38 protein-coding genes and 1 pseudogene (1 of these 39 cut by a window edge) are annotated in these 42,354 nt (G+C 62.3%); 23 read left to right on the top strand and 16 right to left on the bottom strand.

All coding sequences use genetic code 11. The annotated features are described in order from the left end of the window. Nucleotides 1–361: 361 nt before the first annotated feature. Nucleotides 362–2,275 (bottom strand): propionyl-CoA synthetase, encoded by a 1,914-nt coding sequence (locus tag QRN36_RS23190; protein WP_285426194.1) that lies wholly within the window; start codon nucleotides 2,273–2,275, stop codon nucleotides 362–364. A gap of 101 nt (nucleotides 2,276–2,376) precedes the next feature. Beyond that, on the bottom strand, nucleotides 2,377–3,510 hold the full coding sequence (locus tag QRN36_RS23185; protein WP_285426199.1) for an MFS transporter: 1,134 nt from the start codon (nucleotides 3,508–3,510) through the stop codon (nucleotides 2,377–2,379). 178 nt (nucleotides 3,511–3,688) lie between these two features. Here QRN36_RS23185 and QRN36_RS23180 point away from each other — a divergent pair, with 178 nt between their 5' ends. Both QRN36_RS23180 and QRN36_RS23175 read left to right on the top strand, forming a co-directional pair. Next, on the top strand, nucleotides 3,689–4,237 hold the full coding sequence (locus tag QRN36_RS23180; RefSeq protein ID WP_285426193.1) for a TetR/AcrR family transcriptional regulator: 549 nt from the start codon (nucleotides 3,689–3,691) through the stop codon (nucleotides 4,235–4,237). Between the two features lie 90 nt (nucleotides 4,238–4,327). Continuing rightward, nucleotides 4,328–5,611, top strand: a complete 1,284-nt coding sequence (locus QRN36_RS23175; protein ID WP_285426192.1) for a leucine-rich repeat-containing protein kinase family protein — start codon at nucleotides 4,328–4,330, stop codon at nucleotides 5,609–5,611. A 54-nt stretch (nucleotides 5,612–5,665) separates the two neighbouring features. On the opposite strand, the gene QRN36_RS23170 is transcribed toward QRN36_RS23175, so the two are convergent. Further along, nucleotides 5,666–6,367 carry a YebC/PmpR family DNA-binding transcriptional regulator gene (locus tag QRN36_RS23170; RefSeq protein WP_093458831.1) on the bottom strand — a complete coding sequence of 234 codons (702 nt, stop codon included), beginning with the start codon at nucleotides 6,365–6,367 and terminating at the stop codon, nucleotides 5,666–5,668. 338 nt (nucleotides 6,368–6,705) lie between these two features. Between QRN36_RS23170 and QRN36_RS23165 the strand changes: the two genes are divergently transcribed. Then, a complete protein-coding gene (locus QRN36_RS23165) occupies nucleotides 6,706–8,250 on the top strand; it encodes a type VI secretion system Vgr family protein (RefSeq protein ID WP_285426191.1) in 1,545 nt (514 codons plus the stop codon). Between the two features lie 6 nt (nucleotides 8,251–8,256). Here QRN36_RS23165 and QRN36_RS23160 read toward each other — a convergent pair whose 3' ends face one another. From QRN36_RS23160 to QRN36_RS23145, 4 genes are all read right to left on the bottom strand, one after another. Beyond that, entirely contained in the window at nucleotides 8,257–9,030 is a 774-nt protein-coding gene (locus QRN36_RS23160; RefSeq protein WP_285426190.1) for an enoyl-CoA hydratase, read from the bottom strand. A gap of 90 nt (nucleotides 9,031–9,120) precedes the next feature. Continuing rightward, nucleotides 9,121–10,308: an acetyl-CoA C-acyltransferase gene (locus QRN36_RS23155; RefSeq protein ID WP_285426198.1), complete on the bottom strand. Its 1,188-nt coding sequence runs from the start codon at nucleotides 10,306–10,308 to the stop codon at nucleotides 9,121–9,123. Between the two features lie 39 nt (nucleotides 10,309–10,347). After that, entirely contained in the window at nucleotides 10,348–11,115 is a 768-nt protein-coding gene (locus QRN36_RS23150; protein WP_285426189.1) for a 3-hydroxyacyl-CoA dehydrogenase, read from the bottom strand. A 146-nt stretch (nucleotides 11,116–11,261) separates the two neighbouring features. Then, entirely contained in the window at nucleotides 11,262–12,656 is a 1,395-nt protein-coding gene (locus QRN36_RS23145; protein WP_285426188.1) for an MFS transporter, read from the bottom strand. Nucleotides 12,657–12,885: 229 nt separating this feature from the next. Between QRN36_RS23145 and QRN36_RS23140 the strand changes: the two genes are divergently transcribed. Beyond that, entirely contained in the window at nucleotides 12,886–13,749 is an 864-nt protein-coding gene (locus QRN36_RS23140; protein WP_285426187.1) for a shikimate dehydrogenase, read from the top strand. A gap of 105 nt (nucleotides 13,750–13,854) precedes the next feature. Here the strand turns inward: QRN36_RS23140 and QRN36_RS23135 are convergent, their stop codons facing one another. Together QRN36_RS23135 and quiC are read right to left on the bottom strand one after the other, a co-directional pair. Further along, the gene (locus tag QRN36_RS23135; protein ID WP_285426186.1) at nucleotides 13,855–14,526 is read right to left on the bottom strand and encodes a TetR/AcrR family transcriptional regulator; all 672 of its coding nucleotides are present in this window, start codon (nucleotides 14,524–14,526) and stop codon (nucleotides 13,855–13,857) included. 90 nt (nucleotides 14,527–14,616) lie between these two features. After that, the gene (gene quiC, locus QRN36_RS23130) at nucleotides 14,617–16,524 is read right to left on the bottom strand and encodes a 3-dehydroshikimate dehydratase QuiC (protein ID WP_285426185.1); all 1,908 of its coding nucleotides are present in this window, start codon (nucleotides 16,522–16,524) and stop codon (nucleotides 14,617–14,619) included. Between the two features lie 310 nt (nucleotides 16,525–16,834). Between quiC and QRN36_RS23125 the strand changes: the two genes are divergently transcribed. Further along, on the top strand, nucleotides 16,835–18,184 hold the full coding sequence (locus QRN36_RS23125; RefSeq protein ID WP_285426184.1) for an MFS transporter: 1,350 nt from the start codon (nucleotides 16,835–16,837) through the stop codon (nucleotides 18,182–18,184). 84 nt (nucleotides 18,185–18,268) lie between these two features. Here the strand turns inward: QRN36_RS23125 and QRN36_RS23120 are convergent, their stop codons facing one another. Next, the gene (locus QRN36_RS23120; protein ID WP_285426183.1) at nucleotides 18,269–19,156 is read right to left on the bottom strand and encodes a DMT family transporter; all 888 of its coding nucleotides are present in this window, start codon (nucleotides 19,154–19,156) and stop codon (nucleotides 18,269–18,271) included. A 258-nt stretch (nucleotides 19,157–19,414) separates the two neighbouring features. Here QRN36_RS23120 and QRN36_RS23115 point away from each other — a divergent pair, with 258 nt between their 5' ends. The 4 genes from QRN36_RS23115 (at nucleotide 19,415) to QRN36_RS23100 (ending at nucleotide 23,020) form a co-directional block, all read left to right on the top strand. Then, a complete protein-coding gene (locus QRN36_RS23115; protein WP_285426182.1) occupies nucleotides 19,415–20,326 on the top strand; it encodes a LysR family transcriptional regulator in 912 nt (303 codons plus the stop codon). A gap of 80 nt (nucleotides 20,327–20,406) precedes the next feature. Further along, nucleotides 20,407–21,306, top strand: a complete 900-nt coding sequence (locus tag QRN36_RS23110; protein WP_285426181.1) for a LysR family transcriptional regulator — start codon at nucleotides 20,407–20,409, stop codon at nucleotides 21,304–21,306. Between the two features lie 119 nt (nucleotides 21,307–21,425). Beyond that, nucleotides 21,426–22,532 carry an alkene reductase gene (locus QRN36_RS23105; RefSeq protein WP_285426180.1) on the top strand — a complete coding sequence of 369 codons (1,107 nt, stop codon included), beginning with the start codon at nucleotides 21,426–21,428 and terminating at the stop codon, nucleotides 22,530–22,532. 209 nt (nucleotides 22,533–22,741) lie between these two features. After that, nucleotides 22,742–23,020 carry a DUF2790 domain-containing protein gene (locus tag QRN36_RS23100; RefSeq protein ID WP_093458843.1) on the top strand — a complete coding sequence of 93 codons (279 nt, stop codon included), beginning with the start codon at nucleotides 22,742–22,744 and terminating at the stop codon, nucleotides 23,018–23,020. Nucleotides 23,021–23,064: 44 nt separating this feature from the next. Here QRN36_RS23100 and QRN36_RS23095 read toward each other — a convergent pair whose 3' ends face one another. After that, the gene (locus QRN36_RS23095; protein ID WP_285426179.1) at nucleotides 23,065–23,790 is read right to left on the bottom strand and encodes a GntR family transcriptional regulator; all 726 of its coding nucleotides are present in this window, start codon (nucleotides 23,788–23,790) and stop codon (nucleotides 23,065–23,067) included. Between the two features lie 156 nt (nucleotides 23,791–23,946). On the opposite strand from QRN36_RS23095, the gene QRN36_RS23090 reads away from it, so the two are divergent. The 3 genes from QRN36_RS23090 (at nucleotide 23,947) to QRN36_RS23080 (ending at nucleotide 27,442) form a co-directional block, all read left to right on the top strand. Beyond that, the gene (locus tag QRN36_RS23090; RefSeq protein WP_285426178.1) at nucleotides 23,947–25,152 is read left to right on the top strand and encodes an alanine--glyoxylate aminotransferase family protein; all 1,206 of its coding nucleotides are present in this window, start codon (nucleotides 23,947–23,949) and stop codon (nucleotides 25,150–25,152) included. Nucleotides 25,153–25,270: 118 nt separating this feature from the next. After that, nucleotides 25,271–26,581, top strand: coding sequence for an MFS transporter (locus tag QRN36_RS23085; protein ID WP_285426177.1), 1,311 nt, complete (start codon nucleotides 25,271–25,273; stop codon nucleotides 26,579–26,581). Nucleotides 26,582–26,674: 93 nt separating this feature from the next. Next, nucleotides 26,675–27,442, top strand: coding sequence for a 2-keto-4-pentenoate hydratase (locus QRN36_RS23080; RefSeq protein ID WP_285426176.1), 768 nt, complete (start codon nucleotides 26,675–26,677; stop codon nucleotides 27,440–27,442). 493 nt (nucleotides 27,443–27,935) lie between these two features. On the opposite strand, the gene QRN36_RS23075 is transcribed toward QRN36_RS23080, so the two are convergent. Next, on the bottom strand, nucleotides 27,936–28,844 hold the full coding sequence (locus tag QRN36_RS23075; RefSeq protein ID WP_285426175.1) for a LysR family transcriptional regulator: 909 nt from the start codon (nucleotides 28,842–28,844) through the stop codon (nucleotides 27,936–27,938). Nucleotides 28,845–28,952: 108 nt separating this feature from the next. On the opposite strand from QRN36_RS23075, the gene gcl reads away from it, so the two are divergent. From gcl to QRN36_RS23060, 3 genes are all read left to right on the top strand, one after another. Further along, nucleotides 28,953–30,728, top strand: coding sequence for a glyoxylate carboligase (gcl, locus tag QRN36_RS23070; protein WP_285426174.1), 1,776 nt, complete (start codon nucleotides 28,953–28,955; stop codon nucleotides 30,726–30,728). A 32-nt stretch (nucleotides 30,729–30,760) separates the two neighbouring features. Continuing rightward, nucleotides 30,761–31,543 (top strand): hydroxypyruvate isomerase, encoded by a 783-nt coding sequence (gene hyi, locus QRN36_RS23065; RefSeq protein ID WP_285426173.1) that lies wholly within the window; start codon nucleotides 30,761–30,763, stop codon nucleotides 31,541–31,543. 72 nt (nucleotides 31,544–31,615) lie between these two features. Beyond that, the gene (locus tag QRN36_RS23060; protein ID WP_285426172.1) at nucleotides 31,616–32,518 is read left to right on the top strand and encodes a 2-hydroxy-3-oxopropionate reductase; all 903 of its coding nucleotides are present in this window, start codon (nucleotides 31,616–31,618) and stop codon (nucleotides 32,516–32,518) included. Between the two features lie 99 nt (nucleotides 32,519–32,617). On the opposite strand, the gene QRN36_RS23055 is transcribed toward QRN36_RS23060, so the two are convergent. After that, nucleotides 32,618–33,940: an OprD family porin gene (locus tag QRN36_RS23055; protein WP_285426171.1), complete on the bottom strand. Its 1,323-nt coding sequence runs from the start codon at nucleotides 33,938–33,940 to the stop codon at nucleotides 32,618–32,620. Between the two features lie 358 nt (nucleotides 33,941–34,298). Next, entirely contained in the window at nucleotides 34,299–34,616 is a 318-nt protein-coding gene (locus QRN36_RS23050) for a hypothetical protein (protein WP_285426170.1), read from the bottom strand. A gap of 97 nt (nucleotides 34,617–34,713) precedes the next feature. Here QRN36_RS23050 and QRN36_RS27745 point away from each other — a divergent pair. From QRN36_RS27745 to QRN36_RS23015, 8 genes and pseudogenes are all read left to right on the top strand, one after another. Next, nucleotides 34,714–35,223, top strand: a pseudogene (locus QRN36_RS27745) (MCP four helix bundle domain-containing protein); the annotation flags it as partial. 72 nt (nucleotides 35,224–35,295) lie between these two features. Further along, nucleotides 35,296–36,351, top strand: a complete 1,056-nt coding sequence (locus QRN36_RS27740; RefSeq protein ID WP_373568788.1) for a methyl-accepting chemotaxis protein — start codon at nucleotides 35,296–35,298, stop codon at nucleotides 36,349–36,351. A gap of 321 nt (nucleotides 36,352–36,672) precedes the next feature. After that, entirely contained in the window at nucleotides 36,673–37,236 is a 564-nt protein-coding gene (locus QRN36_RS23040) for a tetratricopeptide repeat protein (RefSeq protein ID WP_285426168.1), read from the top strand. A gap of 173 nt (nucleotides 37,237–37,409) precedes the next feature. After that, a complete protein-coding gene (gene copC / locus QRN36_RS23035; protein WP_285426167.1) occupies nucleotides 37,410–37,796 on the top strand; it encodes a copper homeostasis periplasmic binding protein CopC in 387 nt (128 codons plus the stop codon). A gap of 4 nt (nucleotides 37,797–37,800) precedes the next feature. Then, nucleotides 37,801–38,673 carry a copper homeostasis membrane protein CopD gene (copD, locus tag QRN36_RS23030; RefSeq protein ID WP_285426166.1) on the top strand — a complete coding sequence of 291 codons (873 nt, stop codon included), beginning with the start codon at nucleotides 37,801–37,803 and terminating at the stop codon, nucleotides 38,671–38,673. A gap of 85 nt (nucleotides 38,674–38,758) precedes the next feature. Next, entirely contained in the window at nucleotides 38,759–39,865 is a 1,107-nt protein-coding gene (gene ada, locus QRN36_RS23025) for a bifunctional DNA-binding transcriptional regulator/O6-methylguanine-DNA methyltransferase Ada (protein ID WP_285426165.1), read from the top strand. 46 nt (nucleotides 39,866–39,911) lie between these two features. Beyond that, a complete protein-coding gene (locus tag QRN36_RS23020; RefSeq protein ID WP_285426164.1) occupies nucleotides 39,912–40,361 on the top strand; it encodes an antitoxin Xre/MbcA/ParS toxin-binding domain-containing protein in 450 nt (149 codons plus the stop codon). After that, nucleotides 40,361–40,804 (top strand): RES family NAD+ phosphorylase, encoded by a 444-nt coding sequence (locus QRN36_RS23015; RefSeq protein WP_285426163.1) that lies wholly within the window; start codon nucleotides 40,361–40,363, stop codon nucleotides 40,802–40,804. The genes QRN36_RS23020 and QRN36_RS23015 overlap by 1 nt, the downstream gene beginning before the upstream one ends. Here QRN36_RS23015 and QRN36_RS23010 read toward each other — a convergent pair whose 3' ends face one another. Continuing rightward, nucleotides 40,805–41,788, bottom strand: a complete 984-nt coding sequence (locus QRN36_RS23010; RefSeq protein WP_285426162.1) for an MDR family oxidoreductase — start codon at nucleotides 41,786–41,788, stop codon at nucleotides 40,805–40,807. 48 nt (nucleotides 41,789–41,836) lie between these two features. Next, nucleotides 41,837–42,354, bottom strand: partial view of a TetR/AcrR family transcriptional regulator gene (locus QRN36_RS23005; RefSeq protein ID WP_285426161.1) — the 3' portion only. Its footprint extends 121 nt past the window's final position; only the last 518 of its 639 coding nucleotides appear in the window; its start codon lies off the right edge, out of view; its stop codon occupies nucleotides 41,837–41,839.

Here is a 42,354-nt window from a genome sequence, read left to right as displayed (position 1 = left end):
ACAGTCAGAAGCCAGCTTTAGGTCCCACCCACCCCTTCGAGTCCTACCATACAAGTGAGCTTGCTCGCGATGCCTGATTTCCAGACACCACATCTCCACAGCATGCACAGGCCTCTTCCCGGCTGAAGCCGGTCCTACAGATGCTGCAGGCTTTTCGTAGGACCGGCTTTAGCCGGGAAAGCGTCGGGCGTCACGCTTTTGATCGAGGGGGCTTTAAAGACAGTTGGCTCACTTCCACCGGGGTTTGGAGCGCAGCGAAGTCTTCAGGCCAACCCCAATCCTGTAGGAGCGCGCTTGCCCGCGAAGACTGCATTCCAACCGCCGCATGCCTACCAGATGTACCGCAAAAAACACGCGCTGTTCATGCTGGACGTGTCGCCAACGCCTGCGCCACTTCCGCGAGAATCGCCGGATCGTCGATGGTGGCCGGGATCGTGTAAGCCTCTCCATCGGCGATCTTGCGCAATACGGCGCGCAGCGTCTTGCCGGAACGGGTCTTGGGCAAGCGCTTGACGACAATCACCCGGTTGAAACAGGCCAACGCGCCGATCCGTTCGCGGACCCGGGCCACCAGTTCCTGCTGCACCTGGGCCGGGCTCTGGTCGACGCCATCCTTGAGCACCACCAGCGCCAGCGGCACCTGTCCCTTGATCTCGTCGTGCACACCGATGACCGCACTCTCCGCGACCGCCGGATGCTGGCCGGCCAGGTCCTCCATCTCGCCGGTCGACAGCCGATGCCCCGACACGTTGATCACATCATCGGTGCGCCCCATGATGTAAACGAACCCCTGCTCGTCGACATACCCGCCGTCACCGGTGTTGTAGTAGCCGGGGAACGCCTGCAAGTAAGCGCTCAAGTAGCGCGGATGGTCGTTCCACAACGTCTGGCTGCAGCCCGGCGGCAGCGGCAACGCGATGACGATCGAGCCCTGCTCGCCCGGCCCGAGCAGCTTGCCGTCCTCGTCCATGACCCGGACCGCATAGCCTGGGACCGGGCGATTGCTGGAGCCCGGCGCAGGCCGATGCCCTTGCAGACCCAGGCACGGCGCGGTCACCGGCCAGCCGGTTTCGGTCTGCCACCAATGGTCGAGCACCGGCTTGCCGCTCAGGCCCTCGAGCCATTCGTGGGTACTGGAATCGAGCTTCTCGCCGGCCAGGAACAACTGCCTGATGCTGCCCAGATCGCGAGACGTGAGGTGATGGCCCTGGGGATCCTCCTTGCGAATGGCGCGCATCGCGGTCGGCGCACAGAACAGCGCGTTGACCCGGTACTGCTCGATGATGCGCCAGTACGCGCCGGCGTCCGGCGTCCGAATCGGCTTGCCTTCGTAGAACACCGTAGTGCAGCCCGACATCAGCGGCGCGTAGACAATCAGCGTATGCCCCACCACCCAGCCGACATCGGAAATCCCCCACCAGACGTCCCCCGCGCTCATGCCGTACACCACACCCATGGTGTAGAGCATCGCCACCGCATGCCCGCCGTTTTCCCGCACGATGCCTTTGGGTTTGCCGGTGGTGCCTGAGGTGTAAAGGATGTACAGCGGATCGAGGCTGTTGACCGCCACCGGCTCCACCGGCGCAATGCCTTCCAGCGCCTGACGCCAGTCCAGATCGCGGCCCGGCAGCAGATCACCAGGCGCTTGCGGGCGTTGCCAGAGCAGCACGTGCTCCGGGCTGAACGCGGCCAGCGTGAGCGCTTTGTCCACCAGCGGTTTGTAGGCAATCACCCGATCGAACTCCAGCCCGCACGAGGCCGTCAGCAGCAGCCGGGGCTTGAGGTCGTCGATACGCAGCGCCAGCTCGTGGGGCGCGAACCCGCCGAACACCACCGAATGAACCGCACCGATTCGCGCACAGGCCAGCATGGCCATGGCCGCCTGAGGAATCATCGGCATGTAGATAATGACGCCGTCGCCCTTTTCCACGCCAAGCGTGCGTAACAGGCCGGCCAGCCGCGCCACTTCGTCGCGCAGCTCATTGAAGGTGTAAGTCGCCTGTTGACCGGTCACCGGCGAATCGTAGATCAACGCCCGTTGCTCGCCCCGGCCCAGCTCGATCTGCCGGTCCAGCGCCAGGTAACAGGTGTTCAGCTCACCGTCGGCGAACCAGCGATGGGTGCCGTCCGGCAGCGCTTCGAGTGTCTGCTGCGGTGCTCGGTACCACGCCACCTGGCGCGCCTGCTCGGCCCAGTAGGCCTGCGGATCGGCAATGGATTGCGGGTGATGATGGGTGTACGCGGCGCCCGAAGGCTCGGCATTGCGGTCATTCATCCTTGGATCCCTGTGATTGTTCTTATGAGGGCTGGCAACACAGGATTGAAACTAGCAGAACCTGCGGCGCCTGCCATGGCGCCGGTTTCCCCTGTAGACCGTCACACCGCCCTGGCGCCTTCCCGGCGTTGCAACAGCAGGCCGCCCAGCGCCAGCAGCGCCAGCGCCACCACGACCGTGCCGTAGACATTGGTGGTGCTGACCAGACCCAGGTGCTTGATCGACACCCCGGCGACCAGCGCCGGCACGCAGAAGGCCAGGTAGCTCAGGGCAAGAAACGCCGACATCAACCCGGCGCGCTGATGCGCATGAGCCAATGGCAGCAGCAGGCGCAACGCGCCCAAAAAACTCGCTCCGAAGCCGATCCCGGCGACCACGGCGCCCGCGAAGAACAGCCACAGCCAGCCCAGATTGACCGCCGCCAGAATCACCGAAACGCCAGCGGCGAGAAAACTGCAGCCCACCAGCAGCGCCAGGCGCGGGGCGCGCAGCCTCAGGTTCATGATCGAAATGGCCCCACTGATGGTCAGCGCCGCGACCGCCAGTCCGCCATTGAGCACCGACGTGGCGCCGGTGGCGGCAGTCAGCAACGACGGCGCCAGGGACAGGAAGAAGCCGCCCAGCGCCCATGCCGCGATATCGGCAGGCAGCACCAGTAACAACGTGCCGCGAGCCTGCGGCGGGACATACAGCGTCGGCTTCAGGGTTTTCAGCACACCGGGCTGCGGCGTGACCGTTTCGCCCACGCGCAGCAGGTACAACGCCTGCAAGACGAACGCCGCCAGCAACAGCAGATACGCCAGTGTCAGCGGCATGGGTGCATATTCGACCAGGGCACTGGTGCCCAGCGCGCCCAGGGCCATGCCGAACATCGGCGCGATGCTGTTGATCAACGGGCCCTGATTCTGATCGGTGTCGAGCATGGCCGCGCCCAACGCGCTGGTAGCGATCGCCGTGGCAATGCCCTGCAGCATGCGCGCAGCGATCAGCCAGGTGACGTCACTGGCCCCGATGAACAGCAGCATTGAGAGGATTTCCAGCAGCAACGACACGAAGATGACCGGACGCCGTCCCAGATAATCCGACAATGACCCAAAGATCAGCAGCGTCGCCAGCAAGCTCAGCGCGTAGACCGCAAAGATGACCGTCAGTTGGACCGGCGAAAAGCCCCACGCCTGCTGGTACAGATGATAGAGCGGCGTCGGTGCGCTGGACGCGGCGAAAAAGCACAGCATCACCAGCGCAAAGTACCCAAGGTGACTCGACTTCCGACCATCGACTTGCGGGTTCTGCAAAGAATCAGACACGAGTACACTCTCCCGAAATAGCACGCCACAAAAGCAAAGATTTAGCTTTACGGAGTGTGCGAGCAGAATCCGCTTAAAGCAAATACTTTGTGTTAAGGTCCGCTCCATGGCTATCAAAGAAGGCATTCGTACTGGCGGGCGCAGCGCGCGGGTACAGAAATCAATCTATTCGGCAGTGCGCGACCTGCTCGATGAACAGGAGCGCTCGGCCCTGAGCGTGCCGATGATCGCGGCCCGCGCAGGCGTGACGCCGTCGACCATCTACCGTCGCTGGGGCGATCTGACCGCCCTGCTCGCCGACGCCGCCGTCGAACGCCTGCGCCCTGACGAGCCGGTGGACTGCGGCAACCTGCGCGACGACCTGCGCACCTGGGTCGAGGTGTACCTGGAAGAAACCAATTCCGCCCCCGGACGCGAGATGATGCGTGACGTGGTCGCCAGCAGCGCCACGCTGTGCTCGGGCAAGTGCCTGAACATCGTCCGCGACCAGTTGCAGATCATCATCGATCGGGCCCGCGAGCGTGGTGAACGCAGCCCGTCGGCCGACGAACTGGTGGACGCCGTCGTGGCGCCGATGGTCTACCGTATTCTCTACGCCGAGTCAGCGCCCAGCCTTGAGCGCATGCACCAGTTGCTGGATCGCTGCCTGGGCTGAGCCAGCCCTGATGCCCGATCGACCGATCGCCCATGAGTCGGGCCAACTGGTTATCATGGCGGCTCATCGATCACAGGTACTTCGCGTCCCATGCACACTCTTGCAGACCTGCGCGCCGGCGCGCTGAAAGGCGTGACCCGGCTGGACCTCAGTTGCGGCCTCAGCGAGTTTCCCGACGAGATCTTCAGCCTCGCCGACACGCTTGAGGTGTTGAACCTGTCCGGCAATCGCCTGAGCGCGTTGCCAGCGGATCTGCACCGGCTCAAGCACCTGAAAATCCTGTTCTGCTCCGACAACCCGTTCACCGAATTGCCGCCATCGCTGGGGCAATGCCAGCAGCTGTTTTTCGTCGGCTTCAAGGCCTGTCAGATCACCCGCGTTTCACCTGACGCACTGCCGCCCCGCCTGCGCTCGCTGGTCCTGACGGGAAACCTGATCGAGTCGTTACCGGAAGAACTGGGTCAGTGCCAGCACCTGCAGAAGCTCATGCTTGCCGGCAACCGCTTGCGTTCCCTGCCGCAATCCCTTGCGGCGTGTCACCGCCTGGAACTGCTGCGCATCGCCTCCAACCAGCTCCGTCGACTGCCTGACTGGCTGGCCACATTGCCGGCGCTGGCGTGGCTGGCGTTCTCCGGCAACCCGCTGAACGACGTGCACACTGAAGAGCCCATCCGACAGATCACGTGGCAGCACCTGACGCTGGGGCAGGTACTGGGAGAAGGCGCGTCGGGAATCATTCATCAGGCGCAATGGCTTGAAGACGATGTGACGGTTGACGTGGCGGTCAAGCTGTACAAAGGCGAACTCACCAGCGACGGCTCACCGTTGAACGAAATGGCGGCCTGCATCGCCGCCGGTCAGCACGCGGGCCTGATACCGGTGCTGGGTCAGCTCTATGCGCATCCGCAAAACGCCCGCGGGCTGGTGATGGCGCTGATCTCCCCGCGCTTCGTTACCCTCGCCCGGCCACCCAGCCTGGAATCCTGCACGCGGGACGTCTACAACGGCACGCGCCTGTCCTTGAACACCCTTCTGCGCATGGCCAGCGACATCGCGTCGGCCTGCCGTCACCTGCATGCCCGCGGCATCAATCACGGCGATCTGTACGCGCACAACATTCTCTGGGACGAAAGCGGCAACAGCCTGCTCGGCGATTTCGGCGCGGCCGCGTTTTATCCGGACGAAGAAACCGGCCAGTGGCTGGAGCGCATCGAGGTTCGGGCGTTCGGGATTTTGCTGGGGGAATTGCTGGCGATCTGCAACGCGAGCGAGGGTGAAACGTCCTCACTGCGCGCACTGTATACGCGCTGTGTGCAGGCCAGTCTGAAGGACCGGCCGACCTTCGCGGCCATTGACGACGCCTTGCGTCAGTAACCGTACGTGCGCAGGAGCGTCGATGAGCGGCTCCGGCGCACGGTCGAGGCAGCCTCAGCCAGCCAGACCGACGTAAACGTTCTGCACGTCGTCGTGGCTGTCGATGGCTTCAAGGAAGGCTTCGACTTCGGCCATCTGCTCGTCGTTCAGGCCTTCGACCGGGTTCTTCGGACGATAACCGATCTTCGCTGACTCAACGGTAAAGCCGAACTCAGGCAGCGCCTTGCAGACGGCGTCCAGGTCGGTAGGCTCGGTGTAGAACAGGGTCACGCCTTCGTCACCGGCTTCGACATCCTGGGCGCCTGCTTCGATGGCGGCTTCTTCCGGATCGGTCTTGCCATCACCTGCGGCTTCAATCATGCCCAGGTGATCGAAATCCCACGTGATGGAGCCGGCAGCACCCATCTGGCCCTTGCGGAACAGCACACGGATCTCGGCGACGGTGCGGTTCACGTTGTCGGTCAGGCACTCGACGATCAATGGGACCTTGTGCGGCGCGAAGCCTTCGTAGGTGACTTTCTCGAAGTGCACGTGCTCGCCCAGCAGGCCCGCGCCTTTCTTGATGGCGCGTTCGAGGGTTTCACGCGGCATGGAGGCTTTCTTCGCCTGCTCGACCACCAGACGCAGGCGGGCGTTCATGTCGGGATCAGCGCCGGAACGCGCGGCAATCATGATTTCCTTGGACAGCTTGCCAAAAATACGCCCTTTGGCGTTGGCTGCCGCTTCTTTGTGTTTGACCTTCCACTGTGCGCCCATGATTGCTCTCTGTTCCGATGGCGGTAGACCGACAATGCCCGCCCGGCGTGGGGCGCCGGGGCGGATGACGATAAACGCTGAAAAATGGTGACCGATGATGACACGCCGAGGCAGAACCGTGGCGCCCGGCGCATTTTATACGCGATAGCGCCAGATGAAACCCCTGTCACGCTGCCGCCGATCAAACCAGAGTCGATAAGTTTCGCGGAAAATGCCGCTGCACTGCTGCAGATAATCAAGCGCGAGCTGTAGTCCGCTTCTGAAAATTCGGCAGTCGCGCTTTTCCCGGGCCGCTTTCCGTACCCTCAGCGCCTTCGTTTTTCAAGGTGGACACGCAGATGGGCAACGCCCTGCACGTGACAATGACGCTGACGGTCAGCGATAGCGCCGATGGCTGGCAGGTCATCGGCATCAATGGCCGCGACAGGCTCAACGGTCTGTTTCGCTTCGACATCGACCTGCTCAGCGCCGATCCTGCGCTCGACTGTCACGCACTGCTGCAGCGTCACGCCTGTCTGGCATTCGGCCCTGATGCCGGGCAACAGCAGCGCGTCCATGGCCTGATCTCAAGTGCCGAACGACTGCATCGCGGCGCCAGGCTCAGCTTGTATCGCCTGCGCCTGATGCCTGCGTTACTGCGCCTGGGCACGCGACGCGAACCTTGTGCGTTCAACGGCTTGAGCGTGCCGCAGATCATCACGCGGCTGTTGAGCGGGCACGCATTATCGGGGATGACAGTCGGCCTGAACGACCTGACCGGCGTCTATCCAGCCCGTGAACATTGCATTCAGTACGGTGAAACCGACCTGCATCTGCTGCAGCGTCTGTGCGAGGAGGAAGGCATCGGCTTCTGTGTCGAGCATCGCGCAGATGGCCATGTGCTGAGGTTTTCCGACGATCCGGCCGGGTTTGCCGAATGGCCAACGGCAATCAATGTGTCGCATATGGCTGAACAATTCTCGCTGCAGCGCTGCATCAGTGACCACGCCAGTGAGTCGCAAGGCACGTTCGGCCCTGAAGTATCCGGAGGCCGCGCGGCAAACCCGTCGCTTCCTAACTATCGCGTGCTGGACGACGCAGCGCGACATCAATGGCAGCGCGCTGGGCGGGAGCTGGAGCGGCTGCGCTGCGATCGGCGTCGGGTGACCGGAAGCAGCGCATCGCCCTGCTTGCTCAGTGGCCGGGTCGTACGCATCGAGGGTCAGCCCGAATCGCAATTCAACGATCAATGGCTGATCACCTCAGTACATCATGTGGGCAAGCAGCTCACCCCATTGGTGGGTTGCCCCACCGACGACGTCATCCAGATCCTGAAATTGACCGGTTCCCGACCGCCCACCAGCGTCTGCGCGCCTGCCAATCAACGTGCGTGGTACGCCAATGCGTTCGACGCCATCCCATGGGCGATGCCCTTTCGTCCGGCGCACCGACATTTGAAACCCTGCCTCGACGGCCATCTGTGGGCAACCCAGACCCGCGAGGCGCCCGACCGACAAGGCCGGGTTTACATACGCTACGACTGGCAAACCCGGGACAGTGGTGACAGCCTCGCGCGCGTGCGCAGCAGCGTGCCGCTTTCTCCAGCCGGCACACGCCTGCGCATCACCTTCTTCGGCGGCGATACCGACCAACCGCTGGTCAGCGGCGTGGCAATGGAGCCATCGTCGGACGGCGCCACCGACCTGCAACTGCGTGTCGACGGCGCCGTCATCCATCAGCCCCCGCGCGCCATCGAGTTGCACGCCCAGCAGCGCCTGCGCATCGACGGTGAAGCGGCCCTGTCGATCAAAGGCACCCACGGGGTGATTCGCCTCGATCACGCCGGCATTCATTACTCGCCGGCCGCCGATGAGTCATCAGGCAAGACTGGGCAATTGCCCTAAGAAACGTCAGCGGTGCTTGAAGTCCGGTTCGCGTTTTTCGATGAACGCAGCCATGCCTTCTTTCTGATCGTCAGTGGCGAAGGCCGCGTGGAACACTCGCCGTTCGAAGCGAATGCCCTCCGCCAGGCTGACCTCGAAGGCGCGGTTCACGCTTTCCTTGACCATCATGGCGACCGGCATCGACTTGGCCGCAATCCCGGCGGCGACCTTCAATGCCTCTTCCAGCAGTTGTTCCTGTGGGATCACTCGCGCCACCAGCCCGGAGCGTTCGGCTTCCGTCGCGTCGATCATGCGACCGGTCAGGCACATTTCCATCGCCTTGGCCTTGCCCACAGCACGGGTCAGGCGCTGAGTGCCGCCCATTCCCGGCAAAACGCCGAGCTTGATTTCCGGCTGACCGAAGCGCGCGTTGTCCGCGGCCAAAATGAAATCGCACATCAGCGCCAGCTCACAGCCACCTCCCAAGGCAAAACCGGAGACCGCCGCAATGATCGGCTTGCGCCGGCTGGCGACCCGATCGCTGTCGCTGAACAGGTCATCCAGGTAGATCTGCGGGTATCTCAGCTCTGCCATCTCTTTGATGTCAGCCCCGGCGGCGAACGCTTTGGCAGATCCGGTGAGGACGATGCAGCCGATGTCCCGGTTGCTTTCCAGCTCATCCAACGCATGGTTGAGCTCGCTGATCAGCTGCGCATTCAACGCATTCAGCGCCTGTGGACGGTTCAATGTCAGCAACGCGACCCGACCTTTGACTTCTTTTAGAATTGTCTCGTAAGCCATTGTTTTATAACCCGTTAAACTAATAGTGATGCTAACTAGAAACAACGTCACCTGACATTAAGAATTCTATTCAAGCTATTGAATTTCATATTAATTCAGTTCTATAGCCATGGCCGTCGCTTCACCGCCGCCAATGCAGATTGCCGCGACCCCACGTTGCAGGCCGCGTTGCCTGAGCGCCGAAAGAAGCGTCACGATGATTCTCGCGCCGGACGCGCCGATGGGATGGCCCAGCGCACAGGCCCCGCCATGCACGTTGACCTTTTCATGGGACAGTTCGAGCTTGCTCATGGTGACCAGTGCGACCACCGCGAAGGCCTCATTGATTTCGAACAGATCGACCTCATCCAGCGACCAGCCTGTCTTGCTCATCAGCGCTTCGATTGCGCCGACGGGCGCCGTGGGAAACAGCCCCGGCTGATTGGCGTAGGCGGCGTGGCCGCGAATGGTTGCCAGCGGCGTCAGTCCCCGGCGTTTCGCTTCGGACTGCAGCATCAGGGTTAGCGCCGCCGCGCCATCGGAGATCGAGCTGGAATTGGCCGCCGTGACCGTGCCGCCTTCGCGAAACGCAGGCTTGAGCCCGGCGATCTTGTCCAGCCGCGCTTTGGGCGGCTGTTCGTCGTGGCGCACGACTTTCTGTTCTTTGCCGACCGTCACGTGCAGCGCGACGATCTCGGCGTCGAAGTGGCCGCGTTTGATGGCCTCCTGAGCACGGGTCAGCGACGCGAGGGCGAAGGCGTCCTGCGCCTCCCGGCTGAAGCCCTCGAACGCCGCGCACTCCTCAGCAAAGGTGCCCATCAGGCGGCCGCGCTCGTAGGCATCTTCCAGGCCGTCGAGAAACATGTGGTCTATGACCTGAGCGTGGCCCATGCGATAACCGTTGCGCGCCTTGTCCAGCAGATACGGCGCATTGGACATGCTTTCCATGCCACCGGCGACAATGATGTCAGCGCTACCGGCAAGCAGCATGTCATGGGCCATGATCGCCGCCTGCATGCCGGAGCCGCACATCTTGTTGAGCGTCGTGCAGCGCGTGCCGTTGCTCAGACCGGCGCCCAGCGCCGCCTGGCGTGCGGGGGCCTGACCCAGCCCCGCTGACAGCACGCAACCGAACAGCACTTCGTCGATATCAGTCTGCGCAAGCCCGGCGCGTTCGACCGCGGCGCCGATGGCCGCCGAGCCCAGTTGCGGCGCCGTCAGGCTTTTCAGGTCGCCCTGAAAGCCGCCCATGGGCGTGCGCGCGGCGCTGACGATGACAACCGGGTCGTCGTGGTGCATCTGGCGTTTGTTCAATGACATGATCGGTGCCTCCTCGATTTAGCGAGCAGCCATGCGCAAGGCGCCATCCAGACGGATGACTTCGCCGTTGAGCATGCTGTTTTCGATGATGTGCCGCGCCAGTGCCGCGTATTCCTCAGGCTTGCCCAGCCGAGGCGGGAATGGGACGCCGGCGCTGAGGCTCTCGCGTACTTGCGGCGTCATGCCCGCCATCATGGGCGTCTCGAAGATGCCCGGCGCGATGGTCATGACGCGAATGCCGAAGCGCGCCAGCTCCCGCGCGGCGGGCAGTGTGAGACTGACAATGGCGCCCTTGGACGCCGCATAGGCCGCCTGACCGATCTGGCCGTCATAGGCGGCGATCGACGCAGTATTGATGATCACCCCGCGTTCGCCGCCTTGGTCCGGCTCGCCTTCGGCCATCACCGCAGCGGCAAGGCGCATCAGGTTGAAACTGCCGATGAGGTTGACGTTGATAACCTGGCTGAAGCTCGACAACCCGTGAGGGCCTTCTTTGCCGAGGATTTTTTGCGCACCGACGATGCCCGCGCAGTTGATGACGCCCTGCACGCGACCGAACTCGGCCAACGTTTGATCGAGCGCGGCCTTTACGGCCTCTTCCCGGGTGATGTCGGTGACGCATGCACGCGCATCAGCACCCAGTGCGTGCAGCTGCGTCTGAAGGGCCTCGGCGTTGACGTCCAGCAACATGACCTTCGCGCCCGCGTCGATCAGCATCCGCGCAGTCGCAGCGCCCAGCCCGGAGGCACCGCCACTGACCAGAAATACCTTGCCTTGGATCTGCATGATGGTGTCGTCCTTACACTTTTATTGTTCGAGTGACGAAATACTCTGCCCTGGCGACCGGATGAGCAATAGTCAAAGCGCGCATCGACAGTGGCGCTTTTAGCCAGTGAGCGCACTCCTCGCGCAGCGCCGCTTTGAACAATGTGTCAGGTCTTGCGTTGCAGCACGGCCTCTCCGGCTTGCGGGGACAGTCGCAGGTTGTCCAGCAACGCCAGTGCCGCAATGAGCGCCACCCAGATGAAGGTCAGCTGAAAATCCGCCGTCACGGCCTGCCCTTCGTTGCCGTGCAGGTACATCGAGCCGCGCAGCAACAGGGCGGCGATGGCCACGCCCAGGCCCATGCTGAGCTGGAAAAACATGCTGAACAGGGTCGACGCGTGACTCATCTGCGCCTTGGGGACATCCGCGAAACCCAGCGTGTTGAACGCAGTGAACTGCATCGAGCGAGACAGCCCGCCGATGAACAGGATCAACAGAATGAGTGGCCCGCTCATGGCCTTATCGAGCAAAGCGCAGGCGGCAATGGCGCCGATGCCGATCAGGCCGTTGACCATCAGCACCTGGCGGAAACCCCAGCGCTGCATGATGGCGCTGGTGAACGGCTTCATCGCCAGGTTGCCGGCAAACACGCCCAGCACCAGCAGCCCTGCATCGAAGGCTGACAGCCCGAACCCCACCTGAAACATCAGCGGCAGCAGAAACGGCAGCGTGCTGATGGCAATCCGGAAAGCCGAGCCTCCCAGCAGACTGACGCTGAAGGTGCGAATCGTGATCACCCCGACGTTCAACAACGGTTGCGCATGCCTGCGCATGTGCAGCCACGCCGCCACGCCGCATAACAGGCCGACGCCGGTCACCAGCAGTCCCGACCATTGGCTGGCGCGCCCCTGGCCAAGCATTTCCATGCCATACAGGATCGCTGTGCAGGCAACGCCGACGAGCACAAAGCCCGGTAAATCGAAGGGCCGCGAGCTGACTTCGTTGCGGCGCGGAATGAGGATCAGCGCGGCTATCAGGGCGAGCACGCCGAGCGGCAGGTTGAGGTAGAAAATCCACGGCCATGACGCATGCGTCACGATGAACCCGCCCAACGGAGGCCCGAGCACCGGCGCCACCAGACCCGGCCAGGTGATCAGCGAAATCGCCCGCACCAGATCCTTTTTCTCGGTCGCGCGCATCACCGCCAGGCGCCCCACCGGGACCATCATCGCGCCACTGATGCCTTGCAGGACACGAGCGGCGACGAATGACTCCAGGCTGCCGCTGATGCCGCACAGCAGCGACGACACCGTAAACAGCACGATCGCGCTGCCGAAGACCAGCCGCGAACCCAGCCGGTCCGCCAGCCAGCCGCTGATCGGGATGAAAGCCGCGATCGCCAGCATGTAGGCGCTCATGCCGATGTTGAGGTCGACCGCCGCGACGTTGAATGTATTCGCCATGTCCGGCAGTGCCGTGGCGATGACCGTGGCGTCGAGGTTTTCCATGAAAAACGTGACCGCGACCAGCAAGGCGATCAGCGTCGATTGACGTTGCGACATCCGCGTTCCCTTCAATGAGCCTGGCAGGCAGCGCCCTAGGATATCGCTTTCGCGTAGCGGGCAGCAGCGCGAATCTGCCCTTTTCCTGCCCCGCGCAGTTGTGGGCGATCAGCGAACGCTTTGCCACAGAACAACACCTGTACCCCTTTCACAGAATTAACCGTCTGGTACATTTTACGGACAACGGTCGCCCAACGGTGCGGGCACCTCAGAACAAGAGCCCATCGCCATGAACTCAAACTCCACGCAACTTTCCATCCTGGCCGGCCTGATCGGGGCCGGCATTCAGGCGTCCCGTACCCCGTCGCTGCACGAGCACGAAGGGGATGCGCAAGGCATGCGCTATCTGTATCGCCTCATCGACATCGAAGCGCTGGACCTGGACGCCAGCGCCCTGCCCAGGCTGATCGATGGCGCCCAGCGCAGCGGTTTCACCGGCCTGAATATCACTTATCCGTGCAAGCAGGCGGTCATCCCGCTGCTCGATGAGCTGTCCCCGGAAGCGCGCGCCATCGGCGCGGTCAACACGGTGGTGTTCAGAGATGGGCGGCGCATCGGCCACAACACCGATTGCCTGGGCTTTGCCGAAGGCTTTCGCCGCGGGCTGGGTGACGTCGCCAGACGCCGCGTGGTGCAAATGGGCGCTGGCGGCGCCGGTGCCGCAGTGGCCCATGCGCTGCTGGGCGAAGGCGTTGCTGAGCTGGTGATTTTCGATGTCGACGCCGGCCGTGCCCGAAGCCTGGTGGACAACCTGAACGCCCACTTGGGCAACGGCCGCGCGCGGGTCGGCCATGACCTGCCGGCCGCCATGGCAAACGCCGATGGACTGGTGAATACGACGCCGGTGGGCATGAGTAAGCTGCCCGGCACACCGCTGCCGGTCGAATTGCTGCGCGCGGACCTGTGGGTGGCGGAAATCGTTTATTTCCCGCTGCAGACCGCACTGCTCGCCCACGCCAGGGAACTGGGTTGCCGCACGCTGGACGGCAGCACGATGGCGGTGTTTCAAGCGGTCAAGGCATTCGAACTGTTCACCGGCGTCCCGGCGAACGCCGAGCGGATGCAGGCTTTTTTCAGCGCACAGGCGCACTGAAATTTCGTCAGGTTCGACATCGCTCATAGCGCCGGCGTCGAGCCGCAGCCGACATCAGTCCACACCGGGCCAGGCCTCGACAAGCGGCCCGCCCGGGGCGCTGGATCAAGGCATCAGGTAGCGGGCGACCGAATCGCTGATCATCGCTTTCTGTCGCGACTTCACGTCCAGGTCTTCGAGGTCGATCTGGAAGATCTCCGAAAAGGTGTGGCGGTTCGACACGCGATAAAAGCAGAACGAGCTGATCAGCATGTGCAGATCCACCGCCTGCACGCCCGGGCGGAACGCGCCTTCCTTTTCGCCACGGCGCAGGGTTTCGTCCAGCGCCTGCAAGACGTGCTGGCTCAAGGCGCGAATGGTCGGTGACTGCTTGACGTTTTCGCCGTTGTGGATGTTTTCGATGCACACGATCCGCACGAAATCGACATTGCGGTCATGGTGATCGAAGGTGAACTCGACCAGACGCTTGATCGCCTGAGCAGGCGCCAGAACGTCCAGATTCAGGCTGCTTTCGGTGTGGCGGATGTCCCCGTACAACTTCTCCAGCACTTCGCTGTACAGCTGTTCCTTGCTGTTGAAGTAGTAGTAGATCATCCGCTTGGAGGTTTGCGTCCGTTCGGCGATGGCATCGACCCGGGCGCCCGACAGTCCTTGGGCTACAAACTCGGCGACGGCCGCCTGCAGGATGCCGTCTCGGGTTTTTTCCGGGTTGTTCTTGCGGCTCTTGCGTGGCGCCTCTACGGGCACTTCGGCAAAGGTCTCGTCGACAGTTTTCATGCTTGGCTCACGACCACGGTGGAATCGCGCGATTATGAGCCGCGCTGCCGCGTTACGGAAGCGGCATATGCCAGCATGCCGCGCATCCGCTCACAGCCGCTTGTGCCGCGCCCCTCCGCTTCGCGATTTGGCCATGGCCGCCAGACGCACGGCCACATTGGCTGCGCCATAACCGGTGTAGCCATTCTTGCGCTGCAGGATCTCGAAGAAAAACCGGTCATCGAACGCTTCGGTGTAGACGTGAAACAGCTCGCCGCCGTTGGCATCGCGGTCATACAACACGTTGTAATACGCCAGTTCGCTGAGGAATTCGTCGTCGAAATCGAAACGGGCCGCCAGGTCGTCGTAATAGTTCAGCGGGATGTCCAGCAATTGCACGCCCGCTTCTTTGGCCCGGGCCACCTGGGCAAAGATGTCGTCACACGAGAACGCAATGTGGTGCACGCCCGAGCCGCGATAGCTGGACAGCGCATGAGAAATCGCTGTATTGCGGTTCTCGGAAATGTTCAGCGGCAGGCGCACGGTGCTGCAGCGACTGCGCAATGCACGGCTTTTCACCAGTCCGTAGGGGTCGGGCAACACGACTTCGTCGTCCGCCTCGAAATCCAGCAGGCCCTTGTAGAAAAGCACCCAGCTGTCGAGACTCTCGGCCGGCAATGCCATAGCCATGTGGTCGATCCGCTGTAAGCCGCCGCGAGGGGCTGCTGTGCTGCCGATCGTGAAGTCGCTGTCGTAGATCGACTGCCCGGGCGTTGCGGGTTCGACCAGATAAATCAGGCTGCCGTCCGGCGCGCGAACCGCCGGGATTTCCCGCTCATTGGGCCCCACCAGCCCGCGATAAGGCTGGCCCTTGTACTGTCGGGCACGCTCCAGCGCGGTGCTTGCGTTCTGCACGCGCAGTGCAGTGGCGCACAACGATGGGCCGTGGGACTCGAAAAAACTGTGGGCGAACGAATAGGGCTCGGCGTTGAGCACAATCTTGATGTCGCCCTGCCCCAGCAGGCTCACGGCCTTGGAACGATGCTGACCGAGTTTGGCGAAACCCAGGTCTTCCAGCCAGTGACTCAGTCGCGCGCCCTGCGCATCGTCGACGGCAAATTCGAGAAACTCGACGCCGTCGTACGCACTCGCCGCCGGCGGACTGAACAGCAGTTCCTGCGCAACGGGCTGCGCGTCCTGCTGGAGGCGCTCGCGGGTTTTCTCTTCCAGATAAAGCAACGAACGCAATCCATCCGCAGCATTGGCCCGCGTGGGCGCTGCACGAAAACCGTCGTTGAAGATTTCCAGCGACAGCGGCCCGGTGTAGCCGCTCTTGAGAATCGGCGCAAGAAAGCCCGGCAGGTCGAACTCACCCTGGCCAGGGAAGCAGCGGAAATGCCGACTCCACTCCAGCACGTCCATGGCGAGCAACGGCGCGTCTGCCATTTGCACGAAGAAAATCTTGTCGCCGGGGATGTCGGCGATGGCGCGAGGATCGCCCTTGAGCGACAGCGTGTGGAAGCTGTCGAGCAGCACGCCCAGCGCAGGATGATCGATCTGGCGCACCAGGTTCCACACCTGCTGCCAGGTGTTGACATGCCGCCCCCAGGCCAGGGCCTCGTAACCGATCCGAAGTTTGCGCGCCCCGGCCCGCTCGGCCAGCAGCGACAGGTCGTCCAGCAGAACGCGTTCATCGCCGAGCGAATCACTGGCGGTATTGCTACAGACCAGCACCAGGTCGGTGCCCAGTTCCTGCATCAGGTCGAACTTGCGCTCGGCGCGGTCGACATTGCGTTGCAAGCGGTCCCGGCGGCAGCCTTCGAAGTCCCGAAACGGCTGAAACAGCGTGATGGCGATGCCCAGGTCGGCGCACATCTGGCGCACGTTGCGGGGGCTGCCGTCGTAGTAAAGAAGGTCGTTTTCAAAGATTTCCACACCGTCGAACCCGGCGGCGGCAATGGCTTCGAGTTTTTCCGGCAGTGTTCCGCTCAAGGAAACGGTGGCGATCGAGCGCTGCATTAGGTGACTCCTGAGTGATCTCATGGCCGCACCCGGACAAACCGATCGTTGTCGGCTGCAGCCTGGGTGTCAAAGCGATTATTCTCCCGGTATCCTTTTACAGCAATTTAAATGTACGGACCGGTTAGTTTTGTGTTCGATAATCGCCCAAAAGCGCCCTGAGTCAATTGACGCTCTCGCCGTCGATGTCCACCATCGTTTGCACATTGTCGGACAAGGTGAACATCACAGCTCCAGCCCGCTGCCGCCTTGCATCCGGGTACGCGTCACCGGACAGAACCATAACAATTCCAAGACAGGTTAAATGCTCATGCGCTCATACCCTGCTACGCCTGCGCCCGCCGCAGCGACCCCCGTGCACCCGCATGCCGGGATCGGCGAGAAAATCCGCGGCGCCTTCGCCATCGGCAAGACCCGCTGGGGCATGCTCGCCCTGGTGTTCTTCGCTACCACGCTGAACTACATCGACCGCGCCGCGCTGGGCGTCATGCAGCCGATCCTGGCCGAGAAGATGAGCTGGACGGCGATGGATTACGCCAATATCAACTTCTGGTTCCAGGTCGGCTACGCCGGCGGCTTTCTGCTGCAGGGCCGGTTCATCGACAAGGTTGGCGTCAAACGGGCGTTCTTCCTCGCCGTTCTGCTCTGGAGCTTCGCCACCGGCGCCCACGGCCTGGCGACCTCCGCGGCCGGCTTCATGGTCTGTCGCTTCATTCTTGGCCTGACCGAAGCGGCCAATTACCCGGCCTGCGTCAAGACCACGCGTTTGTGGTTTCCGGCAGGCGAGCGCGCCGTCGCGACCGGGATCTTCAACGCCGGGACCAACGTCGGCGCCATGGTCACTCCCGCCTTGTTGCCGCTGATCCTTACCGTGTGGGGCTGGCAGGCTGCGTTCCTGTGCATGAGCGCGTTGGGCCTGACCTGGGTGGTGATCTGGCGCTTGAAGTATTTCAATCCCGAAGATCACCCGACGGTGCGCCAGAGCGAGCTGGATTACATTCACCAGGGCAACGAGCCTGATTGCGCTCCGGCAAAGGTGCCCTTTTCGCAGATTCTGAAAATGCGCGGCACCTGGGCCTTCGCCCTGGCCTACGCGCTGACGGCGCCGGTGTTCTGGTTTTACCTGTACTGGCTGCCGCCGTTTCTCAATCAGCAATACAACCTGGGCATCAGCGTCACGCAGATGGGGATTCCGCTGATGCTGATCTGGCTGACCGCCGACTTCGGCAGCATCGGCGGCGGCATTCTGTCTTCCTGGCTGATCGGTCGCGGAATGCGCGCGACGACGGCGCGGCTGGTGTCGATGCTGGTTTTCGCCCTGACGATCATCTGCGTGGTCTTTGCCGCCAACGCCAGCGGGCTGTGGATGGCGGTGCTGGCGATTGCCCTGGCGGTCGGGGCGCATCAGGCGTGGACGGCGAATATCTGGAGTCTGGTGATGGACTACACGCCCAAGCACATGATGAGCACGGTGTTCGGCTTCGGCGGCATGTGCGCCTCCATCGGCGGCATGTTCATGACCCAGATTGTCGGCGCCGTGCTCACCGCGACCCACAACAACTACAACGTGCTGTTCACGCTCATCCCGGCGATGTATTTCATCGCACTGGTGTGGATGTACCTGATGGCGCCTCGGAACGTCGATCCGACCGGCGAATGAGCCGGACAGGCCCGATACCGCGGGCCACCGCACCGCTTGCCGACGTCGGGCCAGGTGTCAACCGCAGGCCCGCGTCGGCGCCCTTCAGCCACCCTTCTTGCGTTGTTGCCAGGCAGCCGCCAGACCGCTGAGGCAGATGATCGCGATGCCCGCCTGGGCAGTCAGCGATGGTGCGTGGTTGAACACGATGAAACCCCAGAGCCCGGCAAAGACGATCTGGCAATACCCGAACGGCGCCAGCAACGCAGGCGCGGCAAAGCGGAACGCCTGAGTGAGCATCAAATGCGCGACCATTCCACAGGTGCCCAATGCCAGCATGAAGGGGATGTGTCGCCACTCCGGTGACTGCCAGAAGAACGGCACGATGGCGCTCATCAGCAGGCTGTTGAACAGCCCGGCGAAGAAGTTGCTGGTGGTCGGGCTGTCATGCGCCGCGACCAGTCGCGTCAGCAACTGATAACAGGCAAAGCACAATGCCGATCCCAGTGGCAGCAGGATCGCCGGGGTGAACAATTCGCCGCCCGGGTGCACGATCACCATCACGCCGCCGAACCCCACCAGCACCGCGATCCACTGTCCGCGGCTGACGGTTTCCTTGAGCAATGGCACCGACAATGCCGTCACCAGCAACGGGGCGAGGAAGTTGACCGCGGTCGCCTCGGCGATCGGGATGAACATCAGGCCGCTGGTGAACAGCAGACTGGTGCCCAGCAGACACACTGCGCGCAGTGCCTGCAGGCCGGGCTTTTTGGTGCGCAGCACGCGCAGCCCGGACGACGGCATGAAAATGCACGCCATCAGCGCGGTGTGCACGACATACCGAATCCACACGACCATCATGATCGGGTAGATGCCGGAGAGGTATTTGGAGAGCGTGTCGTGACTGGAAAACAGAAAGGTCGCCAGGACGATCAGTGCGATCCCCTTGAGCGGCTGGTTGACGCCGGAGAGCGGCGTGCTGGTGGTACTCATCAGCTTTCCTTTGGCCTTGCGTGAATGCGTGGTCAGTCCGTTGCCTCTGCGAGCATCTGGCCAGACGTAAGAAGAATATAGAAGGAGTCGTCAGATAACCAAACAAACCTGAAACATCGAGTCGTTTTTCTGACCGCTCGGTGACGCTTTCATCCACCTTTTCAACCCGCCTGGCGCCACGCGCAGGCCGGTGTCTCTTTTCCGCGGCCCTGATTTCACGCAGACTGCCGCTCTGGACAGCTCGGGATCGGGGACAGCGTGGATCGTATTCAGGAAATGAGCATTTTCGTGGCCGTTGCCGAAGGTCCCAGCTTCGCCTCGGTTTCACGTCGTCTGGATTTGTCCACGGCCACCGTGACCCGTGCGGTCGCGCAACTGGAAAGCCGGCTGGGGACCTTGCTGGTGGTGCGCACGACACGCCAGTTGCGGCTGACCGAATCCGGCCTGCGTTTCGCCGAAGATTGCCGGCGCCTGTTGTCGGACCTGCACGAGGCGGAAAGCTCCGCTGCCGGCATCCATGCCACGCCCCATGGCCAACTGACGATCACCGCGCCCCAGGTCTTCGGCGACCTGCACGTCACGCCGATCATGACCGAGTACCTGACCGAGCACCCGCAGGTGCAGATCCGCGCGCTGCTGATGGACCGCATCGCCGCCCAGCTGGAAGAAGGCATCGACGTGTCGGTGCGCATCGGTCAGTTACCCGACTCATCGCTGACTGCGATCCGTGTCGGTCAGGTGCGGCGCATGGTCTGCGCCTCCCCCGCCTATCTCGCCGCCCACGGCACGCCGATGCACCCCCATGAACTCGTCCAGCGCGAAACCGTCTCCGTGGTGATCACCGGGCGCAGTGTCGACTGGGGTTTCAATATCGACGGCCGGGTGCAGGATGTGAAGGTGCAGTCCAGACTGGCCATGACCTCGTTCACCGCCTCCATACACGCTGCCGTCGATGGCTGGGGGCTGACCCAGGTGCCGTCTTACCAGATCCGCAGCCGACTGCAATCCGGCGCGCTGTGCCCGGTGCTGGAGTCCTTCGAGGTCCCGCCGATGCCAGTCTACGTCGTGTACGCCGAAGGACGTCGCGGCTCGTCGAAAGTGCGCTCTTTCGTTGACTTGTGTGTCACGCGCCTGCGGGCGGATCTGGACTACGCGGTGACCGACCAGTGAACGGCGCTGTTCTGCGCGCCGCCGACGGCTGCGCGGATGCCCTCGGGCAAAGGTCTGTGAGGAACGACAAAGGATGATCGATGGATAAGTTGCTGGCACTGAAAATGTTCGTGGAAACCGTCGACGCCAAGGGCTTCTCGGCAGCCGCCCGGCAACTGGGCGTGGCGACGTCAAGCGTGACCCGGATGATCGACTCGCTCGAGTCGGAACTGGGCACCGTGCTGTTCAACCGCTCGACCCGTCAGGTCACGGTGTCCGACGCGGGCGCGGCGTACTACCAGCGGGCGCGCAAGATTCTCGATGACGTGGCCGACGCCGACGCGACCGTCACGGACACCGACGAGGAGCCTTCCGGGCCGCTGCGTATTTCAGTGCCCACCGCCTTCGGTCGCCGGATCATCGCGCCGCGTCTGGGCATGCTCATGGCCCGCCACCCTCGCCTCGAACTCGACATCACGCTGACCGACAACATCGTCGACCTGTTTGCCGAACGCGTTGACCTGTCCATCCGGCTGGGTGCTGCAGCGCCCATGGATGGCGTGGTCTCGCGCACGCTGGGTGAGTTCCGTCGCCGCGTGATTGCCAGCCAGGCGTACCTGACCGATCGGGGCGAGCCGCTGAAACCTGCGGATCTGGCCAGCCATGACTGCCTGCGTTTCAACTTCGGCAGCCCTCAACAGAGCTGGAATTTTCTGTCGATCGAGGGCGAGGTCCGGGTGCCGGTCAGCGGCCGCTTCAAGAGCAACAACGCGGAAGTCCTGCGCGAGATGGCGAAGGCTGGCGGAGGCATCGCGCTGCTGCCGGACTGGCTGATCGACGAGGATATCGCCGACGGCGCGCTGATCGAATTGTTCGAACACAGCCCGGCCTACCCGGACAACGCAGTGGGCCAGATCAGCGCCCTCTATCTGCCGAACCACCGTGGGTCCAGGCGGGTCAAGGCGTTCATTGGGTTCATGCACGAGATCCTCGCTCGCTGAGCCCTTGCAGCCTGCGCAACGGGCTTTTGCGCAGGCGGCCGATTCTCCCGGCAACGCATGCGCCGTAACGTGGAGGCCATCACACACCTTCCACGCAACACGCATTCGAGACCACGACCATGAAGCTCTTCACCCCGATCACGCTCGGCCACCTGACCCTGAACCACCGCGTCGCGATGGCGCCGCTCACCCGCTCCCGCGCTGGCCAGCCGGGCAATGTGCCGACGCCGATGAACGTCGAGTATTACCGTCAGCGGGCCAGCGCGGCACTGATCGTCACCGAAGCCACGCAGATTTCCCCGCAGGGTCAGGGTTATGCCTGGACACCCGGCATCCACAGCGCCGAACAGGTCGCCGGGTGGAAGCAGATCAGCGACGCGGTGCATGGCGAAGGCGGCAAGATTTTCCTGCAGCTGTGGCATGTCGGCCGGGTGTCGCATCCCGTGTTTCAGCCCGGTGGCGGCTTGCCGGTCGCGCCAAGTGCCCTGCCCGTACCCGGCAAGACATTCATCCTCGACGAACAGGGCCATGGCGTCTGGGGCGATGTCCCGGTCCCGCAGGCACTGAAGATCGAAGGCATCCAGGCGATCATCGCCGATTATCGCCGCGCCGCCCGCAACGCAATGCTCGCCGGAATGGATGGCGTGGAGATTCATGCGGGCAACGGTTATCTGCTCGATCAGTTCATCAACTCGGCCAGTAACGTGCGCGACGACGCTTACGGTGGCTCTATCGAGAACCGGGCGCGGCTGGTGCTCGAAGTCACTCGAGCGGTGATCGATGAGGTCGGCGCGCAGCGGGTGGCCGTGCGCCTGACACCGATGGGCCGTTTCATGGGCATGGGCGACGACACCCCGGAAGACACCTTCAGCTACATCGTTCGCCAGCTCGATACGCTGAATCTGGCGTATCTGCATCTGGTGGAGCCGGCAATGGTCGGCACCGTGCGCGACGAGCAGTTCGATCCGCGCTGGGACGTGATCATCAAACGTCTGCGTGCCGAGTTCAAAGGTCCGCTCATGCTGGCTGGCGGCTACGACCAGCAGAGCGCCGAACAGGCTCTGCGGGATGGGCGCGCCGACCTGATTGCCTTCGGCCGCCCCTTCATCGCCAACCCGGATTTGCCCGCCCGCCTGCGCGGCAATCATCCGCTCAACGCGGCCGACAGCGAACGTTTCTTCGGTGGCGATGCGCAGGGGTATATCGATTATCCGGCGATGGCGTAATCGCGGTCCGGGCCAGTTCTGAACGTCATGATTGTCTGCCGTGCAACAGCGCATGAGTGGAAGCCGGACAATCTCGCGCTTTTCATCAACTGCGATGATTTGCCGTATCGACAATCAGTATTTCTGGCCCGTCAACCCGATGACTAACATGACCCCATCAGCAAGCCATGCCCTGTCTGCGTGCTCAAACGGACAGGTGGGAGCCCGTCATGAAATATGCACTTTTTGCCGCACTTTCCCTGTTCAGTGTTTATGCCTCGGCCAGTGACTCCGCTGACGCTGCAACGTCCAGCAGCGCAGCGAGCCCGGCCACTCAGTACGATTACACGCAGGATCTGGACATTGCCAAGGTCGTGCGCATCAGCAACGCCAACGCCGGCGCCGACCGCTGCGGTCCGGTCAAGGCGCAAATGGAGTATCTGGACAGCAAAGGCGTGACGCACAAGCTGGAGTACACACGCCTGGGCGACACTTGCGAAAACGGCTGATCCTGACTGAAAAATCCGCGTCGCTCAAAGAAACACGCCGACGCCTAGCGACGAACCGACTTCGGGTGCTCGTCGTCCTGCCCCACCATCAACATCAACGCGTCACGCTTGGCCAGCAAATGCTGACGCAGAATGGCGCTCAGGCGTTTGCCATCCCGGGCCTCGAGCGCCTGGATCATCTCCTCGTGGTCGTGCACCGCCCTGTCCCACTTCGGGGCCTGAAGATTGGAGCGAAAGCGCAGCGCCTGGATGCGCCCGTTCAGCGCCATGTAGGTCTGACGCAACGCCGAATTGCGTGCCGCCTGATTGATCAGGTCGTGAATGGCCCGGTTGCGCTGGTAGTACCCCGGCAGGTCGTTCTGGTTCTTGCACACCACCATCGCGTAATGCAGGGCCTTGATTTCGTCCAACTCGTCGGCCGTGATGCGTTCACACGCCAACTCACCGGCGAAGGCTTCCAGACCGCTCATCAGCTCGAACGCTTCACGGATTTCCAGTTCCGACATTCGCGCGACACTGGCGCCGCGGTTGGGCCAGATGTCGATCAGACCCTCTGCCGCCAGCACTTTCAGCGCTTCACGCAACGGCGTCCGGGAAATGCCCAGCGTCTCGCACAATTCTCGCTCGTTCAGCTTGGTGCCCGGACCCAGCGTGCCCTCGATGATGAAGCCGCGCAAATGCTCCACCACGGTGTCGTGCAGGCGCTGGCGCGCAAGTTTCGGCAGTTGCCGCACACCCTCCGCAAGCGACGGGAAATCTGAATCTTGCATACAAAATCCTCTCGGCGATGGAGGAATACTAAGACATATTTCCTGATTTGGCAGGCGACTGGTGTGAATTGGCCACCGCGACCCCTCGATTTGACGCGGCTGAAAGCGCTGCTAATGTATTTTGCATTCAAAATACAAAAACAGAGGCACGCCATCATGAAACTCGATTTTCACCCTGCCGGTCGTCATTTTCTGCAGATTCCAGGGCCCAGCCCGGTGCCGGACCGCATCTTGCGAGCCATGAGTTACCCCACCATCGATCACCGGGGCCCTGAGTTCGGCGAACTCGGGCTCAAGGTGCTAAGCGGCATCAAAAAGATCTTCAAAACCGATCAGCCCGTGATCATCTACCCGGCGTCCGGCACTGGCGCCTGGGAGGCCGCGCTGTGCAATACGTTGAGCGCAGGTGACAAAGTGCTGATGTTCGAAACCGGCCATTTCGCCACGCTCTGGAAAAAAATGGCGGAAAGTCTGGGCATCGAACCTGAGTTTCTGGGTCGGCCCGGCATCGAAGGCTGGCGCCATGGCGTGGACGCCACCAGGATCGAAGAACGTCTGCGCAGCGATTCAGCGCATGCCATCAAGGCGGTGTGCGTCGTGCACAACGAAACCAGCACCGGCGTCACGTCGGACATTGCCGCAGTGCGCAGGGCCATCGATGCCGCCGGGCACCCGGCACTGTTGCTGGTGGACACTATTTCCGGCCTCGCTTCGGCGGATTATCGTCACGATGAATGGGGCGTCGATGTGACCGTTTCCGGCTCGCAGAAAGGCCTGATGCTGCCGCCCGGCATCAGCTTCAACGCCGTCTCGACCAAAGCCATTGCCGCCAGCCAGACCGCGCGTCTGCCGCGCAGTTTCTGGGCGTGGGACGAAATCATCGAGATGAACAAATCCGGGTATTGGCCCTACACGCCCAACACCAATCTGCTGTACGGCTTGTCCGAGGCGCTGGACATGATTCTGGGCGAAGGTCTGGACAACGTGTTCGCTCGCCATCATCGCCTGGCGCAGGCCTGCCGCATCGCGGTCAATGCCTGGGGCCTGCCGATCCAGTGCGCCGACCCGGCCGTCTACAGTCCGGTGCTCACCGGCGTGATGACGCCCGACGGCGTGGACGCCGATCAGGTGCGCAAGGTCATTTACGAGCGCTTCGACATGTCGCTGGGCACGGGCCTTGGCAAGATGAAGGGCCGCATGTTCCGCATCGGTCACCTGGGCGACTGCAACGATCTGACGCTGATGGCGACCCTGGCCGGCTGCGAAATGGGCCTGCAGATGGCGGGCGTGAAACTCAACGGCAGCGGCATCGCGGCGGCCATGGATTTCATCGGTTCGCAAGACGTGCCTTTCCGGCGGTAATCAGGCAACCGGGCGGTAATCGGTTTACCGCCTGAAGCCTGCGACGTACACCTGCTCCTGATCTATCCCGACTCACGCGCCTGCCTGGCGCGAACAATAAGAAACTGGAGATAGCGTCATGAAACTGTTTCGCCTGCGCCCTACGAGCATGGTGCTGTTCATGCTCTGCATCATGTATTTCATCACCTACCTGGACCGCGTCAACGTCAGCACCGCCGCTTCGGGCTTCGGCGCTGAATTCGGCTTGTCCAATACGCAGATTGGTCTGGTGTTTTCGGCCTTTGCGTATCCCTACCTGGTCTTTCAGGTCATCGGCGGCTGGATCAGCGACAAATACGGCGCCCGGCGCACGCTGATCGTCTGCGGCGCGCTGTGGGGCGTGGCGACCGTGCTCACCGGTTTCGCCGGCGGCCTGTTCTCGTTACTGGCCGCACGTCTGCTGCTCGGGCTGGGGGAAGGCGCGACCTTTCCCGCCGCCACCGCCGCGATGTCCCGCTGGGTCGCCAAGGAAAAACGCGGATTCGCCCAAGGCATTACCCATTCCGCCGCACGCATCGGCAACGCAGTCGCCCCGGCAGCCGTGGTGGCCATCATGGCCGCCTACAGCTGGCGTGCGGCGTTCTTCGTGTGCGGCGCCATCAGTCTGGTCTGGGTCGTGCTTTGGGCGTTCGTGTTCACCGAACATCCCAAGGACCATCCGCGCATCACCCAGGCCGAACTGGCGCTGCTGCCGCTGCCCAAGGGCAAGGCGCCGAAAGTCCCGTGGAAAGCGCTGTTCAGGCGCATGTTTCCAGTGACCATCGTGTACTTCTGCTACGGCTGGACGCTGTGGTTGTTCCTGTCCTGGATTCCGCAATACTTCCTGCACAGTTACAACATGGACCTGAAGAAATCGGCAATCTTCGCCTCGGCGGTGTTCCTCGCTGGCGTAGTCGGCGACACCCTCGGCGGCCTGGTCACCGACCGCCTGCTGATCAAGACCCGCTGCCTGAAACGCTCGCGCAGCTGGATGGTTGCGGTGTGCATGTTTCTGACCCTCGCGTGCCTGGTGCCGGTGATGTTCGGGCACAACGCTTACCTGTCGATGGTGTGCCTGGCAGGCGGCTTTTTCTTCGCGGAGATGACCATCGGACCGATGTGGGCGATTCCCATGGACATTGCACCGGAGTTCAGCGGCACCGCCAGCGGCATCATGAGCACCGGTTCGGCTGCGGCGGCGATTCTGTCGCCCGTGGTTTCAGGGTATCTGATTGACCGCTATGGCAGTTGGGACCTGCCTTTCGCCGGCAGCATGCTGCTGATGGCCATTGGTGTGATTCTGGCGTTCGGGATGAAGCCGGAACACAAATTCGAGAGCCCGGCCGAGCCTGTCGTCGGCGCCGGGAACGAGCCTGAGCATCCGACGACTTCCGTCGTGGTCAGCAAATGAGGTTAAAGTAACGACGCTGGCTCCGCCGTCCGTTGCCTTCCTGCGAGCGGGCTGTGGAGCGCTTTCCATTCAATAGCATGAAGGAAGTCCCGCGTGAATCAATCGTCTCACCCAGCGAACATTGCCGAATTGATCGTCGACGCCATGCATAATGGTCAGAAGATCGTCGAGATCCGTCCCGAGTACGTCCCTGCCGATGCCGCTGGCGCGTACGCCCTGCAACGGGAAATCCTGCGCTTGCGTGACACCACCGTGGGTGGCTGGAAAGTCGGCTCCAAATCCACCTCGGGCGGTCCGATCAACGGCGCGCTGCTGCCGGAAGACGGGCTGTTTGCCAGCGGCAGTCAGGTGGAGTGCGTCGACTACCCTTCGCCCATTCTCGAGCTGGAAATCGCCTTTCGCCTGAACCGCGAATTCGCGCCCCGTGAAGCGCCGTACTCCGATGAAGAAGTCTTGAGCGCCATCGGCTTCATGGGCGCGACCATCGAAGTGGTTTCCAGCCGCTTCGCAGCGTGGCCGAAGGTCGAGCCGTTACTGGCACTCGGTGATCTGTTGAACCACGGTGCGCTGATCGTTGGCGATTTCGTGCCTTACGACGCCAGCTTTCCCTTCGTCGAGCCAGCGCTGACTTTTACCTACGGCGACGAAGACATCGTCCCGGGCGACGGCGCCAATCCGGCCGGCGATCCGCGCCGCCTGTTGCCGTGGCTGGTCAATCACCACACCGGCAATGGCCAGCGTGTCACACCTGATCTGGTGATCACCACAGGCTCCTACACCGGCATGTACCAGACCAAAGGCCCCGGACAAGCCGTGGGCGAGATCCGCGGTCTGCCGCCTGTATCGGTGGAATTGATCTGAGGCCCAGCCTCACTGCAAAGCCCCGGCGGGAGTGAGCCGACTGTCTTTAACGCCTCCTTCGATCAGCGGCCTGACACTCGACGCCTTCCCGGCTAAAGCCGGTCCTACGAACAGCGTGCGGCGTCTGTAGGACCAGCTTCAGCCGGGAAAAGGCCTGACGCCGGTCTTACGAACAGCGTGCGGCGTCTGTAGGACCGGCTTCAGCCGGGAAAACGCCTGACGCCGGTCTTACGAACAGCGTGCGGCGTCTGTAGGGCCGGCTTCAGCCGGGAAAAGGCCTAACCCCAGTCTTACGAACAGCGTGCGGCGTCTGTAGGACCGGCTTCAGCCGGGAAAAGGCCGGTGCAAGCGGTGGAGATGCGGAGGCTGGTAGTCAGCCTTCGCGAGCGACCTCGCTCCTGCAGGTTTTTGGATTCGCCCTGACAGCGCCATACGACCTTGTAGGAGCGCGCTTTCAGGCTTTGTGGGCAGACCGACACTTACCAAAAGTCCCTCACTGCTGAGTCCAGTACCCCGGCCGGTTGTACACCTCTTTCAAAAACGCGATGAAAAACCGCACTTTCGCCGGCAGGTAATGTTGTTGCGGGTAGACGCCCTGAATGTCGTAGCTGGGCAGTGCGAACTCGTCGAGCACGGTGACCAGGCTGCCGTTTTCTAATTCGTTCTGGATTTCCCACGTCGACCGCCAGCTCAGGCCCAGGCCACGTTTGGCCCAGTCGTACAGCAGTTCGCCATCGTTGCAATACAGATTGCCTGCCACCTTGATCGCCACCTGCTTGCCGTCACGCAGAAAGGTCCAGCCACGGTGCTGGCCGCCCTGCAGGTTGAAGGACAGGCAGTTGTGCTCGGCCAGTTCCTCGAGCGTCGCGGGAAAGCCGCGTTCGGCGAAATACGCCGGCGAGCCGCAGACCACGCGCTTGTTCGCGTAGAGCTTGATCGCCACGTAATTGGGGTCCAGGACTTCGCCGATGCGGATGCTCATGTCGTAGCCCTCACGCACGAGATCGACGACGTTGTCGGTCAGGTTGAACGACAGCTGCAGATCAGGAAACCGTGCCTGGAATTCCGGTGCATGGGGCGCGACATGCTGGCGGCCAAAGCCTGCCGGCGCCGATACCACCAAGTGGCCGCGCACACTGCTTTCGTTTTCGCTGATGCTCGCGTCCAGCTCCTCGAATGACTGCAGCACCGACCTGGCGTTCTCCAGGTAAGACTCGCCAGCGTCGGTCAACGTCAGGCCACGGGTCGAGCGGTGAATCAACTTCACCCCCAGACGATCCTCCAGCGCGCTCAGGCGCCTGCCCATGATCACCGGCGTCACGCCTTCGACCAGCGCCGCTGCGGCGAAGCTGCCCCGGGTCGCCACCAGCACATAGCTGCGCACCTCTATGTAACGATCCATCCGATACTCCTGATACCGACAGAACTGCCAAAAGCAGCCATTCACAAACAGTTCAATTCAAATCACGCTGCTTACGTACAAAAACTATCGAGTTCAGGAGACTAACAAATGACCATCATGAGAGCCATCGAAGCCGCCGTTCTGGTGATGCGTCGCGAAGGAGTCGATACCGCGTTCGGTATCCCCGGCGCTGCCATCAACCCGCTGTATGCCGCGTTCAAGAAACTCGGTGGCATCGATCACGTGCTGGCCCGCCATGTGGAAGGCGCCTCGCACATGGCCGAGGGCTACACCCGCGCCATCGCCGGCAATATCGGCGTGTGCATCGGCACCTCGGGCCCGGCAGGCACCGACATGATCACCGGCCTCTACTCGGCCTCCGCGGACTCGATCCCGATCCTCTGCATCACCGGACAGGCGCCGCGTGCGCGCATGCACAAGGAGGATTTCCAGGCAGTCGACATCGCCAGCATTGCCGCGCCGGTGGCCAAATGGGCCACCACCGTCATGGAACCCGGCCAGGTGCCGTACGTCTTCCAGAAAGCCTTTCAGCTTATGCGCAGCGGGCGCCCCGGCCCGGTGCTGATCGATCTGCCGTTCGACGTGCAAATGGCTGAAATCGAATTCGACATCGAGGCCTACGAGCCGCTGCCGGTGATCAAGCCACAAGCCAGCCGCAAGCAGATCGAAAAAGCCCTGACGATGCTCAATGCCGCCGAGCGTCCACTGATCGTCGCCGGCGGCGGCATCATCAATGCCGATGCCTCGCAGGCGCTGGTGGAATTTGCCGAACTGACCGGTATTCCGGTCATTCCCACGTTGATGGGCTGGGGCGCGATTCCCGACGACCACCCGCAGATGGCCGGCATGGTCGGGCTGCAGACGTCGCACCGGTACGGCAACGCGACGCTGCTGGAATCGGACCTGGTGCTGGGCATCGGCAACCGCTGGGCCAACCGTCACACCGGCACCGTGTCGGTGTACAGCGAGGGCCGCAAGTTCATCCACGTCGACATCGAACCGACGCAGATCGGCCGCGTGCTGATGCCGGATCTGGGCATTGTGTCCGACGCCGGTGCTGCGCTGGCGATGTTCATTGAGGTCGCTCGTGAGTGGCACACGGCGGGCAAGCTGAAAAACCGCAGCCAGTGGCTTGCCGCTTGCCAGGAGCGCAAGCGCACCCTGCAGCGCAAGACCCATTACGACAACGTTCCGGTCAAGCCGCAGCGCGTGTACGAAGAGATGAATCAGTACTTCGGCAAGGACACCTGCTACGTCAGCACCATCGGCCTGTCGCAGATCGCGGGCGCGCAATTTCTGCACGTCTACAAGCCGCGGCACTGGATCAACTGCGGTCAGGCCGGCCCGCTGGGCTGGACCATCCCGGCGGCGCTGGGTGTGGCGAAGGCGGACCCGGGGCGCAGCGTGGTCGCGCTGTCCGGTGACTACGACTTCCAGTTCATGATCGAAGAGCTGGCCGTGGGCGCGCAATTCAAGCTGCCATACATCCACGTGGTGGTGAACAACTCCTATCTGGGATTGATTCGTCAGGCCCAGCGCAATTTCGACATTGATTACTGCGTGCAGCTGTCGTTCGACAACATTAATGCGCCGGAGCTGGAAGGGTATGGCGTCGACCACATCGCGGTCGCAGAAGGCCTGGGCTGCAAGGCGATCCGCGTCAGTGACCCGGCGCACATTCAGGCCGCCTTCGCCGAAGCCACGAGCCTGATGCAGCGCTACAGCGTGCCCGTTGTTGTGGAAGTCATCCTGGAACGCGTGACCAATATCGCCATGGGCACCGAAATCAATGCGATCAACGAGTTCGAATCACTGGCGCAAAGCCGTGATGACGCCCCGACCGCCATCAACCTGCTGGACTGATCAGCGCCATCTACCTGCTCAAGGAGCTCACCATGCCACGTGTCTGCGCCAACCTGTCCATGCTGTTCACCGAGCTGGACTTTCTGCAACGCTTCGAAGCGGCCGCCAATGCCGGGTTCAGCGGCGTCGAGTACCTGTTTCCCTATGACTTCAGCTCCGCTCAGATCAAAGCGCAGCTGGACGCCCACGGCCTGACGCAGGTGTTGTTCAACCTGCCTGCCGGTGACTGGGCCAAGGGCGAGCGAGGCATCGCTTGCCATCCGGACCGGGTCGAAGAGTTCTACGCCGGCGTCGACCTGGCGATTGCCTACGCCAAGGTGCTTGGCAATACCCAGGTCAATTGCCTGGCGGGCATCAAGCCGCAGGGCTACGACGATTCGCTCATCGAGAGAACCTTCGTCGACAACCTCAAATACGCCGCCGACAGGCTGCAGGCTCAGGGCATCGACCTGGTCATGGAGATGATCAACACCCTCGATATTCCGGGGTTCTACCTCACCACCACGGCGCAGGCGCTGGCCATCCGGGACAAGGTCGGCAGCCGCAACCTGTCGCTGCAGTACGACATTTATCACATGCAAATCATGGAGGGGGATCTGGCCCGCACCCTGGAGAAACACCTGCCGGCGATTCGGCACGTGCAACTGGCGGACAACCCGGGTCGGCACGAGCCAGGCACGGGCGAGATCAATTACGGTTTTCTGTTCGGGCACCTGGACAGACTCGGTTATCGGGGCTGGATCGGCTGCGAATACAAGCCGCTGACCAGCACCGAGGCTGGCCTCGGCTGGCTCAAGACGCACAATCTGATCTGAACAGGCTCGCGGTCCGCGCAGAAAACTCATTCCTGCAGAACACCGCCCACGACATAACAAGAGGCTTATCGCATGGCTAACATCGGATTCATCGGCACCGGCATCATGGGCCTGCCCATGGCGCACAATCTGCAGAAAGCAGGTCATCGGCTGTTCCTGTCGCGGCACTTTTCCGCCCCGCCCGCTTCGCTGGTCGAGGGGGGTGCCACGGTGTTGAGCAACCCGCGCGAAGTGGCGCAGGAGGCCGAATTCATCATCGTGATGTTGCCTGACACACCTCAGGTCAATGAGGTGCTGTTCGGTGACGATGGGGTCAGCGAGGGCACCGCCGCGGGCAAAGTCGTGATCGACATGAGCTCGATTTCGCCGTCCGCGACCAAGCTGTTCGCAGAGAAAATCAACGCGACCGGCGCGCAGTATCTGGACGCTCCGGTGTCCGGCGGTGAGGTGGGCGCCAAAGCCGCGACCCTGAGCATCATGGCCGGTGGCGAGCAAGGCACCTTCGACCGCGCCCTGCCGCTGTTTCAGACCATGGGCAAGAACATCACCCTGGTCGGCGGCAACGGCGACGGTCAGACCGCCAAAGTCGCCAACCAGATCATCGTCGCGCTGAACATTCAGGCCGTTGCCGAAGCGCTGCTGTTCGCCTCGAAAAACGGCGCTGATCCTGCCCGGGTCCGCGAGGCGCTGATGGGCGGATTTGCCTCGTCGAAGATTCTCGAGGTCCACGGCGAACGGATGATCAAGGGCACATTCAATCCGGGCTTCCGCATTGCGTTGCACCAGAAAGACCTCAACCTGGCCCTGGAAGGCGCCCGTGAACTGAGCCTGAACCTGCCGAACACGGCCAACGCCCAGCAAGTCTTCAGCACCTGCGCAGCGCTGGGCGGCAGTGGCTGGGACCATTCCGGACTGATCAAAGGCCTTGAGCACCTGTCGAACTTCTCGATTCGTGGCGATCACAAAGCGGACTGAGCCACGCCGCAGTGCATCTGCGCCACTCAGATCGCGCCCACAAAAAAGCCAGGCCTCCTTGCGGATTGCCTGGCTTGCTTGTACTCAAGCCGCGGGTGTTCAGAACACGTTGATCGGGTAATCCGCGATCAGACGAAATTCCTTGGCGTCGCCGTCCGGCTGGTCGCCGTTCGCGGTATGCCATGCCTGACGCATACGAAGGGACAGGTCTTTGGCCGGGCCCGACTGCACGACATATTTGGCTTCCAGGTTGGTTTCATGATGTTTGCCATCATCGCCATAGCCGGTGTAGGTGGAATTAGACGGCAAGTGCGAACCGTCGATGTCATCACCGTGAACATAGCGCACCATGAAACTCAAGCCCGGTACCCCGTAACTTGCCATGTTCAAGTCATAACGCGCCTGCCAGGACTTCTCGCCAGGACCGTTGAAGTCAGAATACTGAATGGAGTTGGCCAGGAAGATAGAGTCGCCGGTGTCGCCCGCCCCGTTATTGCCGAAAGCCACATAGTCGAAAGGGGTATCGCCGTGCACTTTCTGGTAAGCCAGCGTGACCGTGTGGGCAGTGAGGAACGAATAAGCGGCGGCCAACGACCAGGTGGTGTTGCTGATATCGCCCGCTTTTGCGGCGCCGGTGTCGTTGGTGCGATAGATATTGAAGTCGAAGTTCACCGACTGATCATCCGTCAACGCCAATGTGTAGTTGGCGTTACCGTAGTACTGGCGCCAGACATCTTTGAGGTCCGAACCATACAGGCTGACCGTCAGGTTGTCGGTGATCGCGTATTTGCCGCCGGCGTAATCGATGCTGCTCGCCTCGACGTTGGCGTAAGCCGCCCAGATACCATGGTCATTGTTGGTGGTGATCGGGCCGTTACTGCCCGTGAAGTGACCACCGTCCAGTTCCAGGTTGGCAATGTCACTGCTCAGCAGATTGAAACCGGTTGCTGTCTGTGGAAACAGACGCGAGCCACCGGCGGCAAATACCGGGGCTTGTGGCTGGAGGTTGCCGTAACGCAATTCGGTCTTGGAAATGCGCATCTTGAGCGCGCCGCCCGCGGTGCCGTATTCGTCCTGCGGATTGCCATGGCTGTCGACCGGGAGGTTACCGGTGCCGGTGGTGCCGCCACCGCCGTCGAGCTTGATGCCCCAGTAACCATAGGCGTCGACGCCGAAGCCGACAGTGCCTTGGGTGAAGCCGGAGCTGAAGTTGCCAAGCACGCCTTGAGTCCAGTCTTTGCTGTCGTCCTTGGTGTTCTTGTTATCGCGATTGAAGTAGTAGTTCTTGAGATGAACCGTGAGGCTGCTGTCATTGACGAAGCCCTTGGCCTCGGACTGATCACTGACAACCCCTGCCATTGCCAGCTGACTGACACCCAGCGAAACCGCGAGCGTCACGAGGTTCCATTTCACAAACGTCATTATTATCCCCTGTCTCAATTAAGGCCCAACGTTCCGCAACCCCGTAAGATACGAGGCATCGTTCTGAGTTCAACGAAAGATGAAACGGTGGAATAAGCGCTACGGCAGATGGGCAAAAAAACATCATCGCTGCGGATTGATAACCACGGCAAAACCACGGGCTTTCAGCCCATTTTCGTTATTGTTTGAACAGGCGCTCAGCGCCTTGCTCTGTGTCAGGTTTGCTCCCTTGACCGAGCAACTTTTAGCATTTTTGGGTGGGCCAAATCATAAACGAGTCGTGATAGTCACTATCGATCTTCGTAATAGTTGGATGCGACGATCCGGTGTTACCGTTGTCGGCGATGAAGAACACGACTCAATGGCCTGATGAATCCGCAGCATCAGGCGATCGAATCTTGCTCCACTTCATCATTCCTTTGGTAAGACTTTTTAGCCACCACGCTTTATGTGCGGTGGCTTTTTTTATTAAATAAATATTCATGCTGTTTTCATCCAGCGTTTCTTCTCCGGACGCTTTCAGCGTGTCCCCGCGCTTATCTTCCTCAATAATTGAATAATCGTTGGCTTGCAGAATCAGGCAAGTTTGACGATTGTGCCGAACCATCCGAATTGAATTCACATACCCTGCCCCGCGTCGTATTCCCGACACATCATCTGCGCCTATCGAACCCATAGAAAAACTCTCCAGCGTCAACGCTAACACCTACGTATAAGGGGTGATCCCATAATAGCGTTGTAATATCACGAACGGGTTCAGTTTAGGTGCAAACATGTTCAAGCAGCTTTCAATCGCAAAACGTCTCGGCCTGGGTTTCGGTCTGGTTCTGGCGCTGATGATTCTGGTCACCCTGATAGGTGTTCATCGGGTGGGCCTGATCGAGGCCACGCTGACCGACGTCAGCGAGGACGCAACGGTGAAGGAACGGTACGCGATCAATTTCCGCGGCAGCGTTCATGACCGGGCCATTGCCATTCGGGACGCCGTGCTGGTGCGCAACGATGGCGATCTCGCGACGCACCTGCGCGACATCGAGCGACTCAATGGCGTGTATCAGGCATCGGCCGCATCCATGGAACAGATCTTCCAGAGCAAAGGCGCCACGCCTCAGGAGCAACAACTGCTGGCGAACATCAAGGCCAGCGAACGCACCGCACTGAACGCCACTGAAACATTGCTGCGCCTGCGCCAGCAAGGTGACACCGATCAGGCGCAACGGCTGCTGATGTCCGAGGTGTCAGGCGCCTACAAGGACTGGCTCAACCGCACCAATGCGCTGATCGACCTGGAAGAGGCATCGATCGCCAATAACATTGGCTTCGTGCGGGTCACGGCGGCGCAGTTCGCTTCGCTGATGTTGCTCGCCACCGGCATCGCGGTCGTGCTGGGCATCATTGCGTCGGTGCTGATCATTCGCAGCATGAAGTCGACGCTGGGGGCGGAACCTCACGAAGTTGCTACATCCATCCGTCGTCTGGCGGCAGGCGAACTGACCGACCGCATCGAAACGTCCTACCCCGACAGCGTGATGGGTGCGTTGAAGACCACCCACTCGCACCTCTCCGAGACCATCACGCAAGTGCGCGCGGCGGCAATGGAGCTGATGGGTTCGTCTTCGCAATTGCGCGCCAGCTCCGACAGCAACAGCGAACAGATGCGCCTGCAGGCCAGCGAAACCGAGCACATGGCAACCGCCATCAACCAGATGGCCAGCACCGTGAAGGAAGTCGCCGGTTACGCGGCCAAGGCCGCCAATGCAACGCAGACCGCTGACCTTGAGGTCGAGCATGGCAAACGCATGGTCGAAGGCACTGCGCTGGCGATGGATGAGTTGGCGCAGAAGTTGGAAAGTGCCGCAGAGTCTGTCAGCAAGGTCTCCAACGACAGTCAGTCGATCGAAACCATCGTGGCGGTGATCAACTCCATCGCCGAACGGACCAACCTGTTGGCGCTCAATGCGGCCATCGAAGCGGCCCGCGCCGGTGAGGCCGGACGCGGCTTCGCGGTGGTCGCCGACGAGGTGCGCTCACTGGCGACGCGGACTCAGGAGTCGACCCAGGAAATCCGTAACATGGTCGGACAACTGCAAAGCGGTGCGGGCAAAACGGCGGACCTGATGCGCGAAAGCCGGGAGATGGCGCAGCGCACGGTGGAGCAGACTCACGAGGCGCAGACCGCGCTGGTGAAGATTCGTCACGAAGTGGGCGCGCTCAACGACATGAACGCGCAGATCGCCGCAGCCTCCGCACAACAAGGTGTGGTCGCCGAAGACGTCAGCCACAACGTCAACCGCATTCACGATTCGGCGCTGGAAACGGCAGTCGGCTCCAATCAGGTCGCGCGCTCGAGTCGCGAGCTGTCCAGCCTGGCCGATGTGCTGACCGAGCGCGTGAGTTTTTTCAAACTGTAAGCCCCTTGTCCGCCGGGCCTGTGACCTGCGCACAGCCCCGCGCGACCGCCTCGCGAGCACGTCTGGCCTGATTGGACGGCCTGCCGCGACGGCGCTGCGTGACGCCTCGAACCGCCCGGCTGTCCATCCGCCCGCCGCAACCTGCCATCGCTGTCTATACCTGCTACTGCTGACGCATCGTCATCGCCGACGAGCCGCGTCCGGATCGGCACGGCTGATGATCTGCGCTGATTCATTCCGCGACCGCGGGAATAAACCCGCGGTTCGTGACGTTTACTTACCGTTGCCCCACTACTTTCAACCGCGAGGGAGCACACAACAATGACAACGCCTCCGAAACACACCGTCGGATTGCCCACCGCCCTGTTTTTTGGCGCGTGCGTGGTCGCCGCACTGCTGGCCGGAGAGGCCCGCGCCGCCGGGGATGAGTCGCCACCCGCCAAACCGAATTGCCCGAAAGGCCAGGTCTGGGACAGCACGAGCAAGAAATGCGTCATGCAGACCAGCCGGGCGGCGTCGGACGCAGATCGCACTGACTACGCCTACCGTCTGGCCAAAGACGGGCGCTATGAAGAAGCGCTGGCGCTGCTGGATACCCTGAACAATCCCCACACCGCCAAGGCGCTCAAATACCGGGGTTACGCCACGCGAAAACTGGGGCGCACCGATGAAGGCATCGGTTACTACCTGCAGTCCGTGGCGCTGGACCCCGAATACGCACAAGTGCGCGAATACCTGGGCGAGGCCTACGTGATCAGGGGAAGGCTTGACCTGGCTCAGGAACAGCTCGCGAAAATCGAGACCCTGTGCAGCAAGGCCTGCGAAGAGTACGAAGACCTGGCCGACGCCATCGCACGTGCGGCGGATGAACCGGCGTCTTCGTGAACAAGGTCACTGCCACCTGCACGCTGCCGCCAGTGCCTCGCTGCCGGGCAGCCGACTGGAGTCCTGCGGCGCTTTCTGGTCTAGTAGCGCTCCAGTCACGATGAATCCGCCAGGACGGATTCCGTTCACACACCCGCTGCACTCTGTTGCCGCACATGATTAAGGTCCTTTTGATGTCTGCCCACCGTATCAAGCAAGCCCTGTCCTGCCTGTCCATGCTGGCATGCCTGACGTCCACTTCCGTCTTCGCCCACGCCCACCTCGAAAGTCAGTTGCCCGCCGCTGACAGCGAAGTCACCGCGCCCAAAGAGTTGCGCCTGACCTTCTCCGAGGGCGTGGAGGAAAAATTCACCAAGGTCGCCATCAGCCTCGACGGGCCAGGCGACAGCACCGAAATCATCCAGACGCAAAGCGTCGCGACCGACCCTGCCGACAACAAGGTTCTGATCGTGACGCCGGCCATGCCGCTGGCTCCCGGCAAATACAAGGTCGAGTGGCACGCAGCCTCAGTGGACACACACAAGAGCGAAGGCGTTTATCGCTTCAAGGTCACCCCATAACGCCATGCACGATGGACTGATCGCCTGCCGCTTCCTGCATTTCGGCGCTGTTCTGTTGATGTTCGGCATCGTTTTATTTCGACGCGTGCTGTTCGCATCGCCGTTGCGCGCATTCGAAGCAGGCCCGGCGCGGCGCACGGTCGACACGGCACTGACGTGCCTTGCGGCACTGGCGCTGGTCAGTGCCGTGGCCTGGTTGATGCTCACCGCAGCCAATCTTGCCGATGGCTGGGGCGACGCAATCGACCCACAGACGTTGGCGTTGGTGCTGGGCAATACCTTCTTCGGCCACGTCTGGATCGTCCATCTTGCGCTCAGCGCACTGGCGTTCGGCATCTCGTTGCGTGCCAGCACGCTGCCTTCCGTGCTGCCGGTGCTGATCAACGCCCTGCTCCTGTTGACCCTGGCCCCCGTTGGCCATGGCGCCATGTTCGACGGCGGGCGCGGGCTGCTGCTGGTGCTCAACCAGATGCTGCACCTGATCGGCGTCGCCACCTGGCTCGGCGGCCTGGCGATGCTCGCCCTGCTGCTGGGCGTATGTTCCGAGGTCGACATGCCGGCGATCCTGCGCCGTTTCAGTGGCATCGGCTACGTGCTGGTGGCGCTGATTGTCGTCACCGGGCTGATCAACGTGCGGGCGCTGAGCGGTGCGCTCTGGCCGGACCCTGCATTTTCCGGGTTCGGTCTGGTGCTGGCGGTGAAAATCGCTCTGGTGCTGTGCATGCTGGCGCTGGCCGGGCTGAACCGCCAGCTGTCCCGCGCCACCGAGCTACGCCTGCCGTGGTTGCGCGCCAGTGTGTTGCTCGAATGCCTGTTTGGCGCGGCCGCGTTGGGCGCGGTTTCATTGCTGGGCACGCTGCCGCCGATGCTGGCGTGAATTTGAGCGCAAGACTCGGAGTTTCAGCCCGCCGCACCGGCCCTAATCTGTACCACAACAACGCATTTGCAGAGGAAGGTCGCCCATGAGCCGCAACAAAATCCCCTCCGCGCCCAGCGCCGAGCACGACCCACGCTGGGCCGCCGTGCTGTCGCGAGACCCGTCGGCCGATGCTCGATTCGTCTACGCGGTGCGTACCACCGGCGTCTACTGCCGGCCGAGCAGCGTTTCGCGCCTGCCCCGCCCGGAGAACGTGGTCTTCTTCGACACCCCGGCCCAGGCCGAAGCGGCAGGCTATCGCCCCAGCAAGCGCGCGACGCCAGACCGTACCGACCTTGCCGAACAGCACATCGCGATTGTCTCCCGCGCCTGCCGTCAGATTGCCGAAGCCGAGCAGCCGCCCACGCTCAACGAGCTCGCTGAGCCTGCAGGGATGAGCCCCTGGCACTTTCACCGCGTGTTCAAATCGGTCACCGGCCTCACGCCCAAGGCCTATGCCAGCGCGCATCGGGCCGACAAGGTCCGGACGAAACTGGCGCGGACCGGCACCATCACCGACGCCATGTACGACGCCGGTTTCAACTCCAACAGCCGTTTTTACGAATCCAGCACTCGGTTGCTGGGCATGAAACCCAGTGATTACCGCAAGGGCGGCACCAACGCCGACATCCGCTTCGCCGTGGGAGAATGTTTTCTGGGCGCCATTCTCGTTGCGCAAAGCCAGCGCGGCGTGTGCGCCATTCTGTTGGGCGAAGATCCGGGCCAGTTGGTCAATGACCTGCAAGACCAGTTTCACAACGCCAGGTTGATTGGCGCCGATGCCGGTTTCGAGCAACTGATCGCGCAAGTGGTGGGTTTCGTCGAAGCCCCCGGACTGGGCCTGGATCTGCCGCTGGACCTGCAAGGCACGGCGTTCCAGCAACGGGTGTGGCAGGCGCTGTCGCAGATCCCGCCAGGCGCCACGGCCAGCTACGCACAGATTGCCGAACGCATCGGTGCACCCGGATCGTTCCGCGCCGTCGCTCAGGCCTGTGGCGCGAACCGGCTGGCGGTGGCGATCCCCTGCCATCGCGTGGTCCGCAGCGATGGCGAGCTGTCGGGCTATCGCTGGGGCGTGGAGCGCAAGCGCAAACTGCTGGATCGCGAGGCAGAAGCAAACGTTGGTAACAGCTTGGTTTTTGAGAAACGATAACGGCGGCGTAAGGTCCTGACTCCCGGTCAAAACAAGGAGCAAGGACGTGCCCGCCACTCTTGAGAAAGCGCTCAGCGACAGCGCACCGTCATTCTGGCTGATAGCCGACCAACTCAACGCACGCAACGAAACGCAACGTCTGGATTACATCCGCTCGGGGTTTCCTCCCGGCTGGGTCAAGGCGCTGCGCAACGCCTTCCGCCTGAGCAACGCCCAGCTCGAAGCCTTGCTCGCCACCTCCGTCTCCACCCTCGAGCGACGCCTGCGCCAGCAACGTCCGCTGGATGTGGTCGGCTCCGAACGACTGGATCGCGTGGCAACCCTTGCCACCCATGCCGCCGAACTGTTCGAAGACCAGAACGCCGCCCGGCGCTGGATGATGACCGCCAATCACGCCCTCAACCAGCAGACGCCAATTGCCCTGTGCGAAACCGAAATCGGCGCGCGTCAGGTGCGTCGCGTACTCAGCGCGATGCATTACGGTGGAGTGGTCTGATGCTGGCCTGGAGAATCTGCAAGCAGAGCGCCATCGATGACTTGTCCGGGCAGGGCGCGGCGGCGTTCGGCGGGCGCTGGAATCATCCCGATCACGCCGCCGTCTATCTGAGCCTGAGCGCAGCCGGCTGTGCGCTGGACAGGCTGATTCTCGGCACCGGTGCGCCTTGTCCCGGGAGCTGTCTCGTGCAACTGCAACTGCCGAGCGACCCGCAGCTCTACCGGACGCCGACGCTGGACGAACTGCCTCCCGGTTGGGACGCCCTGCCGGCAGACAGAGCGAGCATGGATTTCGGCAGCGAGTGGCTGGAGCGCCATGACCAGTTGGGGCTGATCGTGCCGTCGGCGACGATCACCCACACGCGCAATCTGTTGCTCAACCCCAGGCATGCCGCCATCGCCCAGATCCGGGTGATGGCGGTCAGCGCCTTTAGCTGCGCCTGATCAGCGCTGGACGTCCACCACCACTCGACCGCGCACTTGGCCTTGCATCAGTTGCTGCGCGGTTTGCACCACCTCGCTCAGACCGATTTCCTGACTGATCAACGGCAACACCGAGAGATCCAGGTCCCTGCCCAGACGCGCCCATGCGTCGAGACGGTCCTGCCGCGGACGCGTCACGCTGTCGATCCCGGCCAGGGTCACGCCGCGCAGAATGAAGGGCGCCACCGACGCCGGAAAATCCATCCCTTGTGCAAGCCCGCACGCAGCAACCGTCCCTCGGTAACGCATGCTTGCGCAGACATTGGCCAGGGTGTGGCTGCCCACGGAATCAATCGCCCCCGCCCAGCGCTCTTTCGCCAACGGCCGGCCGGGTTCGGACAAGGTCGCCCGGTCGATGATCTGCGCAGCGCCCAGTTGTTTCAGGTACTCGCTCTGATCCGCACGCCCGGTCGACGCCACGACCTGGTAGCCCAGCCGGGAAAGAAGCGCGATGGCGAAGCTGCCGACGCCGCCGTTGGCCCCGGTCACGAGGATTTCGCCCTTGTCCGGCGTGACGTCATTTTTCTCCAGCGCCATGATGGCCAGCATCGCGGTGTAGCCTGCGGTGCCGATGGCCATGGACTGGGCGGCAGTGAACGCTTCGGGTAGCGGGATCAGCCACTTGCCTTCCAGCCGCGCCATCTGCGCCAGCCCGCCCCAATGACCTTCCCCCACACCCCAGCCATTGAGCAGCACTGCATCGCCCGGCTTGAACTCGGGGTTGCTGCTTTGCTCGACCGTACCGGCAAGGTCGATCCCCGGCACCATCGGGAACGCGCGCACGATCGGCCCCTTTCCAGTGATCGCGAGACCATCCTTGTAATTCAGCGTGCTGTAGGCGACCCGTACCGTGACATCGCCTTCGGGTAGCCGGGACTCGTCGAGGGACGTCAATTCTGCCCGATAACTGTCGTCGTCTTTATTGATCAATATGCCTTTGAACATGCCTTGCCTCCTATTTAGACCAATCGTCTATAAATACGCCTGAAGAGATCAGCGCGGCAGGCCGCGCAGAAATCCGATGATGAAGGTGTTAAGGGGTTTGTCGCTTTTTACCAGCCGGGCCCGCAAGACCGCGCCTTCCCAGCCAATCCAGAAATACGCTGCGAGTTCAGCACAGTCGGCATGCTGAGGCAGCTCGCCGGCCTGCTTGGCCGCTTCGAAACAGACTTCCAGGCGGCGTTGCCAGTCCAGGAAGATATTCTCCAGCACCTCCCGAAAACCTTCCGGCAGGATGCTGACCTCTTGGCCCATGTTGCCCACCAGGCAGCCACACCGGTAGTCGTAACTGGCCATGCTGGTCTTGGAAAACTGGACGAAACCGGCCAGCCGCTCCATGGGCGACAACGATTCGTCGAGCAGCCAGCGATCCAGGCGCTTGGCGAAGAACGCGGCGTAGCGCTCCAGTACGGCAAAGCCAAACGCCTCTTTACTGGCGAAATAGTGATAAAACGAGCCTTTCGGCACGCCGACCCGCTTGAGGACGCCGTCGATGCCAGTGGCCGTGAAAC

The sequence above is a fragment of the Pseudomonas sp. efr-133-TYG-103a genome (genome assembly GCF_030209235.1).
Taxonomy (GTDB): Bacteria; Pseudomonadota; Gammaproteobacteria; order Pseudomonadales; family Pseudomonadaceae; genus Aquipseudomonas.
Note: the sequence above shows the minus strand (reverse complement) of the source record. Positions and strands in the feature narration are given on the sequence as shown.

Excerpts from the sequence above, each read along its gene's own strand:
- QRN36_RS23190 (WP_285426194.1), bottom strand. The coding sequence starts at position 2,275 with ATGAATGACCGCAATGCCGAGCCTTCGGGCGCCGCGTACACCCATCAT.
- QRN36_RS23185 (WP_285426199.1), bottom strand. The coding sequence starts at position 3,510 with ATGCTGTGCTTTTTCGCCGCGTCCAGCGCACCGACGCCGCTCTATCAT.
- QRN36_RS23180 (WP_285426193.1), top strand. The coding sequence starts at position 3,689 with ATGGCTATCAAAGAAGGCATTCGTACTGGCGGGCGCAGCGCGCGGGTA.
- QRN36_RS23175 (WP_285426192.1), top strand. The coding sequence starts at position 4,328 with ATGCACACTCTTGCAGACCTGCGCGCCGGCGCGCTGAAAGGCGTGACC.
- QRN36_RS23170 (WP_093458831.1), bottom strand. The coding sequence starts at position 6,367 with ATGGGCGCACAGTGGAAGGTCAAACACAAAGAAGCGGCAGCCAACGCC.
- QRN36_RS23165 (WP_285426191.1), top strand. The coding sequence starts at position 6,706 with ATGGGCAACGCCCTGCACGTGACAATGACGCTGACGGTCAGCGATAGC.
- QRN36_RS23160 (WP_285426190.1), bottom strand. The coding sequence starts at position 9,030 with ATGGCTTACGAGACAATTCTAAAAGAAGTCAAAGGTCGGGTCGCGTTG.
- QRN36_RS23155 (WP_285426198.1), bottom strand. The coding sequence starts at position 10,308 with ATGCACCACGACGACCCGGTTGTCATCGTCAGCGCCGCGCGCACGCCC.
- QRN36_RS23150 (WP_285426189.1), bottom strand. The coding sequence starts at position 11,115 with ATGCAGATCCAAGGCAAGGTATTTCTGGTCAGTGGCGGTGCCTCCGGG.
- QRN36_RS23145 (WP_285426188.1), bottom strand. The coding sequence starts at position 12,656 with ATGTCGCAACGTCAATCGACGCTGATCGCCTTGCTGGTCGCGGTCACG.
- QRN36_RS23140 (WP_285426187.1), top strand. The coding sequence starts at position 12,886 with ATGAACTCAAACTCCACGCAACTTTCCATCCTGGCCGGCCTGATCGGG.
- QRN36_RS23135 (WP_285426186.1), bottom strand. The coding sequence starts at position 14,526 with ATGAAAACTGTCGACGAGACCTTTGCCGAAGTGCCCGTAGAGGCGCCA.
- quiC (WP_285426185.1), bottom strand. The coding sequence starts at position 16,524 with ATGCAGCGCTCGATCGCCACCGTTTCCTTGAGCGGAACACTGCCGGAA.
- QRN36_RS23125 (WP_285426184.1), top strand. The coding sequence starts at position 16,835 with ATGCGCTCATACCCTGCTACGCCTGCGCCCGCCGCAGCGACCCCCGTG.
- QRN36_RS23120 (WP_285426183.1), bottom strand. The coding sequence starts at position 19,156 with ATGAGTACCACCAGCACGCCGCTCTCCGGCGTCAACCAGCCGCTCAAG.
- QRN36_RS23110 (WP_285426181.1), top strand. The coding sequence starts at position 20,407 with ATGGATAAGTTGCTGGCACTGAAAATGTTCGTGGAAACCGTCGACGCC.
- QRN36_RS23105 (WP_285426180.1), top strand. The coding sequence starts at position 21,426 with ATGAAGCTCTTCACCCCGATCACGCTCGGCCACCTGACCCTGAACCAC.
- QRN36_RS23100 (WP_093458843.1), top strand. The coding sequence starts at position 22,742 with ATGAAATATGCACTTTTTGCCGCACTTTCCCTGTTCAGTGTTTATGCC.
- QRN36_RS23095 (WP_285426179.1), bottom strand. The coding sequence starts at position 23,790 with ATGCAAGATTCAGATTTCCCGTCGCTTGCGGAGGGTGTGCGGCAACTG.
- QRN36_RS23090 (WP_285426178.1), top strand. The coding sequence starts at position 23,947 with ATGAAACTCGATTTTCACCCTGCCGGTCGTCATTTTCTGCAGATTCCA.
- QRN36_RS23085 (WP_285426177.1), top strand. The coding sequence starts at position 25,271 with ATGAAACTGTTTCGCCTGCGCCCTACGAGCATGGTGCTGTTCATGCTC.
- QRN36_RS23075 (WP_285426175.1), bottom strand. The coding sequence starts at position 28,844 with ATGGATCGTTACATAGAGGTGCGCAGCTATGTGCTGGTGGCGACCCGG.
- gcl (WP_285426174.1), top strand. The coding sequence starts at position 28,953 with ATGACCATCATGAGAGCCATCGAAGCCGCCGTTCTGGTGATGCGTCGC.
- hyi (WP_285426173.1), top strand. The coding sequence starts at position 30,761 with ATGCCACGTGTCTGCGCCAACCTGTCCATGCTGTTCACCGAGCTGGAC.
- QRN36_RS23060 (WP_285426172.1), top strand. The coding sequence starts at position 31,616 with ATGGCTAACATCGGATTCATCGGCACCGGCATCATGGGCCTGCCCATG.
- QRN36_RS23055 (WP_285426171.1), bottom strand. The coding sequence starts at position 33,940 with ATGACGTTTGTGAAATGGAACCTCGTGACGCTCGCGGTTTCGCTGGGT.
- QRN36_RS23050 (WP_285426170.1), bottom strand. The coding sequence starts at position 34,616 with ATGGGTTCGATAGGCGCAGATGATGTGTCGGGAATACGACGCGGGGCA.
- QRN36_RS27740 (WP_373568788.1), top strand. The coding sequence starts at position 35,296 with ATGTTGCTCGCCACCGGCATCGCGGTCGTGCTGGGCATCATTGCGTCG.
- QRN36_RS23040 (WP_285426168.1), top strand. The coding sequence starts at position 36,673 with ATGACAACGCCTCCGAAACACACCGTCGGATTGCCCACCGCCCTGTTT.
- copC (WP_285426167.1), top strand. The coding sequence starts at position 37,410 with ATGTCTGCCCACCGTATCAAGCAAGCCCTGTCCTGCCTGTCCATGCTG.
- copD (WP_285426166.1), top strand. The coding sequence starts at position 37,801 with ATGCACGATGGACTGATCGCCTGCCGCTTCCTGCATTTCGGCGCTGTT.
- ada (WP_285426165.1), top strand. The coding sequence starts at position 38,759 with ATGAGCCGCAACAAAATCCCCTCCGCGCCCAGCGCCGAGCACGACCCA.
- QRN36_RS23015 (WP_285426163.1), top strand. The coding sequence starts at position 40,361 with ATGCTGGCCTGGAGAATCTGCAAGCAGAGCGCCATCGATGACTTGTCC.
- QRN36_RS23010 (WP_285426162.1), bottom strand. The coding sequence starts at position 41,788 with ATGTTCAAAGGCATATTGATCAATAAAGACGACGACAGTTATCGGGCA.